Source organism: Amycolatopsis australiensis (assembly GCF_900119165.1).
Taxonomy (GTDB): domain Bacteria; phylum Actinomycetota; class Actinomycetes; order Mycobacteriales; family Pseudonocardiaceae; genus Amycolatopsis; species Amycolatopsis australiensis.
Genome location: NZ_FPJG01000006.1, coordinates 1,407,677 through 1,462,150 on the forward strand (window position 1 = coordinate 1,407,677; position 54,474 = coordinate 1,462,150).

At 71.9% G+C, this 54,474-nt stretch carries 58 protein-coding genes, 2 tRNA genes, 1 other RNA gene and 1 pseudogene (2 of these 62 only partly in view); 36 read left to right on the forward strand and 26 right to left on the reverse strand.

What is annotated here, in order from left to right; genetic code table 11:
* Positions 1 to 165 carry the final stretch of an ABC transporter permease gene (locus BT341_RS07965; protein ID WP_072475666.1) on the forward strand. Its footprint begins 663 nt before the window's first position, so the window shows 165 of its 828 coding nt (coding positions 664–828); the start codon falls outside the window, past its left edge; it ends in the stop codon at positions 163 to 165.
* An 88-nt stretch (positions 166 to 253) separates the two neighbouring features.
* Here the strand turns inward: BT341_RS07965 and thrS are convergent, their stop codons facing one another.
* On the reverse strand, positions 254 to 1,459 hold the full coding sequence (gene thrS / locus BT341_RS07970; protein ID WP_281255975.1) for a threonine--tRNA ligase: 1,206 nt from the start codon (positions 1,457 to 1,459) through the stop codon (positions 254 to 256).
* A gap of 511 nt (positions 1,460 to 1,970) precedes the next feature.
* Positions 1,971 to 2,435: a heme-degrading domain-containing protein gene (locus tag BT341_RS07975; protein ID WP_072475668.1), complete on the reverse strand. Its 465-nt coding sequence runs from the start codon at positions 2,433 to 2,435 to the stop codon at positions 1,971 to 1,973.
* 254 nt (positions 2,436 to 2,689) lie between these two features.
* On the opposite strand from BT341_RS07975, the gene BT341_RS07985 reads away from it, so the two are divergent.
* A complete protein-coding gene (locus BT341_RS07985; RefSeq protein ID WP_072475669.1) occupies positions 2,690 to 4,636 on the forward strand; it encodes a phosphocholine-specific phospholipase C in 1,947 nt (648 codons plus the stop codon).
* Here the strand turns inward: BT341_RS07985 and BT341_RS07990 are convergent.
* Positions 4,633 to 5,862, reverse strand: a complete 1,230-nt coding sequence (locus tag BT341_RS07990) for a M20 metallopeptidase family protein (protein ID WP_072475670.1) — start codon at positions 5,860 to 5,862, stop codon at positions 4,633 to 4,635. The two genes, BT341_RS07985 and BT341_RS07990, sit on opposite strands and share 4 nt — an antisense overlap.
* Before the next feature lie 77 nt (positions 5,863 to 5,939).
* Here BT341_RS07990 and BT341_RS07995 point away from each other — a divergent pair, with 77 nt between their 5' ends.
* From BT341_RS07995 to BT341_RS08015, 5 genes are all read left to right on the forward strand, one after another.
* Complete coding sequence (locus tag BT341_RS07995) at positions 5,940 to 6,422, forward strand: tRNA adenosine deaminase-associated protein (RefSeq protein WP_218177722.1); 483 nt, start codon at positions 5,940 to 5,942, stop codon at positions 6,420 to 6,422.
* 23 nt (positions 6,423 to 6,445) lie between these two features.
* Entirely contained in the window at positions 6,446 to 6,874 is a 429-nt protein-coding gene (locus BT341_RS08000) for a nucleoside deaminase (RefSeq protein ID WP_072475672.1), read from the forward strand.
* 32 nt (positions 6,875 to 6,906) lie between these two features.
* Positions 6,907 to 7,122 carry a CsbD family protein gene (locus BT341_RS08005; protein ID WP_072481839.1) on the forward strand — a complete coding sequence of 72 codons (216 nt, stop codon included), beginning with the start codon at positions 6,907 to 6,909 and terminating at the stop codon, positions 7,120 to 7,122.
* Between the two features lie 33 nt (positions 7,123 to 7,155).
* Positions 7,156 to 7,242 (forward strand) — tRNA-Ser (locus BT341_RS08010).
* Positions 7,243 to 7,392: 150 nt separating this feature from the next.
* Positions 7,393 to 8,175, forward strand: coding sequence for an SDR family oxidoreductase (locus BT341_RS08015; RefSeq protein ID WP_072475673.1), 783 nt, complete (start codon positions 7,393 to 7,395; stop codon positions 8,173 to 8,175).
* Here the strand turns inward: BT341_RS08015 and BT341_RS08020 are convergent.
* Entirely contained in the window at positions 8,168 to 8,746 is a 579-nt protein-coding gene (locus BT341_RS08020) for a hypothetical protein (RefSeq protein WP_072475674.1), read from the reverse strand. The two genes, BT341_RS08015 and BT341_RS08020, sit on opposite strands and share 8 nt — an antisense overlap.
* The gene (locus tag BT341_RS08025) at positions 8,743 to 9,054 is read right to left on the reverse strand and encodes a hypothetical protein (RefSeq protein ID WP_245804908.1); all 312 of its coding nucleotides are present in this window, start codon (positions 9,052 to 9,054) and stop codon (positions 8,743 to 8,745) included. Before BT341_RS08025 ends, BT341_RS08020 begins: the two co-directional genes overlap by 4 nt.
* Positions 9,055 to 9,363: 309 nt before the next feature.
* Here BT341_RS08025 and BT341_RS08030 point away from each other — a divergent pair, with 309 nt between their 5' ends.
* Positions 9,364 to 10,281: a TauD/TfdA dioxygenase family protein gene (locus BT341_RS08030; RefSeq protein WP_072475676.1), complete on the forward strand. Its 918-nt coding sequence runs from the start codon at positions 9,364 to 9,366 to the stop codon at positions 10,279 to 10,281.
* A 16-nt stretch (positions 10,282 to 10,297) separates the two neighbouring features.
* Positions 10,298 to 10,735 (forward strand): limonene-1,2-epoxide hydrolase family protein, encoded by a 438-nt coding sequence (locus BT341_RS08035; protein ID WP_245804909.1) that lies wholly within the window; start codon positions 10,298 to 10,300, stop codon positions 10,733 to 10,735.
* A gap of 286 nt (positions 10,736 to 11,021) precedes the next feature.
* Here BT341_RS08035 and BT341_RS08040 read toward each other — a convergent pair whose 3' ends face one another.
* Entirely contained in the window at positions 11,022 to 11,969 is a 948-nt protein-coding gene (locus tag BT341_RS08040; protein ID WP_072475678.1) for a CapA family protein, read from the reverse strand.
* 120 nt (positions 11,970 to 12,089) lie between these two features.
* Between BT341_RS08040 and BT341_RS08045 the strand changes: the two genes are divergently transcribed.
* From BT341_RS08045 to BT341_RS08075, 7 genes are all read left to right on the forward strand, one after another.
* Complete coding sequence (locus BT341_RS08045) at positions 12,090 to 14,564, forward strand: endonuclease/exonuclease/phosphatase family protein (protein ID WP_072475679.1); 2,475 nt, start codon at positions 12,090 to 12,092, stop codon at positions 14,562 to 14,564.
* 109 nt (positions 14,565 to 14,673) lie between these two features.
* A complete protein-coding gene (locus BT341_RS08050; protein WP_072475680.1) occupies positions 14,674 to 15,258 on the forward strand; it encodes a hypothetical protein in 585 nt (194 codons plus the stop codon).
* Positions 15,255 to 16,457, forward strand: a complete 1,203-nt coding sequence (locus BT341_RS08055) for a putative T7SS-secreted protein (protein ID WP_072475681.1) — start codon at positions 15,255 to 15,257, stop codon at positions 16,455 to 16,457. The genes BT341_RS08050 and BT341_RS08055 overlap by 4 nt, the downstream gene beginning before the upstream one ends.
* A complete protein-coding gene (locus BT341_RS08060) occupies positions 16,457 to 17,032 on the forward strand; it encodes a hypothetical protein (protein WP_245804910.1) in 576 nt (191 codons plus the stop codon). The genes BT341_RS08055 and BT341_RS08060 overlap by 1 nt, the downstream gene beginning before the upstream one ends.
* Positions 17,033 to 17,037: 5 nt before the next feature.
* Entirely contained in the window at positions 17,038 to 17,355 is a 318-nt protein-coding gene (locus tag BT341_RS08065) for a hypothetical protein (protein ID WP_072481840.1), read from the forward strand.
* Positions 17,352 to 17,663, forward strand: coding sequence for a hypothetical protein (locus BT341_RS08070; RefSeq protein ID WP_072475683.1), 312 nt, complete (start codon positions 17,352 to 17,354; stop codon positions 17,661 to 17,663). The genes BT341_RS08065 and BT341_RS08070 overlap by 4 nt, the downstream gene beginning before the upstream one ends.
* A gap of 165 nt (positions 17,664 to 17,828) precedes the next feature.
* Positions 17,829 to 18,236, forward strand: a complete 408-nt coding sequence (locus BT341_RS08075) for a YbaB/EbfC family nucleoid-associated protein (protein WP_072475684.1) — start codon at positions 17,829 to 17,831, stop codon at positions 18,234 to 18,236.
* On the opposite strand, the gene BT341_RS08080 is transcribed toward BT341_RS08075, so the two are convergent.
* The 8 genes and pseudogenes from BT341_RS08080 to BT341_RS08110 all read right to left on the reverse strand — a co-directional run bounded on the left by BT341_RS08080 (position 18,233) and on the right by BT341_RS08110 (position 24,010).
* On the reverse strand, positions 18,233 to 18,631 hold the full coding sequence (locus tag BT341_RS08080) for a hypothetical protein (protein WP_072475685.1): 399 nt from the start codon (positions 18,629 to 18,631) through the stop codon (positions 18,233 to 18,235). The two genes, BT341_RS08075 and BT341_RS08080, sit on opposite strands and share 4 nt — an antisense overlap.
* Complete coding sequence (locus BT341_RS08085) at positions 18,628 to 21,357, reverse strand: FtsK/SpoIIIE domain-containing protein (RefSeq protein WP_072475686.1); 2,730 nt, start codon at positions 21,355 to 21,357, stop codon at positions 18,628 to 18,630. The genes BT341_RS08080 and BT341_RS08085 overlap by 4 nt, the downstream gene beginning before the upstream one ends.
* Positions 21,358 to 21,391: 34 nt before the next feature.
* Positions 21,392 to 21,637, reverse strand: a complete 246-nt coding sequence (locus BT341_RS08090; RefSeq protein ID WP_072475687.1) for a hypothetical protein — start codon at positions 21,635 to 21,637, stop codon at positions 21,392 to 21,394.
* A gap of 4 nt (positions 21,638 to 21,641) precedes the next feature.
* On the reverse strand, positions 21,642 to 21,902 hold the full coding sequence (locus BT341_RS08095) for a hypothetical protein (RefSeq protein WP_003056176.1): 261 nt from the start codon (positions 21,900 to 21,902) through the stop codon (positions 21,642 to 21,644).
* Positions 21,903 to 22,279: 377 nt separating this feature from the next.
* Positions 22,280 to 22,459, reverse strand: a complete 180-nt coding sequence (locus BT341_RS46290) for a hypothetical protein (RefSeq protein WP_245805400.1) — start codon at positions 22,457 to 22,459, stop codon at positions 22,280 to 22,282.
* Positions 22,460 to 22,644: 185 nt separating this feature from the next.
* A pseudogene (locus tag BT341_RS47610) lies at positions 22,645 to 23,169 on the reverse strand (class I SAM-dependent methyltransferase); the annotation flags it as partial.
* Positions 23,126 to 23,210: transfer RNA gene (locus BT341_RS08105), tRNA-Ser, on the reverse strand. The gene BT341_RS08105 and the pseudogene BT341_RS47610, both read right to left, overlap by 44 nt.
* A gap of 56 nt (positions 23,211 to 23,266) precedes the next feature.
* Positions 23,267 to 24,010, reverse strand: a complete 744-nt coding sequence (locus tag BT341_RS08110) for a PP2C family protein-serine/threonine phosphatase (protein WP_177328763.1) — start codon at positions 24,008 to 24,010, stop codon at positions 23,267 to 23,269.
* Positions 24,011 to 24,087: 77 nt separating this feature from the next.
* On the opposite strand from BT341_RS08110, the gene BT341_RS08115 reads away from it, so the two are divergent.
* Positions 24,088 to 25,851: an HsdM family class I SAM-dependent methyltransferase gene (locus tag BT341_RS08115; protein ID WP_245804911.1), complete on the forward strand. Its 1,764-nt coding sequence runs from the start codon at positions 24,088 to 24,090 to the stop codon at positions 25,849 to 25,851.
* Positions 25,852 to 25,859: 8 nt separating this feature from the next.
* Entirely contained in the window at positions 25,860 to 26,750 is an 891-nt protein-coding gene (locus BT341_RS08120; protein WP_072475690.1) for a serine/threonine-protein kinase, read from the forward strand.
* Here BT341_RS08120 and BT341_RS08125 read toward each other — a convergent pair.
* Positions 26,740 to 27,249, reverse strand: a complete 510-nt coding sequence (locus BT341_RS08125) for a hypothetical protein (protein ID WP_072475691.1) — start codon at positions 27,247 to 27,249, stop codon at positions 26,740 to 26,742. The genes BT341_RS08120 and BT341_RS08125 overlap by 11 nt on opposite strands.
* Positions 27,250 to 27,465: 216 nt before the next feature.
* Here BT341_RS08125 and BT341_RS08130 point away from each other — a divergent pair, with 216 nt between their 5' ends.
* Positions 27,466 to 28,116: a L,D-transpeptidase gene (locus tag BT341_RS08130; protein WP_072475692.1), complete on the forward strand. Its 651-nt coding sequence runs from the start codon at positions 27,466 to 27,468 to the stop codon at positions 28,114 to 28,116.
* A 4-nt stretch (positions 28,117 to 28,120) separates the two neighbouring features.
* On the opposite strand, the gene BT341_RS08135 is transcribed toward BT341_RS08130, so the two are convergent.
* Both BT341_RS08135 and BT341_RS08140 read right to left on the reverse strand, forming a co-directional pair.
* The gene (locus tag BT341_RS08135) at positions 28,121 to 29,638 is read right to left on the reverse strand and encodes a 3-hydroxyacyl-CoA dehydrogenase (RefSeq protein WP_072475693.1); all 1,518 of its coding nucleotides are present in this window, start codon (positions 29,636 to 29,638) and stop codon (positions 28,121 to 28,123) included.
* A 38-nt stretch (positions 29,639 to 29,676) separates the two neighbouring features.
* Positions 29,677 to 30,348 carry a TetR/AcrR family transcriptional regulator gene (locus tag BT341_RS08140; RefSeq protein WP_072475694.1) on the reverse strand — a complete coding sequence of 224 codons (672 nt, stop codon included), beginning with the start codon at positions 30,346 to 30,348 and terminating at the stop codon, positions 29,677 to 29,679.
* Positions 30,349 to 30,474: 126 nt separating this feature from the next.
* Between BT341_RS08140 and BT341_RS08145 the strand changes: the two genes are divergently transcribed.
* Positions 30,475 to 30,921, forward strand: coding sequence for a nitroreductase family deazaflavin-dependent oxidoreductase (locus BT341_RS08145; RefSeq protein ID WP_072475695.1), 447 nt, complete (start codon positions 30,475 to 30,477; stop codon positions 30,919 to 30,921).
* Here the strand turns inward: BT341_RS08145 and BT341_RS08150 are convergent.
* The 4 genes from BT341_RS08150 to BT341_RS08165 all read right to left on the reverse strand — a co-directional run bounded on the left by BT341_RS08150 (position 30,911) and on the right by BT341_RS08165 (position 33,949).
* Positions 30,911 to 31,108, reverse strand: a complete 198-nt coding sequence (locus tag BT341_RS08150) for a hypothetical protein (protein WP_072475696.1) — start codon at positions 31,106 to 31,108, stop codon at positions 30,911 to 30,913. The genes BT341_RS08145 and BT341_RS08150 overlap by 11 nt on opposite strands.
* Positions 31,109 to 31,117: 9 nt before the next feature.
* Positions 31,118 to 31,783 (reverse strand): response regulator, encoded by a 666-nt coding sequence (locus tag BT341_RS08155; protein ID WP_072475697.1) that lies wholly within the window; start codon positions 31,781 to 31,783, stop codon positions 31,118 to 31,120.
* On the reverse strand, positions 31,780 to 32,934 hold the full coding sequence (locus BT341_RS08160; RefSeq protein ID WP_072475698.1) for a sensor histidine kinase: 1,155 nt from the start codon (positions 32,932 to 32,934) through the stop codon (positions 31,780 to 31,782). The genes BT341_RS08155 and BT341_RS08160 overlap by 4 nt, the downstream gene beginning before the upstream one ends.
* 370 nt (positions 32,935 to 33,304) lie before the next feature.
* Positions 33,305 to 33,949, reverse strand: a complete 645-nt coding sequence (locus BT341_RS08165) for a hypothetical protein (RefSeq protein WP_072475699.1) — start codon at positions 33,947 to 33,949, stop codon at positions 33,305 to 33,307.
* A 167-nt stretch (positions 33,950 to 34,116) separates the two neighbouring features.
* Between BT341_RS08165 and BT341_RS08170 the strand changes: the two genes are divergently transcribed.
* The 11 genes from BT341_RS08170 to ffs all read left to right on the forward strand — a co-directional run bounded on the left by BT341_RS08170 (position 34,117) and on the right by ffs (position 45,818).
* Positions 34,117 to 34,857 carry a response regulator transcription factor gene (locus BT341_RS08170; protein ID WP_072475700.1) on the forward strand — a complete coding sequence of 247 codons (741 nt, stop codon included), beginning with the start codon at positions 34,117 to 34,119 and terminating at the stop codon, positions 34,855 to 34,857.
* A complete protein-coding gene (locus BT341_RS08175) occupies positions 34,835 to 36,343 on the forward strand; it encodes a sensor histidine kinase (protein ID WP_072475701.1) in 1,509 nt (502 codons plus the stop codon). The genes BT341_RS08170 and BT341_RS08175 overlap by 23 nt, the downstream gene beginning before the upstream one ends.
* A gap of 69 nt (positions 36,344 to 36,412) precedes the next feature.
* Positions 36,413 to 38,326 carry a glycosyltransferase family 39 protein gene (locus BT341_RS08180; RefSeq protein ID WP_084742794.1) on the forward strand — a complete coding sequence of 638 codons (1,914 nt, stop codon included), beginning with the start codon at positions 36,413 to 36,415 and terminating at the stop codon, positions 38,324 to 38,326.
* 600 nt (positions 38,327 to 38,926) lie between these two features.
* A complete protein-coding gene (locus BT341_RS08185) occupies positions 38,927 to 39,934 on the forward strand; it encodes an ABC transporter substrate-binding protein (protein ID WP_072475702.1) in 1,008 nt (335 codons plus the stop codon).
* On the forward strand, positions 39,931 to 40,803 hold the full coding sequence (locus BT341_RS08190) for an ABC transporter permease (RefSeq protein ID WP_084742796.1): 873 nt from the start codon (positions 39,931 to 39,933) through the stop codon (positions 40,801 to 40,803). The genes BT341_RS08185 and BT341_RS08190 overlap by 4 nt, the downstream gene beginning before the upstream one ends.
* Complete coding sequence (locus tag BT341_RS08195; protein WP_072481842.1) at positions 40,800 to 41,588, forward strand: ABC transporter ATP-binding protein; 789 nt, start codon at positions 40,800 to 40,802, stop codon at positions 41,586 to 41,588. The genes BT341_RS08190 and BT341_RS08195 overlap by 4 nt, the downstream gene beginning before the upstream one ends.
* Before the next feature lie 23 nt (positions 41,589 to 41,611).
* On the forward strand, positions 41,612 to 44,347 hold the full coding sequence (locus BT341_RS08200; RefSeq protein WP_072475703.1) for a sensor histidine kinase: 2,736 nt from the start codon (positions 41,612 to 41,614) through the stop codon (positions 44,345 to 44,347).
* Positions 44,344 to 44,778, forward strand: a complete 435-nt coding sequence (locus BT341_RS08205) for a roadblock/LC7 domain-containing protein (RefSeq protein WP_072475704.1) — start codon at positions 44,344 to 44,346, stop codon at positions 44,776 to 44,778. Before BT341_RS08200 ends, BT341_RS08205 begins: the two co-directional genes overlap by 4 nt.
* The gene (locus BT341_RS08210; protein WP_072475705.1) at positions 44,778 to 45,125 is read left to right on the forward strand and encodes a DUF742 domain-containing protein; all 348 of its coding nucleotides are present in this window, start codon (positions 44,778 to 44,780) and stop codon (positions 45,123 to 45,125) included. The genes BT341_RS08205 and BT341_RS08210 overlap by 1 nt, the downstream gene beginning before the upstream one ends.
* Complete coding sequence (locus tag BT341_RS08215; protein ID WP_072475706.1) at positions 45,103 to 45,702, forward strand: GTP-binding protein; 600 nt, start codon at positions 45,103 to 45,105, stop codon at positions 45,700 to 45,702. Before BT341_RS08210 ends, BT341_RS08215 begins: the two co-directional genes overlap by 23 nt.
* A 21-nt stretch (positions 45,703 to 45,723) precedes the next feature.
* An RNA gene (gene ffs / locus BT341_RS08220) (signal recognition particle sRNA small type) lies at positions 45,724 to 45,818 on the forward strand.
* Positions 45,819 to 45,947: 129 nt separating this feature from the next.
* Here the strand turns inward: ffs and BT341_RS08225 are convergent.
* On the reverse strand, positions 45,948 to 46,808 hold the full coding sequence (locus BT341_RS08225) for a fused MFS/spermidine synthase (protein WP_072475707.1): 861 nt from the start codon (positions 46,806 to 46,808) through the stop codon (positions 45,948 to 45,950).
* Positions 46,809 to 46,906: 98 nt separating this feature from the next.
* Between BT341_RS08225 and BT341_RS08230 the strand changes: the two genes are divergently transcribed.
* Positions 46,907 to 49,279, forward strand: coding sequence for a DNA polymerase III subunit gamma and tau (locus BT341_RS08230; protein ID WP_072475708.1), 2,373 nt, complete (start codon positions 46,907 to 46,909; stop codon positions 49,277 to 49,279).
* Between the two features lie 580 nt (positions 49,280 to 49,859).
* On the opposite strand, the gene BT341_RS08235 is transcribed toward BT341_RS08230, so the two are convergent.
* Positions 49,860 to 50,291, reverse strand: coding sequence for a TIGR03618 family F420-dependent PPOX class oxidoreductase (locus tag BT341_RS08235; protein ID WP_072475709.1), 432 nt, complete (start codon positions 50,289 to 50,291; stop codon positions 49,860 to 49,862).
* 49 nt (positions 50,292 to 50,340) lie between these two features.
* Between BT341_RS08235 and BT341_RS08240 the strand changes: the two genes are divergently transcribed.
* Complete coding sequence (locus BT341_RS08240) at positions 50,341 to 50,694, forward strand: winged helix-turn-helix transcriptional regulator (protein ID WP_072475710.1); 354 nt, start codon at positions 50,341 to 50,343, stop codon at positions 50,692 to 50,694.
* Here the strand turns inward: BT341_RS08240 and BT341_RS08245 are convergent.
* Positions 50,679 to 51,524: an N-acetylmuramoyl-L-alanine amidase gene (locus BT341_RS08245; RefSeq protein WP_218177723.1), complete on the reverse strand. Its 846-nt coding sequence runs from the start codon at positions 51,522 to 51,524 to the stop codon at positions 50,679 to 50,681. The genes BT341_RS08240 and BT341_RS08245 overlap by 16 nt on opposite strands.
* Positions 51,525 to 51,603: 79 nt before the next feature.
* Here BT341_RS08245 and BT341_RS08250 point away from each other — a divergent pair, with 79 nt between their 5' ends.
* Both BT341_RS08250 and recR read left to right on the forward strand, forming a co-directional pair.
* Positions 51,604 to 51,963 (forward strand): YbaB/EbfC family nucleoid-associated protein, encoded by a 360-nt coding sequence (locus tag BT341_RS08250; protein WP_072475711.1) that lies wholly within the window; start codon positions 51,604 to 51,606, stop codon positions 51,961 to 51,963.
* Positions 51,964 to 51,968: 5 nt separating this feature from the next.
* Complete coding sequence (gene recR / locus BT341_RS08255; protein ID WP_072475712.1) at positions 51,969 to 52,565, forward strand: recombination mediator RecR; 597 nt, start codon at positions 51,969 to 51,971, stop codon at positions 52,563 to 52,565.
* Here the strand turns inward: recR and BT341_RS08260 are convergent.
* Together BT341_RS08260 and BT341_RS08265 are read right to left on the reverse strand one after the other, a co-directional pair.
* A complete protein-coding gene (locus BT341_RS08260) occupies positions 52,562 to 53,119 on the reverse strand; it encodes a glucosaminidase domain-containing protein (RefSeq protein ID WP_072475713.1) in 558 nt (185 codons plus the stop codon). The two genes, recR and BT341_RS08260, sit on opposite strands and share 4 nt — an antisense overlap.
* Positions 53,120 to 53,178: 59 nt before the next feature.
* Entirely contained in the window at positions 53,179 to 54,276 is a 1,098-nt protein-coding gene (locus tag BT341_RS08265) for a UDP-N-acetylglucosamine 2-epimerase (protein WP_072475714.1), read from the reverse strand.
* An 84-nt stretch (positions 54,277 to 54,360) separates the two neighbouring features.
* Here BT341_RS08265 and BT341_RS08270 point away from each other — a divergent pair, with 84 nt between their 5' ends.
* Positions 54,361 to 54,474, forward strand: partial view of a glycosyltransferase family 2 protein gene (locus BT341_RS08270; protein WP_072475715.1) — the 5' portion only. It continues 909 nt past the right edge of the window; 114 of the gene's 1,023 nt are visible here — the first part of the coding sequence; it begins with the start codon at positions 54,361 to 54,363; the stop codon falls past the right edge of the window.

Below are 54,474 nucleotides of genomic sequence, written 5' to 3' on the forward strand. Positions count from 1 at the left end.
GTCGTGGCGCTCTACAACTCCGTGTTCGCCGCGGGCATCCGCGCCAACCAGTCGGTCGACGCGATGGCGACCATCTACACGGCGTCCATGCTCGTTCTCCTTCTCGTCGCGTTGCGGTTCGTGAACCCGACCCAGCTCGTGACCCGGATCCGCGAGGAAACCTGAGGCGGTGCTCGTTCGCTCATGTGATCGACTTTACCGCGCATCTTCGAACATCTGATCGACACGATCGTGTGGACATATGGCCCGCGCGCTACGGCTCGACCGCCCGGTTGAGCCAAGCCAGCGCGTCTGCCACAGGCTGCAGGTCGAGACGGCGTCCGTCACGCAGGCGCAGCGAAAGCTGACCCGCCGCGACCTCCCGCGAACCGATGACCGCCTGGAACGGTGCCCAGCGGCCGTCCCGGATACGCGCACCGAGGCTGCCCTCGGCGGCGATCTCCGCCCGCAGGTTCCCGCACCGGTCCAGGACCTCCCGCGCATACGGCACTTCCGCGGCGGAAACCGGCAACAGCCGAAGCTGCACCGGCGCCAGCCAGGCCGGGAACGCACCGCCGTGGACCTCGACCAGCTGCGCCACCGCGCGTTCGACGCTGCCGATGATGCTGCGATGCACCATGACCGGCCGGTGCTTCGCCGCGTCGGCGCCGACGTACTCCAGACCGAACTGTTCCGGCTGGTGGAAGTCGACCTGCACGGTCGACAGGGTCGATTCGCGACCGGCACTGTCGGCGATCTGGACGTCGATCTTCGGTCCGTAGAAGGCCGCTTCCCCTTCGACGGCGTCGTAGGGCAGCCCGTCGAGCACCGAACGCAGGATTTCCACCGAACGGTCCCAGTCTCCGGCGACGTACTTCCCGCCGGCGCCGGGCAGGGACAGCCGGTAGCGGGCCGGCCGGATGTCGAGCGCGTCGTAGGCCTGCCGGATCATCGCCAGCGCGGCGGACGCCTCGGCCTCGACCTGGTCGAGGGTGCAGAAGATGTGCGCGTCGTTGAGCTGGATCGCCCGCACCCGGCTCAGGCCGCCGAGCACGCCGGAGAGCTCGCTGCGGTACATCCCGCCCAGCTCGGCGATCCGCAGCGGCAGCTCGCGGTGGCTGCGGCCGCGCGAGCGGTAGATCAGCGCGTGGTGCGGACAGAGGCTCGGCCGCAGCACGAGCTGCTCGCCACCGACGTCCATGGGCGGGTACATGTCGTCGCGGTAGTGCGCCCAGTGCCCGGAAATCTCGTACAGCTCGCGTTTCGCGAGCACCGGCGAATGGACGTGCCGGTAGCCGGAGCGCCGTTCGAGACCGCGGACGTACTCCTCAAGGCTGTGCCGGACGATCGCGCCGTCGGGCAGCCAGTAGGGCAGGCCCGCGCCGATGAGCGGGTCGGTGCCGAACAAGCCGAGTTCACGGCCGAGCTTGCGGTGGTCGTGCATTGTGGACTCCTCGGGAACGGCGAGGCGGAAGACCACAAGACGAAGCCCGGGACGACCGCCCCGGGCTTGGATGAGCGTGGATCAGCGCGCCGGGACACTTTCCGGCGTCGTCGTCAGTGCAGCGCGCTTCACGGGATCGACGGTAGCACCGGTTCGTGACCCGGTCCGCTTCTTTCCCGGGAGGTGCTTGCGCCTTGCAGTCGGTCGCCGCGGCTGCGGTCCTGCTCTTCGCCTGTGGGCCTGCCGGGCCGACGCGAGTTCTCTCCGAGTCGCCGCGCCGGTGCCGACCGGGCCGGTCTTGCCGTTCACGCCCGTCGATCTGGCGAAGGTCGACGCCGATCCGTGCCGTGCGGGCGGCCGACAACGTCGCCCGAGGTGTGGCAGTCCCCGGTCGTCTCCGTGCTGCAGCCGGTTCGTGATCGGGGCAACCTCACCGACCTCAAGGACACGCCCCGGCGGCAATCCGGCGTCATGGACCCGTGGACCGAAACCTCCGTGTCCGGATTGCCTGCCGTGGCCTTCCACGAGCCGCCGGGGCCTGAACCGGCTAGGCCAGGAACCGTTCCAGCTGCTCGACCACGAACGCGTGGTCGTCCGCCTGGGGCAGGCCCGACACGCCCACCGTGCCCACCGGGCCGACTCCGCGGACGATCACCGGGAACACCCCGCCGTGGGCCGCGTACTCGTCCGGGTTCAGGCGCGCGTCCTCCTCGAACGAGCCGCCCTTCGCGCGGAACTGCGTGCCCACGTAGAACGAGCTGTGTCCGTAGCGGTCCACCACCCGGCTCTTGCGGTCGATCCACGCATCGTTGTCCGCCGACGTTCCCGGCAGCGCCGCGTGGAACAGCCGCTGGCCCGCCCGGCGGACCGAGATCGTCACCGGCAGTCCCCGCTCGCGGGCCGCGGCCAGCAGCTGCTGGCCCAACGCGAGCGCCGTCTCGTTGTCGAACTTCGTGAACTGAAGGCGTTCCTCCTGGTCGGCGAGCTGGGCGAGACGGTCCGATTCGGTCATGCCGCCATTAAATCAACAGTGTTGTTTAATTGCCAGTGATGCCGGCCGCCCGGCATGGTCCAGATTTCGAAGGTAGCTGCTCGATGAACTCGAGCCCGGCGACATCCGTGTAGAAGGCGCGTGAGCGCTCCAGGTCGGTCGACGCGGCGAAGGCGACCAGTTCCGCTGAGCCGAGCAAGGCTTCACCTCCGGTCGTGAAGGTGCTGCTTGCCCGGGCCGTTGACGTGGGGAAAGCTCGCCGCGAGGAGGTGGGCATGGGCCGGATCCGGCGGCGGACGGTGCTCGGTGGCGCGGCCGCGGCCACCGTGGTCGGCTCGCTGGCGGCCGCCTGCGCCGCGCCGCCGCGCCGGGGCACGATCGACGACGTCCGGCACGTCGTCGTGCTCATGCAGGAGAACCGGTCCTTCGACCACTACTACGGCACGATGGCCGGCGTACGCGGCTTCGGCGACCGCGCGGCGTTGCGGGACGTCTTCCGCCAGCGCGGCAAGGGCGCGCCGGTGCTGCCGTTCCGGATCGACACGTCCGTTGTGGACGGCCAGGACCTCGGCGAGCTCCCGCACGACTGGAACAGCACGCACCGCGCGTGGAACGGCGGCGCGTACGACGCCTGGGTCACCACGAAGGGCCCCATGACGATGGGGTACTTCACGCGCGAGGACATCCCGTTCCAGCGCGCGCTGGCGGCCGCGTTCACGGTGTGCGACCACTACTTCTGCTCGATGCAGGGCCCGACGCAGCCGAACCGGCTCTACCACTGGACCGGCACGATCGACCCGGACGGCGTCGCCGGCGGCCCGGTCACGCACAACTTCCCGGACTACGAGCCGTCGTTCCGCTGGACGACGTACCCGGAGCGGCTCGAGGCGGCCGGGATCACGTGGCAGATCTACGCGAACGACGAGGAACGCGGCGTCCCCGAGCACTTCGTCGGCGACTACGGCGACAACCCGCTGTGGCTGTTCCGGAACTTCCACGACGCGCTGTACTCGATGGACCCGGCGAAGCGGCGGCTGGCCGAGCGCGCGAACCTGCGCACCAAGCTGCTGCCCGACTCGGGCAAGGGCAAGGACGTCGACCACGTGCTGGCCGACTTCCTCGCCGACTGCGCGAACGGGACACTGCCCGCGGTGTCGTGGGTCGTGGCGCCGTACGGCTACTGCGAGCACCCCGCGGCCCGGCCGGTCGACGGCGCCGCCTACGTCCAGCGGATGCTGAAAGCGTTGTGGGACAACCCGCGGCTGTGGGAATCGACCGTCGTCTTCATCAACTACGACGAAAACGACGGCTTCTTCGACCACGTCGTCCCGCCGACGCCGCCGCCGGGCACGCCGGCCGAGTACCTGCCCGGCAACCGGCCGGAGAAGGGCGCGGCGTCCGGTTCTCCGGTCCCGATCGGGCTGGGCCCGCGCGTGCCGATGACCGTCGTCTCGCCGTGGAGCCGCGGCGGCTGGGTGAACTCGCAGGTCTTCGACCACACGTCGGTGCTGCGCTTCCTCGAGACGTGGACCGGGGTGCGCGAGCCGAACATCTCGGCCTGGCGCCGCGCCATCTGCGGCGACCTGACCAGCTGTTTCGACTTCGGCACGCACGACACGACGATCCCGCCGCTGCCGGACGCGAACGCGTTGCGCGCCGAAGCCGACCGGACGCAGCCGCGGCTGCCCAAGCCCGGCCTCGGCCCGGGCGCGCTGGTGCAGGACCCCGGCACGGCGAAGGCGCGTCCGCTGCCGTACCAGCCGGTCGCCTGGGCCACGGCCGAGCCGGGCACGCTCAGGCTGCACCTGGCCAACCACGGCACGCACGCGCTCCAGCTCGCCGCGTACGCCTACCACGCGGGCGGAGCGCCACAACGCTTCGACGTCGGCCCGAAGAGCGAGATGACCGGCGAAGTGCCGTACGGCGAGTCGTACGACGTCGCGATCCACGGCCCGAACGGCTTCGTCTTCGAAGCCTCCGGCGCAGCGGGCCTCGACGCGGCCATCGCCTACACGGACACGCCCGCGCTCAAGGTCACCGTCACCAACAGCGGCCCGGCGCCGGTCATGCTGAACGACGTCCCGATCCCGCCGGGCGGCTCGCACGACTTCCCGGTACCGGCGAAGAACGGCTGGTACGACGTCACGTTCGAGGTGCCCGGGTGGCGTCGCCGCTTCGCCGGCCACCTCGAGGACGGCCGCCCGTCGTGGACCGGGCCTTAGCGCAAGGCGTCCAGCGCGAACGCGGCGAGCATCGCGACGCCGCTCGGCATCGCGTCCTCGTCGAAGATCACGCGGTTGGAGTGGTTCGCCGCCGCCTCGGCGGGGTCGACGCCGGGCGGGCAGCCGCCGATGAACGCGTACGCGCCGGGAACCCGTTGCAGGACGTAGGAAAAGTCCTCGGCGCCCATCAGCGGGTCGGCGAGCAGCTCGACGTTGTCCGGGCCGAGCACGGCCGCGCCGAGCCGCAGCACCTCGGCGGCGACGCGGTCGTCGTTCACCGTCACCGGATAGCCCGGCTCGACGTCGGCGACGACCCGGCAGCCGTGCGCGGCACCCACCGCCTCGCACACCTTCGGCAGCTCGGCGCGCACCAGCGCCCGCGTCTGCTCCGACAGCGTGCGGATCGTGCCCTCCAGCTCGGCGGTCTCCGGGATGATGTTGGACGTCGTCCCGGCCTGGATCCGGGTCACCGAGAGCACGGCGGGGTCGAACACGCTGACCCGGCGCGTGATCATGGTGTGCAGCGCCCCGACCATCGCCGCGGCCGCGGGCACCGGGTCGATCGTGTGCTGCGGCGCCGAGCCGTGGCCGCCCTTGCCGGTGACGCGCACGGTGAACGAGTCCGCCGACGCCATCAGCGGGCCGGGCCGCAGCTGCAGCAGCCCGCTGCGCGCGTTGGCCAGGATGTGTACGCCGAACGCGCGCTCGACCCGCGTCCCGGCGGCGTCGAGCACGCCTTCGTGGATCATGAACCGGGCGCCGTGGTGCCCCTCCTCGCCCGGCTGGAACATGAACACGACCGACCCGGCAAGCTCGTCCTTGCGCGCGGCGAGCAGCCGGGCGGCCGACGCCAGCATCGCGACGTGCGTGTCGTGCCCGCACGCGTGCATCGACTCGTCGTCCTCGGACGCGAAGTCGAGGCCGGTCTCCTCGGTCAGAGGCAGTGCGTCCATGTCGCCGCGCAGCAGCACCGCCGGGCCGGGACGGGCGCCGCGCAGGACGGCCGTCAGCGACGTCGTGGCCTTGCCTTCGGTGATCTCCAGCGGCAGGTCGGCCAGCGCCGCCCGGATCGCCGCCTGGGTGTGCGGCAGGTGCAGGCCCTGCTCGGGCCGCCGGTGCACGGCCCGCCGGAGGGCGACCGTGCGGTCCTGCAGCGCCCGCGCGGCGTCGAGGAGCCCGGCGAACGGCGTGCCGGGGAGGGTGGGCAGGTCAGTGGGTCCGGTCATGCTCCCGATAGTGGCGCATGCGGCGCTTCGGGCGCACCGTGCGTGCGTTCGGTCCAGCGGCGGAATACGGTGTGCGCATGGCGGTGGATGAACCGGTCACGGGCTTCGCGGTGGCTGTGGTCCGGGAAGACGGTCGGTGGCGGTGCAGTGCGCTCGACCCGGGGGCGCTGACCGAGCTCGACGCGGCGATCACGGAGCTGGGCAAGCTACGGTCCACCGGCGCGGCCTTCGGGCTACTGGCGGTCGACGACGAGTTCTTCGTCATCGTCCGGCCGAGCCCGCGTGGGCCGTCGTTGCTGCTCTCGGACGCGGCGGCGGCGCTGGACTACGACATCGCGGCGGACGTCCTCGACGTCCTGCGCGTCGACCCCCCGGACGAAGAGGACGACTCCGTCTGGCCCGAGGGCGACCTGGAGATCCTCGCGGATCTCGGGCTGCCCGGGCCGGAGCTGGAGGTCATCGTCGGCGAGGTCGACCTCTACCCGGACGAGCAGCTGCAGATGATCGCGCAGCGGTGCGGGTTCGGCAGCGAGTTCGCCAAGCTCCTGGACGAGCTCTGAGACGCCCGTCCGACACCGAGGCCGTGGCGGCCGCGCTGGAAGCGGCGCGCGCGCCCGGCGCGGACGTGCCGATCGGGGCGGTCGTGTTCGGCCCCGACGGCACGCCACTGGCGGCGGCCCGCAACGCCCGCGTCGAGCTGGGCGACCCGACAGCGCACGCGGAGATCCTCGCCCTGCGCGCGGCGGCGCGCGTGGTGGGCGACGGCTGGCGGCTCGAGGGCTGCACGCTGGCGGTGACGCTGGAGCCGTGCACGATGTGCGCGGGCGCGCTGGTCCTGGCGCGGATCGCCCGGCTGGTGTTCGGGGCGTGGGAGCCGAAGACGGGCGCGGTGGGCTCGCTGTGGGACGTCGTGCGTGACCGCCGTCTCAACCACCGCCCGGAAGTCCACGGCGGAGTGCTGGTCGACGAGTGCTCGGCGCTGCTGGCGACGTACTTCGCGACGCGACGCTGATTCAGGCGCGCGGTGCCGGGTACTCGACCGGCATGACGATGAAGCACAAGATCCAGCAGGTGATGGGCAGTGCTCGCGAGAAGGCCGGCGCGGTGACCGGCAACCGCCGTCTGCAGGCATCGGGCCGCGTCCAGCGACGCTCGGCCCAGTTCGGCTCGGCGGCCCACGACGTCCGCCGGCGCGCGACGGGCGTGGTGCGGGAAGCCCAGGTCAGGTGGCGTAACGGGCGGGCCGCCCACCCCTCGTGAGGCTCGCGGCGGCCCTCGGGTATTGTTCTCGGCGGTGGCGTGTCCGAGCGGCCGAAGGAGCACGACTCGAAATCGTGTGACGGTTAATCCCGTCCGTGGGTTCAAATCCCACCGCCACCGCTCTCGACAGCGAAACGCCCGGCGATCCCCACGGGTCGCCGGGCGTTCTGCTGTGCCGTGTCAGGTGCGAACGCGCCTGCTGGGCGCTTGACTTGAAGGGCTCTTGAAGTGTGACGGTGGTCGGCGGAACCGAACACCAGGGAGCACACCATGAAGGTCCTCGTCACCGGGGCCACCGGCCACACCGGACGCCACGTCGTCAGCGGCCTGCTCGGCCAGGGCATCGACGTCAGAGTTCTCGTCCGCGACCGCGCGAAGGCGCCCGAAGGCGTCCACGTCGTCCAGGGCGACATCACCAACCCGGCCGAAGCCGCCGAAGGGGTCGATGCCGTCTACCTGCTCTGGCCGTTCTTCACCGCCGAAGGCATCGAGAACGCCGTGAAGCCGTTCAAGGACAAGCGAATCGTCTACCTTTCCGCGATGTCCGCCGAAGAAGGGGGCGTCTGGGGAGACGTCGAAGCCGCCGTCGAAGACGTCACCGAACGGTGGACCTTCCTTCGCGTGACCGGCCTCGCCACCAACACTCTCGCTTGGGCCGGGCAGGCCAGAGGCGGCGTCGTACGAGCGCCTTACGGCCAGGCCAAGAGGTCGCTCGTGCACGAACGGGACGTCGCCGACATGGCCCTCGCGGCCTTGGCTGAAGACCACGCGAAACAGACCTATCTCGTCACCGGTCCCGAAGCCCTGGCCCAGGCTGAACAGGCCCGGCTCATCGGCGAGGCGCTGGGAAAGCCCGTCCGGTGGGAAGAACAGCCGACGGAAGAGGCGAAAAGGCAGTTGAGCGCGTACCTGGGTGCGGAATTCGCGGTGAGCGCCTTGCGGCACTGGGCGTCACTCGTCGACGAACCGGAACCAGTGTCCCTGGACGTCGCCAGGGTGACCGGGCACCCCGCCAGGCCCTTCGACGAGTGGGCGCGCGAGCACTTCAGCTGAGCTGGACGGCCGGTGTCGTCAGCGGCTCCAGTTCCGCGGCCAGCGAGGACAACGAAGCCACCTTCGCGGACACCGCCCGGACCACCGCCGTGCACGTCGCGCTGACCGTGCTCACCACCTCCGCCGATCGGTCGCCCGCCAGGACCGCCGTCACCGAGGCGTCGGCCGACTCCGCCAGTTCGGCCACCTCCGCGGACAACGCGACCGCGAGCTCGTCCAGCCGCGAGGCGATCCGGACACCCAGTGCGGCCGTTGAAGCGGCGGCCCGGGCCGCCGCCGCGTACTGACCGTCCACTGTGTCCGCCCACGTGCCGAACGTCTCCGCGCTGCCGCCGTTTTCCGCGGCCTCGACGCCGTCGCGGAACTCCGCGCGGGCCGACGTCACCACCAGCGCACCCGCGTCCACCGCCGAGGCCGACGTGCGGATCGCGGACGGCGAACAGTCGAGGTGCCGCAACGCCGCGACCGGATCGGGGGCACCGATCCGGCCCGCCGCCGCGCGCAGCCGCGTCAGCCGGGCGGCCGCCGACGTCAGCGCCGGGTGCTCGAAGACCTCGACGACGGAGGTCACGGCGCCACCGCGATCCGCCCCCGGAAGCCCGTGCTCCGGGTGCTCTCCGCCGCCATGCGCAGCCGGCCCGCCAGGCCCGACGTCGCGTCGCCGAGGACGCACGCGTCCGCCTCGCGTGCCGCCAGCGCCGCCGCCCAGCGCGCCGCCAGCTCGCGTGCCTGTGCCGAGATGCCGAACGGTGTCGAGTCGACGCGGGCTTCGGCGAACCGGCCCGCCGCCTTGTCGCCGGCCGCCGCGGCCTGGTCGAGCAGGTCGGCGGCGGCGCGCAGCCGGTCGGGGTGCAGGCGCGAGCCTCTGCCTTCCGGCATGGGAACCTCCGTCGTCAAGGGCGCTCACCCGATCGTGGAAGATCTTGCCTCATGCTCCCGAGCCGCCCGCATCGCGGTGACCTGCGGCGTTGAACCGCGTTCCACCCAGTGGACGTCTTGACCGCGGCTCGGGAAGACGGCGACCATGAACGCATGCCCGCCTTTTCGGAAAGCACGCCGATCCGGGCCTTCGAGCGGTCGATCGGGGAAGGCGTCGTGGAGCTGCTGCTGCGCCGCGGCCGCCTGGGCTCGCCCCCTGCCTGACGCGAGCCCGCGTCCGCATTTCCCGAAAACCCTTGGAGCACAACCATGTCCGTAGACCTGCCTGCCCGGATTCAGCTGCGCGAGGCCGTCACGCCCGCCGACGGCATCGTCGAAGGCCCCCGGATCCTGCGCGAACCGCGACGGGACTTCGAGCTGTTCACCCTCCGCCCGCTGAGCCGGCTGATCGGCGCCGAGATCGAGGGCGTCGACCTCGCCGAGCCGCTCACCCCCGCGCTGCGCGAGGAGCTCAACCGCGCCCTGCTCGAGTGGAAGGTGCTGTTCTTCCGCGACCAGGACATCACGTCGGCGCAGCAGCGCGCGTTCGCCGCGAACTGGGGCGAGCTGGAGACCAACCCGTTCATCCCCACGGGCGACGACGACGTCGTCACGCGCTTCGAGCGCACGGCCGCGATGCCCGGCTACGAGAACATCTGGCACACCGACGTCACCTGGCGGCCGGACCCGGCGCTGGGCTCGGTGCTGCGGCTGATCGAGGTCCCGCCCGTCGGCGGCGACACGATGTGGGCCGACATGGCCGCGGCCTACGACAACCTGCCCGAAGACGTCCGCGCCCGCATCGACGGGCTCACCGCGGTGCACGACTACCTCCCCGGCTTCGACCGGTTCTCCGACCCCGCGCTGCTCGCGCGGTGGCAGGACCGCTTCCCGCCGGTGGAGCACCCGGTGGTCCGGACGCACCCGGAAACCGGGCGGCGCACGCTGTTCGTCAACCAGGCGTTCACCACGCACATCGTCGGACTGGACCGGGCCGAGAGCGACCGGCTGCTGCGGTACCTGTTCCTGCAGGCTCACACGCCGGAATTCCAGGTGCGGTTCAGCTGGCGGCCGAATTCGGTGGCGTTCTGGGACAACCGTGCGACGCAGCACTACGCGGTCAACGACTACCACCCGCACGTCCGGATCGCGGAGCGCGTCGCCATCGCGGGCGACCGGCCGTTCTGAGCCCTAGCCTGGGGTCATGACCGTTGAACCCCAGGCAGTGGTGACCGGTTTCCTGAAGGCTCTCGAAGACCTCGACATCGACCGCGCGCTGACGTTCGCGGCGAGCGACATCGTGTACCAGAACGTGCCGTTGCCGCCCGCCCGCGGCGTCGCGGCAGTCGAACAGCAGCTCAGGCTGCTCGCCCGCTTCGGCTCCGGGTTCGAGGCGCGCACGCACCACATCGCCGCGGATGGCACCGTCGTGCTGACCGAACGCACGGACGTGCTGCGCCGCGGCGCGTGGGAAGCGGAGTTCTGGGTGTGCGGCACGTTCGAGGTCGAGGGCGGCCGGATCGTGCTCTGGCGCGACTACTTCGACTGGACGACGGTCCTGGCCGCGAGCGCGAAGGGGGCCGGCCGGGCCGCGTTGGCCGGCGCGCGCACATTGCTGGGCCGCTGCAAAGCGCGACGCTAGACGCGGTGTTCGCCGCGGTCGTGGTCCCGGAGGTCCACGACCGCGGCTATCCCCAGCACCAGCACGAACACGCAACTGAGAACAATCAGCCCCCACATGATCGTTCTCCCTCCCCCACGTGCCGTGCCGGTCGAGAGCTGTCGATGGAGTGGTCTACGCCACTTTTCCGGCGGCTCACGCAGACCGTACCGCCGCTTCACGCGGGTTGTTCCGGTCCTTAGGGAGCATTTAAGGCAGATGCGCCGGATGGGTGACACCTGCACCGCGTGCCGTAACAGCTCACGCGCTATCCGTGATCGCCGAGCCCGGACACCGACGCGATGCCGTCCCGCACGGTCACGGTCGTCGAGCGCAGGGCCGAGACCTCCGCGACGTACCGCAGCACCTTCGCCGCGTCCTCCCCGGCGAGCGGTTCGCACTCGTTGCCGGCGTTGCGCCGCACCGGGATCAGTTCGAGCCGCGGCTCGTCGCCGAGCATGCAGCCGGCCAGCAGCCCGTCGACGTGCCGTCCGCGCATCGCCGGCCAGTCGAAGACGAGGTTGCCGATGCTGTAGAGGATCGGCCGCCCGCGGTGGACCTCGACGGCCTGGATGGTGTGCGGCCCGTGCCCGGCGACCAGGTCGGCGCCCGCCTCGATGGCGGCACGCCCGTAGCTGACCTGGTACTCCGCGAGATCGGGCCCCGGCAGTCCCCAGTGCATCGAGACGACGACGTGGTCGTATGCGGCCTTCGCGCGCCGCACGTCGGCGATCAGCCGGTCCAGATGTTCGGGCACCGGCGTCGTCCGCACGACCGGCGGCCGGCCCGGGATCTCCCAGATGCGCGGATCGGGCTGGTAAGCCGTGGTCGCAAACGCTTGCGCGACGCCGGGAGTGTCCGGCTGCGCGGCATGGCGGGGGTGGCGAAGTGAGGTGTACGCGAGGAATGCCACCGTTTCGCCGGATCGCGCGAGGACCGCGGGCGCGTGCGCGGCGTCGAGGTTCGCTCCGGCGCCGCAGTGCGCGATCCCGGCGTGGTCGAGGACCTCGAGCGTGGGCGGGTGGGCCGCGTCGTTGGCGCACGAGACGACGTCGATGCCCGCCGACGTCAGCGCTTCGGCCGATTCGAGCGGGCCTTCGAGGTTCACGAACCGGAAGTCGGCGCCCTTGAGCAGCGGCTCCAGCGGCGCGAAGGCGTCCGCCGGGTTGCTCCGGCCCTGGATGTTGACGTCTCCGCCGAGAACGAGCGTGATCACTGCTCTGCCGAACGAGTGACGACGAAAGTAGTTGTTACGAATCGTTGCATCTTTGTCTTCCTCCTCCTCACTTGTTCGGGGGACTATGCCACGACTGTTCAAGTACAAAGGGGACTCAGGGTGATCAAGACCCACAGATCCAAGAGCGCGCTGACGGTGGCCGTCGCGTCGGGCCTGGTGCTCGGCGGTGTGGCCGCGCCGGCCGCGCTCGCCGCACCCAGCGCCGACGCGGTCATCGCCGAGGTCTACGGCGGTGGCGGCAACTCCGGCGCCACGTTGACCAACGACTTCGTCGAGCTGGCCAACCACGGCGCCGCGGCCACGAGCCTCGCCGGGTTCAGCGTCCAGTACCTGCCCGGCTCGCCGAGCGCGTCCAGCACCTGGCAGGTGACGCAGCTGTCCGGCAGCGTCGCGCCGGGCGGGCGCTACCTCGTGGCCGAAGGCAAGGGCAGCGGGGGCACGGTCGCGCTGCCGGCACCGGACGCGACCGGCGCGATCGCGATGTCGGCGACCGCGGGCACGGTCGCGCTCGTCTCCGGCACCACCGCGCTGACCTGCAAGACCGCCGCGAACTGCGCGGCCGACCCGCGGATCAAGGACCTCGTCGGGTTCGGCACGGCGACCGTGCGCGAAGGCAACTCGGCGGCGGCGCCGTCCAACACGACGTCCGTGGCGCGCGGCACGGCCCTGGCCGACACCGACGACAACGCCGCCGACTTCACCGTCGGCGAGCCGACCCCGACCAACAGCAAGGGCGAGTCGACCGGCGGCGACACCGGCCCGGCGCCGGCCCCGGCGAAGATCCACGACATCCAGGGCACCACGCGGATCTCGCCGTTCAAGGACCAGAAGGTCGGCGGCGTCACCGGCGTCGTCACCGCGATCCGGACGTTCGGCTCGTCGCGCGGCTTCTGGCTCACCGACCCGAACCCGGACAACGACCCGCGCACGAGCGAGGGCCTGTTCGTGTTCACCGGTTCGACCAGCCCGGCCGTCGCGGTCGGCGACGCGGTGACCGCGACCGGCACCGTCCGTGAGTTCTACCCGGACGCGCCCGCGACGTCGAACTACCAGTCGCTGACCGAGCTGAGCAGTGCACAGTGGACGGTCGACTCGCACGGGAACGCGCTCCCGGCGCCGACCGTGCTGAACCCCGACACGGTGCCGGAGACGTACGCGCCGTCGCCCGGCGGCAACATCGAGCCGCTCACGCTGGAGCCGTCGAAGTACGCGCTGGACTTCTGGGAGGCGCACGAGAGCGAGATCGTCCAGATCACCGACGCCCGCGTCGTCGGCCCGTCGAACTCGCACAACGAGCTGTACGTGACCTCGAAGCCCGACCAGCACAAGTCGGTCCGCGGCGGCAGCGTCTACCTGGGCTACGACCAGCTGAACTCGGGCGTCATGAAGGTGTCGTCGCTGATCCCGTTCGACCAGCGGCCGTTCCCGCAGCTCAACGTCGGTGACGTGCTGACCGGCACGACGTCGGGTCCCGTCGAGTACAGCAACTTCGGTGGCTACACGCTGTTCGCCAGCGTCCTCGGCACCGAGAAGGACAACGGGCTGCAGGCCGAAACCACGCGCAAGCAGCGTTCGGGCGAGCTCGCGGTCGCGACGTACAACGTCGAGAACCTGGCACCCGGCGACCCGCAGGCGAAGTACGAACGGCTCGCCGACGCGATCGTGACGCACCTCGCGACGCCGGACATCGTGAACCTGGAGGAGATCCAGGACAACACGGGCGCGACCGACGACGGCACCGTCGCGGCGGACGCGACGCTGCAGAAGTTCACCGACGCCATCGTGGCCAAGGGCGGCCCGCGCTACCAGTGGCGCGAGATCGACCCGGTCAACGACTCCGACGGCGGCCAGCCGGGCGGCAACATCCGCGTGGTGTTCCTGTTCAACCCGGCCCGAGTGTCCTTTGTGGATCGCCCGGGCGGGACGTCGACGACCGCGGTCGGCGTGGTGCAGGACCACGGGAAGGCGCACCTGACGGTGTCGCCGGGGCGGGTCGACCCGACGAACGAAGCCTGGACGTCGAGCCGCAAGCCGCTCGCCGGCGAGTTCGTCTTCAAGGGCCGCACGGTGTTCGTCATCGCCAACCACTTCAACTCCAAGGGCGGCGACCAGCCGACGCACGGCCGGTTCCAGCCGCCGGTGCGCAGTTCCGAGGTGCAGCGGCAGAAGCAGGCGACGGTGCTGCGCGGGTTCGTCGACCAGCTGCTGGCGGCGGACCGCAACGCGAACATCGTCGTGGCCGGTGACCTGAACGACTACCCGTTCTCGCCGGCGGTCCAGAAGCTCACCGCCGGCGGCGCGCTGACGGACCTGATCGCGACGGTGCCCGAGGCGGAGCGCTACAGCTACGTGTTCGAGGGCCAGTCGCAGGTGCTGGACCACATCCTGGCGTCGAAGGCGCCGCGCGGGGTGGACTACGACGTCGTCCACATCAACGCGGAGTTCGCCGACCAGGCCAGCGACCACGACCCGCAGGTGATCCGGTTCCGGCCGGGCGCGGGCAACGCGGTACAGGACGGGCTGAACGACCTGTTCGACTACCTGGAGCAGCTGCTGGGCAAGTACTTCCCGTAAGCCGTTCGTCCCCGGCGCCCCGCGGTTTCGCTCACACCTTCGGGTGACCAGGAAACCGCGGGGCGTTGACGGCCGTCCTAATGTTGACGAGACCACAGGGGAGGGTGGCGTGGACGGGTATGCGGTGAAGGTCGACGAGCTGGGCAAGCTCATCGGCGACCTCGACACGGCGGCGGGCCGGATGGCCGACGCCAACAAGAAGCTCGGCGGCGGCGGCGCGTTCGGCTCATTGGGCGACCCCGAGCTGGGCAAGGCGGGCGTCGAGTTCGAGGAGGCCTGGCGCTACGGCATCGGCCGCATCGGCGACGCGGCTTCGGAGATCACCGAGCGGCTGAAGCAGGCGAAACAGAAGTACGAGCAGATCGAGGCCCAGTTCAGCGGCGAGCTCGGGAAGTTCGGCTCGGCGGTGTTCGGCGACGGTCCGGCGGGGCCCGGCGAGCCGGGCGGGGCGAAGGGGAACCATCCCGGGCTTGGGCGGCCGGACGAGGGGCCGGTCGGTGGTGGCTACACGGGCGGGGTCCCGGGGATAGGCGGTCTGACCGAGCGGACTGATCCGGGGGCGGACCTGGGTGACGGTGGCATGGTCGGTGGGGGTGTCACGGGCGGGGTGCCGGGCATCAACGACCAGGCTGGGCGCGACGGCCGGCCGGTGGGCGGCGGCATCGCCGACATCCTGAACGGCCTCGACCGATGAGCGCCCGCGACTTCCCGGCCCTGGGCTTCGACCCGGCGCCCGGCGACCTCGACGGCATCACCGACCTGGCCGGCAAGTACCGCGCGGTGAGCAAGGACCTGACCGAAGCCGACGACTCGCTGCGGCAGATCGTCCGGAAGCAGGGCATCTGGCAGGGCGAGGCGAGCGAGGCGTTCGCCCGGCGCATCGGCCCCCTGCCGCAGTACCTGGAGGGCGCGGCGCGCTCGATGGGCGAGGCGGCAGACGCCCTGGAGAAGTGGTCCCAAGACCTCGGCGACCTGCAGAAACGCGCAGCGGACCTGGAGGCCCGCGCGGAGGCGGCGGCCCAGGCGGCCGAGCAGGCGCGCGCGAACCCGGACCTCGCGCTGGCCAACCGGACGTTCCCGGACCAGCAGTCCCTGCAGATCGCGCAACGCCTGCTGGACAACGCGGGCCAGCAGCTCCAGACCGCGATCGACGGCTGCCAGAACATCCAGGACGCGGCCAAGCAGCTCCAGCAGGAACACACTGACGCGGCAAGCCGGGTCGCCGAAGCGCTGCGCAAGGCGAAGGAGCTGGCCCCGGACGAGCCGGATGTCCTCGACAAACTCTCCGACGCGCTGGGCGGCGCCTTGGGTGACCTGGCCAACACCTTTGCCGACGGAGTCGACGCAGCGTGGAACTTCGTCCAAGACCATGCCGAACTGGTCTCGAAACTCTCCGACGTCGTGGGCGACATCGGCAACGGCCTCGGAGTGTTGAGTGATGTCGTGCCCCCGCCGGCCGACAAGCTCGCGAGCGTGGTCGCCACCGGCTTGGGCCTCGGCGCACTCAGCGGTCACCTGGTCGCCAAGGCGGCCGGAGCCGACGTGTCGACCGAAACGCTGATCTTCGACGTGGCCGGCGCGGCCACCTCACTGGCGGGCGTCGCCGACGTGCTACCGGACACCGCGATCAAGGTGGGTACCTACGGACTGTTCGCCGATCAGGCCGTAGGGGAGATCGTCGGCCGCAAGGATTTCGAGAGCCCTTGGGACGACTTCCAGAATTACTGGGTGCCCAAGGACGACGGCCAGCTGGCCGTGGTCGCCGGCTCGCTCGTCGCCGGGCCCGCCCCCTGGGCGGCGGTGGCCGTGACCAACGCCGCCGACGCCGGAGTTCAGGCCGACAACGCGCCGGACCGGCGCCGTGAGCGGGCGGAAGACGAGGTGTGGAACTGATGCCTCTCCAAATCGACTTGCCGCCTGGCTTCGCGGGCTTGCCGGTGGGCACCGACGACAAGATGAACCGCGGCCGTGCCTGGACCGTCGCCGAGAGTGTGGCGGCCGGGGCCGGGACATCCGTCGAGGAGTTCGGGAGCTACCTGCTGGCGCTGGTGCCGGCGATGCAGGCGAACGGGATCCGGGTGTTCGGCAAGTTCGCCGTCGGACCGCGGAAGGGTGACGTCGCGACCCTGACGCTCGGCGTCGCGCAGTGGCCGGAGGCCGCACCCGGAAGCAGCGATGCCCTGGTGGCGGCGATGGCCGACCAGTACCGGAGCCGCCACAAACGCGCGGTGGTGCATCCGGTGCGCCTCCCGATCGGCCCGGCGATCGTCGCGATCAGCGGGGGCGAATACCACTTGCCCGAGCAGGACGTGCGCACCCAGATCAAGGCGGAGTACCAGATCCCGCTGCCGGACCGGCGGTCCGTGGTGATCCTGTCGGTCGTCGCGGAATCCGAAGACGCCTGGCCGGCCGTCGCGGAGGCGACGGCGAAGGTCGCATGGAGCCTCCGCAGCGACGAGGTGTCGTGACCGGCATGGTGCTGGCCGCCGGGGATCGACCGGTCGCGGAGGTGATGGGCCTGGTCTTCGGCGTGGTGGTGATCGTCGCCGGCGTGACGCTGAACATCGTCCGCGTGGTTCGGTCGACGAAACCACGCGAAAAGCAGATGGCGCTCTTGGCCGCGCAGCTGGACGGCCGGAACCAGGTGTACCTCCGCATGATCGAAAACGGTCTCGCCGAGCGAGACCTCGCCTGGGTCGCGGGCACTCGGGGCTACAGCGTGATCGTCCACCGGTCCTTCAAGTACTACGAGTTCATCTACACACCGCACCAGCCGGGAAGGATCGCATGAGCGACTCGGTCGCACCCTGGCTCGTCCTCGTCGTGTTCCTGGCCGGCGGAAGCGCCTTCGCCTTTGTCATCAGCTTGGTCCTGATCCGATTGAAGCGGCACGGAGAGCCGCGCGAGATGCAACTCAGGCGCCTGGCCGCCCGGCTCGACGGGCGACCACGCGTCACCATCCGGACTGTGGAGTTCAGCGTGGCGCAGGCCGATCTTTTCCGGGTTGCGCAGAGCCGGGGCTACTCCATGACCGAGAACCGGTTCGGCAGGTACTACACGTTCTTCCGCACACCGCACCAGCCGTGGACCTCCGTATGAGTAAGCGAGCACGGAGAGCGTTGCCTTGACGCGCCCGGGCAATCAATCGCCGGGCAGCGCCACCGAGTACTTTCCTGATCGCCGGCGGGTTCGTCGCGCACAGCCGGGCTACATCGTCCAGAAGAGTGACCGGAGCTACCAATTCATGCGACACCGGGGGAGGCCATGAACAACGAGCAGCTGATCGAGGAAATGCGCTGGCAGCTCAAGCAGATCGAGGACCGCAAGGCGGCGAACCAGCGCATCCTCGCGGGCATCGCCGGCAGCGGGCATACCACCGTCGTCTCGCCGGATCGGACCGTCACCGTTCTCGCCGGGCCAGGGGGCGTTGTCAGCGAAGTGCGACTCGCGCCCGAAGCCATGCGGTTCGACGCCGTCACGCTCAGCCGAACCATCACCGCCGCCATCCGGGAGGCCGTCGCGGCCGGCGGACGGCTTGCGCCACAGCCGCAGCAACCACAGCAACAGCAACCACAGCAGCGGCCCGTGCCGCAGCGAGCACCCGTGGCCCCGCAACGCCGGCCCGCACCCACCGATGACGACGAGCCCTACGACACCGTCTTCGACGTTTAAGCCGGCGGCTCCGCCCGCTTCGCCGCCGCCCGCTTGGCTCGCCACCCCAGTCCCAACACCGCCTGCACCAGCTCCTGATAGCTGGGCTTGACCTCCTCGAGGTACCGCTCCAGATACGCCGGACGCGCCGTCGGGATCGGGCGGGGGTCGTCGCCCGGGGGGAGCCAGCTCAGGCCCTGGATGTTGTGCAGCGCCATCTTCCACCAGCGCGTTGCGCGCTCTGCCGCGCGCTCCTCGCGTTCGGCCGCTGCCTCGATCGCGTTCTGGGCTTCCTCGATCTCCGCTTCCAATGCCTCGGCCCGCGCCAGTTCCCACTCGCGCAGCTTCTCCGCCGAACCGCGGGACAGCGCGATGATCTCCTTGTACCGCATGGCCGCGGTGGCGTCGTCGCTCATCGGTCGTTCTCCGGGCGCTGGAACGGGATGATCACTTCGGGGGCGCCGTGGGTCGTGCGGTCGAAGAACAACGCGCGGCCCGGCCGCGGTGACCAGTGCACCACCTGGCCCGCCGCGAACGGGGACAGCTCGTTGCCCTGGACGTCGAGCGCCGCCCACGTGCCGATGTCGTCGGTGCCCGCGAAACCCAGGGTGTCCTTCAGCCGCGCGATGCTGCGCCACCAGCCGATCGTGTGGACGCCGTGGACCGGGCCTTGTTTCAGCACCACTCGCAACTGGTCGAGGCCGCTCTTCAGCTGCCCGACGGCCTTCGCCTCCAACGCGGGCAGCGCCGCGTCGACCCCGTACAGCAGCAGGATCTTCGCGCCGGCGGTCAGCTCGCCCGCCATCGATTCCAACGTGGCCGTCAGGTCGTCGGCCAGTGTCGCCGTGTGGCCGTCGGCGCGTAGCCGCTCCGCCAGCTCCAGCACCGCCGGTGCGCACGCCTCGATCGTGCAGCCCAGCACGAAATCGACCTCGCCGGGCTCGTACTGCCGGGCCAGGGACCGGGCCGACGAGTCCATGATGGACAGCGCTTCGGCGGTCGCCGACCCGAGCACCGCGACGTTGCGGCCCGGCGCCCACGACAGGTCGACCCCGCAGGCCGCTTCGGTGACGTCGATCGACTGGCCGAGCAGGGCGCGCGGCTTCGAGTTCGGCTTCAGGTCCAGATAGGCCGGGAACTGCTCCAGCACCGGCGAATGCGCGCCGTCGAACAGGCGGGGCCGCGGGAACCGGCCCGCGTACTCCTCCCACAACCGGTGCTGCAGCCGGACGAACACGTCCTTGCTGCTCGCGTCCGGGATGTGGGCCAGCTGGTTGCCGTGCGCGACACCCGAATCGTGGTTGATCACCGCGTGCCACTTCGGGGCCGACACGGCCGCGTTGTTCGTCTCGGCCAGCACGCGCCGCGCCTTCGGCATCGCGATCCGCAGCGTGCACTGCTCGAACACCGCCGGCTTGCCCCAGAACGCTTCGATGCCCGCGACGTCCTGACTGGCGAGCACCAGGTGGATGCCCTGCGACCGCCCGCGCCGCGCGATGTCTTCCAGCAGCTGGGTGGCCGTGGCCGTCACCTGGTCGCGGCCCGCGAACAGGTACTGGAACTCGTCGATCACCGCGACGATCCGCGGCCAGTGCCCGCCCGGGTCGGCGTCGCGCAGGTCGGCGAGGTTGGTGACCTCGTGCTCCTTCGCGGCCGCGGACCGGCGACGCAGCTCGTCGGCCAGGAACCGCAGCAGGGCCAGGCCGAACTCGCGGTCGGTGTTGACGTTGACGCCGACGAGCCGCGCGTGCGGCAGCCAGCTCGCGTCCTTGCGGCCCGGCGCCAGGCCGGCGAAGGAGACGCCTTCCTTGAAGTCCAGCAGGTACAGCGCCAGCTCGTCCGGCGTGTAGCGCGCCGCGAGACTGCCGAGCAGCGCGTACAGGAAGTTCGTCTTGCCCGAACCGGACGGTCCGCCGATCAGGGCGTGCGGGCTCGCGTCGCCGATGACGACCTCGACCGGCTCGCCCTCGTAGAACCCGACCGGCGCGCGCAGCTCACGCGCGGAGCTTTCCCGGCCCAGTTCGGTCGGCAGCAGGTCGTCGAACGAACGCGGCCCGCCCTGCTTGGCGATCAGCGCCGCGGCGATCCGGTCGGCGGCGCGGATGACCTGCCCGGACGGCATCGGCGGGTCGAGGTCGACGACCAGGTCGGTGCCGGTCATGCTGCTGATCGCGTGCCGGTCGTCGATCAGGCTCAGCGTCTCGACCGACGCGCTGACGGCGGTCGGCACGTCGATCATGATCAGGCAGATCCCCGCGGCCAGCGCGCCGCTGGCCACGCGCTTGAGGTCGCGCGCCCGTTCCGGCTCGAGCGTTTCGCCGTTGCCGTAGAGGACGGCGATGCGGAACGGCTCGATCCGCTGCCCCGACTCGCGGCGCAGCTCCCGCAGCGACGTGTGCCCCGCCTGCATCCCGGTCGCGTGGATGCGCCGGATGTGCCCGGCCAGCTCGTCGAGGAGGTCCTCGAGCCGTCCCGGGTCGTACAGCGAAAGCGCGCTCGTGCGGCTCAGCGGGTAGAGGTCGGGCAGGATGGCGGTCAGCTGCCCGATGTCCCACAGGTGCACGCGTACCGCGCCCGGCTCGAACGTCGAGAGCACGCGGATCAGCAGGTTCTGCACGATGCCGTCGACGGCCGCCCGCGTCTTCGGCGCCGACGTGATCGCCAGGTGCGATTCGTCGAGCAGCGGGACCGCGACGTCGAACGTGCGGGTGGCGTCGCCGCCGGCCGCCGTCGCGGACCCGACGCGCCACAGGCCGGGCGAGGTGATGCCGGGGTTGTGGCCGACCCGGCCGAGCCACTCACCCGGTGGCAGCCCGGCCGGGCCGGGCGCGTTCTGCGCGACCAGTTCGCGCAGGGCCGCTGGACCCTGGCTCCAGTCGGTGTAGAAAGCGCTTCGCACACTGCCGAGCGCGCCGAAGACCTCGTGCGCCGCCGGGTGGCGGGACCATTCGTTCTGCTGCTCGGTGCTGGCGTGGTTCATGCCCACCCGGACGATGTCCCGCTCCAGCTCGAGCTTGGCGAGGTCGGCCTCCGCGGCTTGGCGCGCGCCGGCCGCCGCACCCAGCACCAGGCCGATCTGGTGGCGGACCCGGTCGAGTGCGGTTTCGACGCGGTTGCGTTGCTCGGCTGCCTTGTTGGCCATCGGCGTCCCCAAAAAACGGTGTCACCTGAAAGGATTACAAACGCGCCCGGTATCCGCTCACCAGGTCCTCGGCGGTGGACAGGCGGACGAGGAGCTGGTCCAGCCCCTCGACGGCCTGCGCGTACTGCGAAGGAAGCCAGGGATCCGCCTTGGCCTGGGCGTCCACGAGGGCCTGCCGTGCTTCTCCGAGCAGGCCGGTGGCCCGCTCGGAATGGGCTCGCGCGTCGGCGAGCCCGGACACGGCCGCGGTGAGCAGCTGCTGCAGTTCGGCCAGGCTCATCCGGCTAGAGACGCGCCGAGTAGGAGTCGGCGGAGGAAATGCTCGCTTGGACGGTGCTCTGCAGACCGTTGATGCCCTGCAGGGCTTCGGCGAGCAAGCCGTGTGCCTGGCTCACTTCGTGCTGGCTGCTGCCTTGGGTCGCCTGCGCGAGCGACTGCTGCGCTTCTTCGAGAGACTGCGCTGCCTGTTGCAGGGCGGCGATGCTCGCGGACGCCTTTTCGTTGGCGAGTGCGATGCCAGCGCGGATCTCTTCGACTCCGGCCATCGGGCCTCATACTCCTCGGAATCGGTTGTCGTGAAGGGGGACTTCTATTGAAACAGATCCAACGACTGAGCGTGATCATCTGATTGTGCGGAGTGATCGCGGGCGCGAAATCAGCAAGGCCCCGGACGTGGGAACGTCCGGGGCCAGACCGATCACGGTGTGTGCAGGGGGTGGCCCGGCAGCAGTACCGCGCGCGAAACGTCGCTGGCCAGCGCTACCCCAGGTCAGAGCGGTTTCAGTGCCACTGCTGGCCTTTCTCGACGGGGGCGGGCGAGGCAGGGGTGAGACTAGCGCGACCGGAGCAGCGGCCTGCGATCAGCCCCGCCCGTGACTCCTCGTGCAGGCGCGGAAAACTTCCGGCACGCGACGAGAAGATTTCACGTTCCCGCGAGCTGGAAGTGCCGGACGAGCATCACCGGCACGTCGAGGTTGGCCGCGCGCGCCGCCTCGGGCACGAGCGCGGCGAGGCTCCACGGCCAGAGTTCCCACGGCCCGGGCTCGGTGGTGGCGGGCGCCGGATCCTTCGGCGCCAGACGGGGTTCTTCGCAGCCGAGCACGGTGAGCCCGGCGGCGAGCGCGGCCCGCAGGTAGCCGCCGACGAGGTGCCGGTACGAGACGACGCGCCCCGGCTGCCCGTCCGGCCCGCGCAGCGCCGGGATCGAGCCGCGCGAGACGGACTCGGGTGGACGTCGCAGAGGACGACGTGGCCGCCTGGGCGCAGCACGCGCGCGAACTCCGCCGGCACCGGCCCGAGATCGCGCACGTGCGTCAGGGCGAGCCCGCCGGTGACGAGGTCGACGGCGGCGTCGCCGACGGGCGGCCGGGTCAGGTCGCCGAGCCGGAACTCGCCGCCGGGCACGCGTTCGCGGGCGCGGGCGAGCATGCCGGGCGAGCTGTCGACCCCGAGGACGCCGTGGCCGCGCTCGGCGAGGATGGCCGAGTACCGCACGGTCCCGCAGGCGGCGTCGAGCGCGTCGCCGGGCGGCAAGGTGTCGAGCAGGGCGTTGAGACGGGGTTCGTCGAGAGCGAACGCGGCGTTGCCGGGGTTGTCGTAGCTGCCGGCCCAGATTTCGTAGCCCGGCCACGGAGTCCAGCCGTTCGGTGACGACGGCCCGGGCGAGCGACTCGATAGGGGCCCGGATTCGGGGCAGGCCACCGAATCCCGGGGCGGAAACGACGAAACGCCGGGCGGTGAGGCCCGGCGCTTCGCCTGGTTACTGCGGCGGAGGATACAGGATTCGAACCTGCGAGGGCGTGAACCCAACACGCTTTCCAAGCGTGCGCCTTAGGCCGCTCGGCCAATCCTCCGCAGGAGACGATACCGGATGGCCTCGCCTCGGCGCGAAGGTGGGTCCGGGCCCGGGTCAGCGCGTGACGTCGGCCACCACGCACGTGATGTTGTCCGGGCCGCCGCCTTCGTTGGCCAGGCGGATCAGCTCCGGGACCGCGTCCGCCGGGTCCGGGATCGCCGTCAGGGTGTCGCGCAGGGCCGGCTCGCTGACCGGGCCGCTCAGGCCGTCCGAGCACAGCAGGAGGCGGTCGCCCTCGTGCGGGGTGAACGTCCAGATGTCCGGGTCGCCCGATCCCGTCGTCTGCAACGCTTTCATCAGCAGGGACCGCCGCGGGTGCGACTCCGCGTCTTCGGCCGCGACCCGGCCGTCCTCGACCAGGGCCTGCACCAGCGTGTGGTCGCGGGTCAGGCGGCGCAGGCCGCCGTCGCGCAGGAGGTAGCCGCGGGAGTCGCCGATGTGGGCCGCCGCGAACTCGACGCCGTCGAACAGCAGTGCCGTCAGCGTCGTGCCCATGCCTTCGGTCGTCGGCTCGTTGGACGCGACCTCGGCCAGCCGTTCCACGATCGTCTTGACCACGCCGGCCAGCGTCGCCGCCAGGTCGACGCCCGTCAGGTCGACCCGCCGCAGGTCGACGTCCAGTTCGCGCAGCACGTCGACCGCGGTCGCGCTGGCGACCTCGCCGTGCGGCTGGCCGCCGATGCCGTCGGCGACCGCGAGCAGGCGGGAACTCGCGTACAGCGAGTCCTCGTTGACCTGACGGCGCCTGCCGACGTCCGACCCCGCGGCGTACCGCAGGACGTACCGATCGTGTGTCATGTCCCCCATGAAAGCATTGGTTGACTGAGTTCACAAGCGTCTCGGCTGAATGGTCTACTCTCCGATAGAGTTCCCGCATGGACGACGACGCCACGGTCAGCGCGGCCGACATCGCGCGGCTCGCCGGGGTCGGCCGGGCCGCGGTGAGCAACTGGCGCCGTCGTTACCCGGACTTCCCGCCGCCGGTCGGAGGCACGGCGTCGAGCCCGTTGTTCGGCCTGTCCGCGGTCGCCGGCTGGTTCCGCGCCCGCGGCAAGAAGTTCGAGCTGTCCGCCGGCGAACGCGCGTGGCAGCGCCTGCGCGCCCTGGGCGACGACCTCGACCTGGCCGAGCGCGTGAGCCGCGCGGGCGCCTTCTTCGCTTTCCAGGCCGGCATCTTCGACACGTTCGACAGCAGGCTGGACGATCCGGAGCTGCTCACCCTGCTCAGCGAGATGACGCACCGCGACGGCCCGGTCGAATCCTTCGAACTGCTGTGCCGCCGCTACTTCGAGGCGCATTCGCGGCGGTTGTCGACGACGCCCGAGCCGGTCGCCGAGCTGATGGCGCGGCTCGCCGGACCGGCGTCGACGATCCTCGACCCGGCGTGCGGCTTCGGCGCGCTCGCGCTGGCGAGCGGCGCGAAAACCGTACTGGGCCAGGACAGTGACCCGACGACGGCGGCCATCGCGACACTCCGGCTGCGGCTGCGCGGCATCGAGGCCGAGGTCTACGCGGTCGACGCCTTGCGTGACGACGCTTTCGCGGGCCGGACCGCCGAAGCCGTGCTCTGCGACCCGCCGTTCAACGAACGGGCCTGGGGGCACGACGAACTCGTCGGCGACCCGCGCTGGGAGTACGGCCTGCCGCCGCGCGGCGAACCCGAGCTCGCCTGGGTGCAGCACTGCCTCGCGCACGTCGAACCCGGTGGCACGGTGGCGATCCTGATGCCGGGCGCCGCGGCCGGGCGGCGCAGCGGGAAGCGCATCCGCGGCAACCTGCTGCGGGCGGGCGCGGTCCGCGCGGTCGTCACGCTGACGCCCGCCGGTCCCGATCTCTGGCTGCTGCGGCGGCCGGTGCCCGGCGAGCGCCCGCCGTCCACCGTGCTGCTCGGCGAGGCGGGCGACGATCTGTCCACAGTGGAGGACTGCTGGCGCGAGTTCGTCGCCCGTCCCGAAACCGGCGTCCGGATCATCGACCTGCTCGACGACGACGTCGACCTCACCCCGGCCCGGCGCCGGGCCCGCGACGAGGATCTCGGGCAGGCTTTCCAGGCGCTGCACGGGAGGTTCGCCGAGCTGAGCCCGCGGTTGCCGCCGCTCGAAGCGGCCGACACCGAACCGGCCTTCACGACGATCGGCGAGCTGGTCAAGGCCGGGATCGTCGAGGTCAAGCACGCGGCCCGCGCCGACGCCGAGCCGCCCGTGGCCGAAGCCGGTGACGTCGTGGCGTCCGTGACCGGGGTGTCGTATGTCCACAGTGGATCGACGCGGCCGGTCGACGCCGGGCTGACGGTGTACCGCGTCGACCCGGATCGGCTGGACCCGGACTTCCTGGCCGGTTGCCTGCGCGCCGCCGACCTGCCCGCGGCGTCGGCGTCGACGCGGATCGACAGCAGGCGCGTGCGCGTCCCGCGGGTCCCGCTGGACGTCCAGCGCCGGTACGGCGAGGTCTTCCGGCGGCTCGCGGAGTTCGACGCCGTCCTGCGCGAGACGGCGGAAACGGGCCGTGAGCTGGTGCGGCTAGGCTTCGCGGGACTGGTTGAAGGACGGCTCCGCCCCGACCGCACCGGGGGGTCCGCGGGGGTGGAGCCCCCGGTGCGGGGTGCGGGGGTGGCACCCCCGCGGTCGTCCGGCCGATAGGGGAACGGATGCTGATCGCCGACCGCTACGAGCTCGACGAGCTGCCGCTCGGCCGCGGCGGGATGGGCGCGGTGCACGGCGGGCACGACCGCAGGCTGGGCCGGCGCGTGGCGATCAAGCTGCTCAGGCTGCCGGGCCGCGACGAAGAGCTCGAAGCCCGCTTCGCCCGCGAAGCACGCATTCTCGCGACGCTCGACCACCCCGGCGTGCCCACGCTGTACGACTACGGCACCCACGACGACCGGCTGTTCCAGGTCATGCAGTTCGTCGACGGCGTGACGGTCGCCGACCTGCTCGCCGAGCACGGGCCGCTGCCGGTGCCGTGGGCCGCGGCGATCGCGGCGCAGACGTGCGCGGTGCTGGCCGCCGCCCACGCGCTCGCCGTCTGCCACCGCGACCTCAAGCCGTCCAACCTCATGCTCGGTCCCGACGGCGGCGTCAAGGTGATGGACTTCGGGCTCGCCGTGCTCCGCGAAGCCGACGCCGCGCAGTTCACGCGGGCCGGCCAGCTGCTGGGAACGCCGTCGTACATGGCTCCGGAGCAGATCCAGCGCGGCGGCGCCGAACCGCGAAGCGATCTCTACGCGCTGGGCTGCGTGCTGCACGAGATGCTCACCGGGCGTCGGCTCTTCGACGGCCCCACCGCGTACGCGGTCTTCGAACGGCAGGTCAAGGAGCTGCCACCGCCGGTGCCGGGCGTCCCGAAGCAGCTGAACGCGTTGCTCGCCGAGACGCTGGCGAAGGACCCGGAAGCCCGGCCGCCGGGCGCGGCCGCGCTGTACGAACGGCTCGGCGCGTTCGTCGGCGCGCTGCCGCCGCTGCCCGGATTCCTGGTGCCGCCGTCGGTGCCCAGCCCCGGCCGGATGTACGCGCGGATGCTGGGCCGCGTCAGCGGCTGAGCGCCACCGGCCGTCCGTCGGCGAGCGGCAGGCCACGCCGCTGGACGCGGTAGTACGTCGTCGCGTTCTGCACGGCGATGCTGACGCCGATTGTGAGCGTGATCGACGCAGAGGTCAGCGGGCCGGTGATGCCGAGCGCCGTGCCGAGCGCGACGAGCCCGAGCCGGGCGGCGATGGTCAGCACCCACAGCCCGACGGTGACCGCCGACCCCTTCTGGAACGTGGTGCCGTCACGCTCGGTGAGGCTGGTCGTGCTGCTGCGCAGGTAGCCCAGCCCGGCGAGCACGACCAGGTCCACGGCCAGCAGGCCGAACTCGGCCGGCGACGCGCCGGGCACGGCCTTCGCGGTCAGGTAACCGCCGGCGGCCACCAGGATCAGCGGCAGCACGAGGAGCGTCCGGCGGTCGAGCAGCGTCCCGCGGACCTGCTTGTAGACGACCTTGTAGACGACGTAGGCGGCGATGACCACGTAGAGCAGGACGTTCGCTGCGCTGGGCATTTCGGGGCTCCTTGGTTTTCGAAGGTGCTTCCAGCTTCGGCGAACGGCGCCCCGGTTTCGTCGGCGCGCGGATCGGGCCCGGGTTGATTCCGGCGTCCACCCTGGGATGGAGGGCGGCGGCCCAAATCGTGACCTTCGCAGACGAACCTCGAACGGGTGATGGCCGTCTTTACGGGTGTCCACAAGCGAGGATCCAGTAACTGGGGGTAACAGACCGTGAAGAGGCTTCTGGCGGGAGCGGCCGCGCTGGCCACCGCGTTCGTGCTGGCCGCCTGCTCCGGGGGCGGTGCCACGGCCGGCGGGCCGAACGCGGGCGGTGGGGCCGTCGCCGCGGCCGGCACGGGTGGCGGGACGCCGTCGACGACGGTGACCGTTCCGACGTCGGCCAGCGCGTCCCCGACCCCCGCTTCGACGCCCACGACGTCGGTCTCGAAGCCGGCGCCGGCGAGCACCTCGGCCAAACCGAAGCCCAAGCCGAAGCCGGAACCCGCGGCCGACCCCGGCGTGCCGTGCGCCGCCGCGGCCGCCTCGCCCGGCACCGCCGCCTGCGTCGACCTCTCGGCGCACAAGGCGTGGATCCTGCAGGACGGCAAGGTCGTCTACGGGCCCGTGCCGATGCTGCCGGGCCGCAAGAGCAACCCGACTCCGACCGGCACGTTCCACGTGCTGTCCAAGGAAAAGATGCACCTGTCGAAGGAGTTCGACAACGCGGAGATGCCGAACTCGGTGTTCTTCTACCCGGGTGACGCCTTCCACACCGGCAGCCTGTCGGTGTACTCGCACGGCTGCATCCACCTGTCGGCGGGCGCGTCGCTGAAGTTCTTCAACACCCTGCACGTCGGTGACGTCGTGCAGGTCGTCCCGTAACGGCTCAGGACCGCAGGTCGGCCGGTGTGGTGCCGGCCGACGTCAGCGGCAGCTCGAGCGCGACGCGCTCGGTGAGCCACGGGCTTGGCCGGTACCGCGGATCGCCGGTGGCCGCGGCCAGGCCGCGCAGGATCCGCAGCACGACGTCGCCGCCGACGAGGTCGCCCCAGGCCAGCGGGCCGCGGGGGTAGCCGAGGCCCAGCCGGACCGCGGTGTCGATGTCGGACGGCGTCGCCAGGTGCTGGCCCGCGATGAAGCACGCCGTGTTCACGATGGAGGCCAGCAGCCGCTGCGCGATCGGGGCGGGACCGTCGCGGACGACCGTCACCGGGCGGCCGGTCGCCGCCAGCGCGCCCCACGCCGCGCGGCCCGCCGCCGGGTCGAGTCCCGGGTGGACGGACATCGTGAGCCGCCGTTCGTAGCCACCGAGCGGGTCGACGCCGGCGACGCGGGCCAGCGGCAGGCCGGCCCGCGTTCCGGCGTCTACTGTGGACTCGCCGTAGAGCGGGACGAGCAGGACCGCGTCCGGGTAGGCGTCGGACACCACCTGCACGCCGGCCGTGGAAAGCAGGCGGGCGAGGTGCTCGTCCGCGGTGAACACCGGGCTCGACGGCTTCGGCGGCGGTGCCGGCTCGTCGTCGACCTGCTGCTTGCCCTCGGCGTACGGGTAGAAGCCTTCGCCGTTCTTCCGTCCGAACAGGCCGGCCGCGACCCGCGGCCGGGTCAGCCACGACGGCCGCAGCCGCGGCTCGCCGTGGAAGCCGCTCCAGATGCTCTCCAGCACCGCGTGGGACACGTCGAGGCCGGTGAGGTCCAGCAGCTCGAACGGGCCGAGCTTCAGGCCGAGCACGTCCCGCGCGACACGGTCCACGTCCGCCGGTTCGGCCAGCGCTTCGGCGAGGATCTGCAGTGCCTCGGTGTTCAGGCCGCGGCCGGCGTGGTTGACGAGGAAGCCCGGCGCGTCCTTGGCCAGCACCGGCTCGTGGCCCCACCTCTTGACCAGCTCGCTCGCCTCACCCGGCAGCCAGGCGTGCGTGCGCGCGCCGGGGACCACCTCGACCAGGCGCATCAGCGGCACGGGGTTGAAGAAGTGCAGGCCGAGCAGCCTGCCCGGGTCGGCCAGCTCGGCGGCGATCTCGGTGACCGACAGCGAGCTGGTGTTCGTCGCGAAGATCGTCTCTTGTGGACAGACGCGCTCGAGGCTCGCGAACAGGGCCCGTTTCGTCGCGAGGTCCTCCCGCACCGCCTCGACGATCAGGTTGACGCCGTCCGCCGGCGCGTCGGGCGCGTCCACCGCGACCAGGCGGTCCTTCACCGCCTGCGGGTCTTCGAGCCTGCCTTTCGCGGCCAGCTTGTCGGCCATCCCGCCGACGTACTCGATGGCTTCGGTGACGGCCTCGCGCCGGACGTCGGCCAGCTCGACGGTCACCCCCGCGGTCGCGGCCAGCTGGCCGATCCCGCGGCCCATCACCCCGGTGCCGATCACCCGGATCCTGCCGACCTGCCCGGCCCACCCCGTCACGTCGTGCCGCCTTCCGCCGTTGGACTTCCCGCCCCAGCCTAGAGGCCGACGAACTCCGCCATCCGCTTCGCCGAGTGGGCGAAGAACGCGTCGGCCGGGTCGACGCTGCCGACGTACTGGCCGAACAGGTCGAAGCTGATCGCGCCGAAGAGCTGGGTCCAGGCCATCAGCAGCCGGGCCACGGTCTCGGGTCCGGCGACGATCCCGAGGACCTTCGTCAGCGACTCGGCCTGGGCGCGCAGCTCGGGCGGGACGTCGCCGTCGACTCCCCGCAGTTCGGTGTGCGTGAGCACCTTGACCAGGGCGAGCGCGACGCGGGCGGCCGGGACGACGGTGTCCTGCGGTGCCGCGTACCCGGGGATCGGCGAGCCGTAGATCAGTGCGTACTCGTGCGGGTGCGCCTTCGCCCAGGCACGTGTTCCCTGCCAGATCGCCAGCCAGCGCTCACGGGGCGCGCCCTCGCCCGGGTCGGCCTGCTCGGCCGCCTCGCCGATCGCGTTGTAGGCGTCGACGATCAGCTCGGTCAGCAGCCGGTCGCGGCTCGGGAAGTACCGGTACAGCGCGGACGACACCATGCCCAGCTCCCGCGCGACCGCGCGCAGCGAAAGCCCGTGCGCGCCGACCTCGGCGAGCTGGCGGCGGGCCTCGTCCTTGATCTCCCGGGTCAGTTCGGCGCGGGCGCGTTCGCGGGCGGTACGGGTGGCGGTCATGCGATCAGTGTGCCACGACGAGAGCGACGCACAAAATAGAGAGCGGTGCTCTTGACAGTGAGCGGCGGTCCGGTGTTCACTGTTCTCAACCGAGAGCACTGCTCTCCCAAACTTCCGGAGGACGCCATGGCAGCCGCTCGCTACATCGAGCCGAAGAAGGCCACCAGCCTGTTCAACGAGATCGTCGCGAACCTGACCAAGCTCGGGGTGAGCGTCTTGGGCAGCCGGGTGCTGACCGTGGTCGGGCGCAAGAGCGGGGAGCCGCGGTCGGTGCCGGTCAACCTGCTGACCGTCGGCGGCGTCCGCTACCTCGTCGCCCCGCGCGGCGAGACGCAGTGGGTGCGCAACCTGCGCGTTGCCGGCGAAGGCACGCTTCGCGTCGGGCGCCGCGTCGAGGCGTTCACCTTCCGCGAGCTGGGCGACGACGAGAAGCCGGGCATCCTCCGCGCGTACCTCAAGCGGTGGAAGTTCGAGGTGGGCGTGTTCTTCGACGGCGTCGACGCCAAGGCGTCGGACGAGAAGCTGCGGGAGATCGCGCCGGGCTACCCGATCTTCGAGATCTTCACGAAGTAGGTTTGCGGCGCGTGACGTTCGCCGCGACCAGCACGACGCCGACGAGGAACGCGGCGAGCCCGATGAGGAACCACAGCTTCTGGCCGGTCATGAAGCTGCCGGTGATGATCCCGATGCCCTGCAGCACCCAGACGGCGCCGACGAGCACGAGCACGATCCCGGCCGCGAGGGTGATCCACCGCCTCATCGGCCCAGTTTAGGCGGGTGGGTCGCCCGGCACGAGCTTGTGCCGGTAGGCGTAGACGACGGCGTGCACCCGGTCGGGCAGCCCGAGCTTCGCCAGGACCCGGGACACGTGCGTCTTGACGGTCTCCTCGCCGACGTGCAGCCGCCGCGCGATCTCGGCGTTGCTGCAGGCGTTGGCGAGCAGGAGCAGCACCTCCCGTTCCCGGGAGGTCAGCCGGGCCAGCTCGGGTGGTTCGGCGGCCGCGGGTTCGAGCACCGCCGCGAACTTCGCGACCAGCCGCCGCGTCACCGACGGGTCGATCAGCGCGTCGCCGCGCGCCGCCACCCGCATCGCGGCCACCAGCTCCTCCGGCGCCAGGCTCTTCAGCAGGAACCCGCTCGCCCCGGCGCGCAGCGCGCGGTAGACGTACTCGTCGGCGTCGTAGGTCGTGAGGACGAGGACGCGGGTGTCGTTCCCGGGCGCGGCGAGGATCGCTTCGGTCGCGGCCAGACCGTCGAGGCGGGGCATCCGGACGTCGAGGACCGCGACGTCCGGGCGCAGCCGGGCGGTCTCGGCGACGGCTTCCCGGCCGTCGGCCGCCTCGCCGACGCAGGTGAAGTCGGGCTGGGTGTCGAGCAGCGCGCGCATCCCGGAGCGGAACATCGCGTGGTCGTCGGCCAGCAGGACGCGGATCATGTGCTCTCCACCGGGAAGGTCGTGCGCAGCTGCCAGTGGTCGCCGGATTCGCCGTAGGAGACCTGGCCGCCGAACAGCGTGACCCGCTGGCGGATGCCGGCCAGGCCGCGGTGCGCGTGCTCGTTCCGGGACGCGCGGTCCGGGCGCAGGCCGTTGGTCACGGTGAGCACGACCTCGGTGCGGCCGTGGTTCAGCTCCACCTCGACCGGGCCACGGCCGTGGCGCAGCGCGTTGGTCAGGGCTTCCTGCGCGATCCGGTAGAGGGCGACGTCGAGCGAGCCGGGCAGCTCGCGCGGTTCGCCGCGCAGGGTCAGCCGGGTCGGCAGGCCGGCCGCGCGGACCGTCTCGACCAGCTCGCCGAGGTTGTCCAGGCCGGGCTGCTCGGCGTTCGGCTCGGCGTGCAGCAGGTCGAGCAGCCGCCGCAGGTCGGCCATCGCCGCGCGGCTCGCGGACTCGACCGCGCCGAGGGACCTGCGCACCGGGGAATCGCCGCCCGGCAGCCCGAGCCGGGCGGCGCCGGCGTGCACGCCGATGGCGCTGACGTGGTGGGAGATGACGTCGTGCAGGTCGCGCGCGATCGTCGTGCGCTCCTCGGTGACGGCCCGGCGGATGGCGTCGGCTTCGTGCTGACGGCGTTCGTCGGCTTCCCGTTCGAGATCGGCGATGTAGGCGCGGCGCGCGGTGGTGTACCGGCCGACCAGCCAGGGGAGCAGCGCGGTGACGCCGACGTTGATGGCGAGCAGCCGCCAGTCGGCCGCCACCCGACCGCCGCCTTCGAGGTCGCCCGCGCTCACGCCCGCGACCATGGCGACGAGGGCGAGAACGGCGGGCTTCGGACGCAGCCAGGCTCCGGCGCGGTAGCCGGCGATGAGGACGCCGGCGTTGGCGCCGTTGACGTACCCGTGGCAGGTGCAGAGCAGCAGCGGCGACGCGGCGTAGAGCAGAGCGTGGGCGAGACTCACCCAGCCGGAGTACCGGGCGGGCCCGGCGAGAGCGGCGTTGACGGCAATCCCGGCGAGCAGCACGGCCCAGGCCCGCCAGCCGACTTCGCCGAGCGGGCCGCGAAGGGCGAACAGGGAGGCGTCACAGACAACGCAGACGAGCGCGACGAGCAGCGACTGACGTCGCAGGGAGCCGCTGATGCCGTGCACAGGAGCAACTGTGCCCTAAGGAGCGGCGAAGGTGTGCGGGAACGCCCCGATGCAGCGGGAGGGGCACGGCACCCGGGGCATTCCCTGAAGGTGGGCTCGGGCCCGAACGCCCCAATGCGGCCTTGGTTGCGTCCGACGCACCCAAGGCGGCCTTCGGTGCGTGGGACGCAACGAATGTGGCCTTGGGGCGCTGGGCTCACCCAAGGTCGGCCTTGGGGGCACCCGGGCCTGGGCGGCGGGCGAGGCCGGGATGGATGGGTGCGAAGCCCGGTTGGTCCGAAGCCCGGGCTCCGGGCGGGCGCAGCCTGGTGGGGAAGCCGGGCCGAAGCCCGGCCCGGGTCGGGCCGAACCTGGGATCGGGAAGCCGGGGTCAGTTCGTGGGGCGGGCCGGGTAGCCGCCGTTGCGGCGCTGGCCCGGCTGGCGCTGGCCCGGCTCGAAGGCCTTGCCCAGCGACGTCGCCGTCGCTGTCTGGCCTTCCAGCTTTGCCACCACCGTCACGTTCGTGTCGCCCTGCTTCACTTCGCCCGTCTTCTGGGTCGACGCGTCCAGCGTGTACGTCTGCTTGTAGCCGTCCTTGCTCGTCAGCGTCACCGATGTCGCGCTCAGCTCCGTCACGTCGCCCGTCTGGAGTCGCTCTGTCGTGTAGCCGCCGCTGCTGTCCGACACCACGAAGTCGCCGTGCAGGGCCTCTCGCAACGCTGCCATCCCGCCGAAGCCGCCGCCCGGGACGCCCTGGCCGCGGAACTGCCCGCCGCCTGGACCGCCGAAGCCGCCCGGGCCCTGCTGTGCCGAGTTGTCCGCGCTGCTCGTGCCCGCCCAGATCGCCGCGCCGCCGCCCGCTGCGATCACCACCGCTATGCCCGCCGCTATTGCCGTCTTCTTGCCCGACCAGCCCTTCTTCGGCGCGGCCGGTGCCGGGTCCCCCCAGTTCGCCGGGGCGGGTTCGCCCCAGGCCGGGGCGGCGGGTGCCGGACCGCCCTCGGGCGGCGTGGTCGGCGTCGGCTCGGTCGTCATCGTGTCCTCCGGTGATGGCCACACTGGTCCCACCCAGGTTCGCCGCCGTGGCTGTGTTTGAGCTGTGCACGGCGTCAGCGAGTGCTGTGCCTCGAACGGCGGACCTTCACAGGAAACGCACAGCGAGCGCACAGTGAGGTCTGAAAACCCGCCGGAAGGATGGCACCATGACCGCTATGAACCCCGGCCAAGGCAAGGCCGACCTGCGCCGCGCCGACGGCAGCCCGGTGCGGGTCCTCGTCGTCGACGACGAGGCGACGCTGGCCGAGCTCGTGTCGATGGCCCTGCGCATGGAGGGCTGGGAGGTGCGCAGCGCGGGTGACGGCACCGAAGCCGTCCGGATCGCGCGGGACTTCCGGCCCGACGCCGTCGTCCTCGACGTCATGCTCCCCGACTTCAGCGGTCTCGAGGTCCTGCGCCGGATGCGCGCGGAGGCGCCGAACCTGCCCGTGCTCTTCCTGACGGCGAAGGACGCGGTCGAGGACCGCATCGCCGGGCTCACCGCGGGCGGCGACGACTACGTGACCAAGCCGTTCAGCCTCGAAGAGGTCGCGCTGCGCCTGCGTGCGCTGCTGCGCCGGGCCGGCGGGGTCAGCGGCGCGAGCGGGTCGACGCTGGTGGTCGGCGACCTGACCCTCGACGAGGACAGCCGCGAGGTGCACCGCGGTGGCGACCTGGTGCCGCTGACCGCGACCGAGTTCGAGCTGCTGCGCTACCTCATGCGCAACCCGAAGCGGGTGCTGTCGAAGGCCCAGATCCTGGACCGCGTGTGGAGCTACGACTTCGGCGGCCAGGCCAACATCGTCGAGCTCTACATCTCCTACCTGCGCAAGAAGATCGACGCCGACCGCGAGCCGATGATCCACACCATGCGGGGCGCCGGGTATGTCCTCAAACCCGCCGGCTGAACCGAAGCGCGCCCGACGGCCGTGGTCGCTGCGGCGGCGGCTGATCGTCCAGCTCGCCGCGCTGCTCGCGCTCGTGTGCCTGGTCGTCGGCGTGGTCACGGAGTTCGCGCTCAGCGAGTTCCTCGTCGGCCAGCAGGACAAGCGGCTGGCCGCGGCGAGCGAACGCGCGTCGCACGGCAGCGAACGTCCGCAACCGTGGCCCTACGGCGAAGCGCCGCCGCCGGACCCGCTGCGCGTGCTCGGCCAGGGCGACGGCACGCTCGCCGTCGTCCAGTCCGGCTCGGTCGCCCAGGCCGGCGTGCTCGACTCCACCGTCGGCGTGCCGTCCAAGCGCAAGGCGCCGTTCAAGGGCATCCCGAAGGAGCAGGTGCTGGCGCTGCTCGCGCTGCCGTCCGACGGCAAGCAGCGCAGCATCGACCTCGGCGGCAGCCTCGGCGAGTACCGGGTCGTCTCGACGACGTCGCCCAACGGCGAAAAGACGGTCATCGGCCTGCCGCTCAGGGACGTCAACGAGACGCTCTGGCGGCTCGGGTTCATCCTCGGCGGCGTCGCGCTGGCCGGGATCCTCGTGGCGGGCGCGGTCGGCGCGGCCACGATCCGCCGCACCATGCAGCCGCTCGACCGGCTGGCCGCGACCGCGACGCGCGTCTCCGAGCTGCCGCTGGACCGCGGCGAAGTCGCGCTGTCCGAACGCGTCCCGGAAGCCGACACCGACCCGAACACCGAGGTCGGCAAGGTCGGCTCGGCGCTGAACCGGATGCTGCAGCACGTCGCGAACGCGCTGAGCGCGCGGCACGCCAGCGAAAACCGGGTCCGCCAGTTCGTCGCGGACGCCAGCCACGAGCTGCGCACGCCGCTGGCGGCGATCCGCGGGTACGCCGAGCTGACCCGGCGCAGCGGCGAGCAGGTGCCGCCGGACGTCGCGTTCGCGATGAGCCGCGTCGAGTCGGAGTCGCGCCGGATGACGACGCTGGTGGAGGACCTGCTGCTGCTCGCCCGGCTCGACTCCGGCCGCCCGGTGGTGCCCGAGTGGGTCGACCTGTGCCGCCTGGTGGCCGACGCGGTCGCGGACGCGCACGTCGCCGGCCCGGACCACAAGTGGCTGATGGACGTGCCCGGCGAGCCGATCGGCGTCCTCGGCGACGCGGGCCAGCTGCACCAGGTGGTGATCAACGTGCTGGCCAACGCCCGCACGCACACGCCGCCGGGTACGACGGTGACCACGAGCTTGTCCACTTCGGACGGAATTGTCCGGCTGCGCGTCGCCGACGACGGCCCCGGCATCCCGCCGGACATCCTCCCGGACGTCTTCGAGCGCTTCGCCCGCGGCGACAATTCGCGTTCGCGGGCCGCGGGCAGCACCGGGCTCGGGCTGGCGATCGTGGCCGCGGTGGTCGGCGCGCACGGTGGGCGGGTCGGCGTGGTCAGCCGCCCGGGGCGCACGGAGTTCGAGATCACCTTCCGGGAGGCCCCGGCGCCGGCGTGACGGCGATCCACAGCCGGCACACAGCTTCGCCACAAGTTCACCACATGCGGCGCCGACACGGTGGGGCGCATGACGACTACGCTGGCCGCGCCCGAACACGCCCAGCCCGCTCCCGAACCCGTCCGGAAACCGCGCTGGGTCAAGCCTTCCGTCGCCGCGCTGCTGCTCGGCACGGGCCTGCTCTACCTGTGGGACCTCGCGAAGACCGGCTGGGCCAACGACTTCTACGCGATGGCCGTCCAGGCCGGCACGTGGAGCTGGAAGGCGCTGTTCTTCGGTTCACTCGATCCGGGCAATGTCGTCACCGTGGACAAACCGCCGTTTTCCCTGTGGATGATGGGGTTGTCGGGGCGGATCTTCGGGTTCTCCAGCTGGAGCCTGCTCGTGCCGGACGCGCTCGCCGGCGTCGCGTCGGTCGGGCTGCTCTACCTCGCCGTGCGGCGGCTGTCCGGGCCGGGCGCCGGGTTGCTCGCCGGGGCCCTGCTCGCGCTGACGCCGGTCGCCGCGCTCATGTTCCGCTACGACAACCCCGACGCCTTCCTCGTGCTCCTGCTCGTTGCCGGCGCGTACTGCGTCGTGCGCGCGCTGGAGCACGCCAGCACGAAGTGGCTGTTGCTCGCCGGGGTCGCGATCGGGTTCGGCTTCCTCGACAAGATGCTGCAGGCGTTCCTCGTCCTGCCCGCCTTCGTGCTGGCGTACGCGGTCGCGGCGCCGACGTCGCTCGGGCGGCGGTTCGGCCAGCTGCTCGCCGCGGCCGGCGCGGTCGTCGTCTCCGCGGGCTGGTGGATCCTCGTCGTCGCGCTGTGGCCGGCCGCCGCCCGGCCGTACATCAGCGGTTCCACCGACAACACCGTGCTGGAGCTGGCGTTCGGCTACAACGGCCTCGGCCGGATCTTCGGCGAGGGCCGCGGCGGGAGCGGCGGCCGGACGTTCACGCCGCCCGCCGGGCTGGAGCTGCCCGCCGGCGTGGAGCTGCCTCCCGGCGGCCGCGGCTTCGGCGGCGGCTTCGGCGGGCAGACTGGCCTGACTCGGTTGTTCAGCGGCGAGTTCGGCGGCGAGGCGTCGTGGCTGCTGCCTGCCGCGGTGCTCGGCCTGGCGGCGGGCCTGTGGTTCACGCGGCGCGCGCCGCGCACCGACCGGACGCGCGCGGCGCTGCTGCTGTGGGGTGGCTGGCTGGTCGTCACCGCGCTCGTGTTCAGCTACATGAGCGGCATCATCCACCCGTACTACACGGTCGCGCTGGCGCCGGGGATCGCCGCCACGCTGGGCATTTCCGTGCGCGAGCTCTGGCGCGGCCGGGCGAACCTCGCGGCGAGGGCGGTGCTGGCCGTGCTGCTCGCGGTGACCGCGGTCTGGAGCTTCCTGCTGCTCGCCAGGACGCCGGGCTGGCAGCCGTGGATCCGGTACGCGCTGCTCGTGCTCGCCGCGGCCGCCGTCCTCGGGCTGCTCTTCGGCACGGACCGGCTCCGGCGGCTGGGTCCGGTCGTGGCCGTGCTGGGCCTGTGCGGCGCGCTGCTCGGGACGACGTCCTTCACGCTCGCCACGGCATCGTCCGCGCATTCCGGCGGGACGCCGTCGGCTGGGCCGCCCGTCGCCAGCGGACGCGGGTTCGGCCGCGGCCCTGTCGGCGGCTTCGGCACGGCGCAGGCCGACGCCGCACTGGTCGGCCTGCTGAAGGCCACGACGACGAAGTGGGCGGCCGCGCAGAGCGGGGCCATGCAGTCGGCCGGGCTGGCGCTGGCGAGCGGACGGCCGGTGCTCGCGATCGGCGGCTTCAGCGGCAGCGACCCCGCGCCGACGCTCGAGCGGTTCCGGCAGTACGTCGCCGATGGCGACATCCACTACTACGTCGCCGGCGGCCGCGGCGGATTCGGCGGTGGCCGCGGGACCGCGGGGCAGATTCAGGCCTGGGTCGAGGCGAATTTCGCGCCGCGGTCGGTCGGCGGCACGACGGTTTACGACCTGACGAAATCTATCAATTGACAGAAAATCAGGCCATTGTTTCGGTCGTGTTAACTGTCGGGGAATCATTCGCGGATCCGAGACCGATGCGGTATCGGCGATGGCGTACACGTGTTCGATTTCCGTCTCGCTGACCGGCGTATTCCGAACGATTGTTCGCCGCCGCCGCGTGGCGCTCGGTGATGATCTCGACGTGCGGCGGCGACGAGGGACTACTGCCCGTGCACTTGCACGCTGAGCGCGGGTGATCTTGGCCGGACGGCCGACAGAAAACAGCCTTCGCGAACGTCGATCATGCCGGTTGACACGGTCGTGGGTCACTCTTTCGGACGCACTCCCGGGGCGTTGTGGGGATCTTGTGCTACTCGCTAGGCTCTCCGCCGGGAGAGGGACAAGGGGTGGCCGGCCGGTGCGGTGAGTGCCGGATTTCGCGGTGCTCCCGGTCCGCGTTCTCCCGCCATGACCCGATCAGGTGCGGCTGGAAGAGAGCAGCGATGACCGTGCGCGGTGGCGCAGCTCGGCCGGACGCACCTCGTCGTCGTCACCAGTCGTAACCCCGAGCACCGCAATTCCCCTTTCGGTACGGCACCACTCCACGTCCCCCGCACCCTGGAGTTCGTTGTGATTTCCCGTTCCCGCTTCCGCCCGCTGACGGTGCTGCTGACCTTGCTGCTCCTCGCCGGGGTCACCGCCGGGTGCAGCGACAGTTCCGCGTCCGGCACCGGCGGCAAGATCACGCTCGGGTTCAGCGCGTGGCCGGGCTGGTTCCCCTGGCAGGTGGCGCAGGAACAGGGCCTGTTCGCCAAGAACGGCGTGAACGTCGACCTCAAGTACTTCGACAACTACACCGACAGCATCAACGCGCTCTCCAGCGGCGCGATCGACGCCAACAGCCAGACCCTCAACGACACGCTCTCCTCGCTTTCGGGTGGCGCGAAGCTGTCGATCGTGCTGGTGAACGACAACTCCACCGGCAACGACAAGATCATCGCGCGGGACGGGATCACCAGCGTCGCCGATCTCAAGGGCAAGAAGGTCGCCGTCGAGCAGGGTGCGGTCGACCACTACCTGCTGCTGCTCGCGCTGCAGGAGGCGAAGCTGACCGAAAAGGACATCCAGCTGGTCAACCTGCCGACCGACGCCGCGGCGGCCGCGTTCGCCGGCGGCCAGGTCGACGCGGTGGCCGCGTTCGCGCCGTTCACCTCCAAGGCCCTCGAGCGCCAGGGCAGCCGCGCGATCTCCTCGTCGGCGGAGTTCCCCGGCGCGATCCCGGACCACCTCGTCACGTCGCAGAAGCTGGTCAAGGAGCACCCGAAGGACGTGCAGGCGCTGGTCAACACCTGGTTCGAGACGCTCAGCTGGATCAAGGGCAACAAGGACGCGGCCGTGAAGATCATGGCCAAGCGCGGTGGTGTCTCGGACGCCGACTACAAGACCTACGACGCCGGCACGACGATCTTCACGCGTCAGCAGAACCTCGACGCGTTCACCCCCGGCGTCACGGCGCAGCACCTGGACTTCCAGGCGAACAAGATCATCGACTTCATCGTGAACACCGGCCTCGCGCAGCAGCGGCCGTCGCTGGACGGGCTGTTCGACGACCAGTTCGTGAAGGCCGTACCGCGGTGACCGGCCCCGCACAGCAGCTCGCCGAACGGCAGGAGTCCGGCCGTCCGGACTGGGCACCGCTGCCGCGCCGGTCGGCGCCGAAGACCGCGTCGCCGCTGTTTTCCTTGCGCACGCCCATTTCCGCGAGGGCGCGCTGGCGGCTGGCGGTGCTGTCGTTCGCGGTCCCGTTCCTCGTGTGGGTCGCGCTGAGCGTCAGCGGGGCCGTCGACCCGACGTTCCTGCCGTCCCCGGCCGCGGTCGTCAAGGCCGGGGCCGGCATGGCGGGCACCGGCGAGCTGTTCGACGACCTCTGGGCGACGACCCAGCGGGTGCTCGAAGGCTTCGGCCTGGCCGTGCTCGTCTCGGTGCCGCTGGGCATCCTGATGGGCGGCTTCGCCGGCGGGCAGGCGTTCTTCGAGCCGCTCCTCGGGCTGCTGCGCTACCTGCCGGCGAGCGCGTTCATCCCGCTGCTGATCATCTGGCTCGGCATCGGCGAGCCGTCGAAGATCGCCATCCTCTTCATTGGGACGGTCTTCTTCAACACGCTGATGACCGCCGACGTCGTGCGCGGCGTGCCGACCGCGCTCATCGACGTCTCCTACACCCTCGGCGCGCGCCGGGGCGAGGTGCTGCGCAAGATCGTCGTGCCGCACTCGCTGCCGGGCATGATCGACGCGATCCGCGTCAACTCCGCCGCCGCGTGGAACTTCGTGGTCGTCGCCGAGCTGATCAACTCCTCGGCCGGCCTCGGCCACCGGATCGTGCTCGCGCAGCGGTTCCTGCGGACGGACCAGATCTTCGCCGTGCTCGTGGTCATCGGGATCGCCGGCCTGGTCATCGACGTCCTGCTGCGCCTGCTGCGCACGCGGGTCGGGAAGTGGGCGGCATGACGCTGGAACTGCGGAACGTCGCGAAGGACTACACCGTCCGCGGCGAGGTGACGCGCGCGCTCGACGGCGTCGACCTGGAGGTGCTGCGCGGCGAGTTCGTCTGCGTCGTCGGCGCGAGCGGCTCGGGCAAGTCGACGCTGCTTTCGCTGGTGGCCGGGCTGGGCAAGCCGACCGAGGGTGAGATCGTGCTCGACGGCGTCCCGGTGACCGGCCCGGGCCCGGACCGCGGGCTCGTGTTCCAGGCCGGCGCGCTGTACCCGTGGCGCAACGTCGAGAAGAACGTCGCGTTCGGACTCGAGCTGCTCGCGCTCGACGCCGCCGAGCGCGCCAAGCGCGTGGACTGGTACCTCGCCGAGACCGGGCTCGACACCGTGCGCACGTCGCTGCCGAAGCAGCTTTCCGGCGGCCAGAAGCAGCGCGTGGCGATCGCGCGGGCGCTGGCGTGCGAACCGGACGTGCTGCTGCTGGACGAACCCTTCGGCGCCTTGGACGTCCAGACCAAAGAGGACATGCAGGTGCTCATCCGCCAGGTCTGGGCCGACACCGGCACCACGGTGCTGATGGTGACCCACGACGTCGAGGAAGCGGTGTTCCTGGGCGGCCGGGTCGTGGTGCTCGCCTCCGACCCCGGCCGGATCGCCGCCGACGTCGAGGTGACGCTGCCGGCCGAGCGGGACCTGGCGGTGAAGCGCGAACCGGCGTTCCTCGCGCTGCGCGCCCGGATCGAGGACCTCGTCCGGGAGCAGCACCGCGGGCACGTGAGCCGGGTGGCCGCGGACGGGTGAGAACGGAAGAGGAAGGTGGCGGGATGAGGCACGGCAGGTCGGCCGCGGACCGGGCGGGCGGCGGGGGCTTCCTCGCGCGGCTCGGGATTCGCGGCAAGCTGAACCTGCTGCTCCTGCCTCCGCTGGTCGCGGTGGTGCTGGTGTCGGTGCCGTTCGTGCTGACCGAGGCGAGCAGCGCCGCGGCCGCGACCCAGTCGGCGACGGTGGCGCGGCACACCCAGCAGCTCGGCGGCCTGGTCTGGCAGCTGCAGCGGGAGCGGCTGCTCACCGGCGCCTACGTCGCCACGCCGTCGATGTCCGCCGGCCAGATGCTCCAGCAGCAGCAGGCGGTCGACGCGGCGGTCGCGGACGTGCGCTCGTCGCTGGGCGCCGACGCACCGGACGAGCTGTCCGCGGCGCTGACCCGGATCGGCTCGCTCAACGAGCTGCGGCAGAACGCGCAACGCCGCGGCGTCGCGCTCGACAGCGTCGCCCGCACCTACCACGCGGTGATCGGCGCGGTGATCGACTCGCTGCGGCTGGTCCCGCAGCTGACCAGTGACGCCGAGGGCACGCGGGAGCTGACCGCGCTGGAGGCGCTGCTGCGCGCGAACGAGGAGAACTCGCTGCGCGGCATGGCACTGATCGTGACCGCCGTGTCACCGGAGGCCGGCCGGTCCATTTTGGATGACGCGACCCAGCAGGCGCCGATCTTCACCGACCGGTTCGTCCAGCAGGCCGACGACGAGTTCGACAGCGAGCAGGCCGCCCTCGTCGTCAACGTCGAGCAGAGCGAAGCGGGCCGCCGCATCGACGACCTCGCCGCTCAGGTCGGCAACCCGCGCGACGCGGCCGCGACCAGCAGGTACGTCGCCGATGTGCTCGCCGCGTCGGAAAGCCAGGCGGGCCAACGGAAACTGGTGCAGGAGCGGGTCACCGGCGAGATCGCCGACTCGGCGACCGGCCGCGCCGACGCCGCGACCCGGCTGGCGTGGACGGTCGGCATCGGCGCCGGGGCGCTGTTCCTGCTCGTCGCGTTCCTCGCCATCGCGGTCTCCCGCTCGATCGCCGAGCCGCTGCGGCGGCTGACCTCGGCGGCGACGTCGGTCGCCGACCTCGCCGGCACCGAGCTCGTCCGCGTGACCGACACCGAAGAGGCCGAGGAGCAGATCCCGCGGCTGGCCACCATCGACGTCGTCTCGAGCGATGAGCTCGGCAAGCTCGCCGCGGCGTTCAACCGGGTCCAGACCACCGCGGCCGAGCTGGTCGAACGGCAGGCGCTCACCCGGCGCAACACGAGCCTGATGTTCGCGAACGTCGCGAAGCGCACGCAGAACCTCGTCGGCCGCCAGCTCGCGCTGATCGACGAGGTCGAGCGCAACGAGCAGGACACCCGGCTGCTGGCCAGCCTCTACCGCCTCGACCACCTCTCCACCCGCCTGCGCCGCAACGCCGACAACCTGCTCGTGGTGTCCGGCACCCGCGACGAAACCCGCATCGCCGGCCCGATCGAGCTGTCCACGGCGCTGCGCTCGGCGCTCGCCGAGATCGAGGACTACCAGCGGGTGAAGCTCGGTGTCGTCGCGGAGATCCTGCTGTCCTCGGCCCTCGGCGCCGACCTGGTGCTCGTGTTCGCCGAGCTGCTGGAGAACGCGACGTCGTTCTCGCCGCCGGGGTCGATGGTCGAGGTCGACACGATGCTCCTGGCCGACGGCTCCTGCCTGGTGAACATCGTCGACCACGGCATCGGCATGACCGCGGAGAAGCTGGCCGAGGAGAACCGGCGGCTCGTCGAGCGCGAACGCCTCGAACTGGCGCCGACCAGCGTGCTCGGCCTGTTCGTGGTCGGCCGCCTGGCCCGGCGCCACGACCTGGGCGTCGAGCTGCTCGCGACGCCGACGACCGGCGGCGTCACCGCGCGGCTGACCATCCCGCCGTCGCTGTTCAGCCACCGCGCCGGGGCGCGCCCGCGGCCCGAACCGGCGCCGGTGATCCCGGCGCAGGCCGCGGCGCCGGTCCAGGCGCGGCCCGCGGAGGCCGCCGCCGTGTCCGCGGCGGAGGAGTTCCGGCCGGTCGAGCCGCTGCCCGCGCCGGCGATCCCGGCCCTGCTCACCACCACGCACGCGAACGGCTTCCGCTGGTTCAACCAGCTGGAACCGGTGTGGCCGGCCGCCGAGCCCGCCGAGGCGCCGGAAGCCGAGCCGGACGCCGAGACCCGCGGTGGCCTCCGGCGTCGCGTCCGCGGTGCCCAGCTGCCCACCACCGGCACGTCGGCGCCGGTCGTGGACGGCGCGCCGCGGCACGACCCGGACGCGACGAAGGCCGCCATGGACGGATTCCAGAGCGCCTTCGCCAAGGCCGCCGAGGTCAGCGCCATGACGACCGACCCGCCGTCCGCGCCGCCCACCGTCGTCACGCACCCGGTGGCCGGCGACGGCTCGGCGCTGCCGGTCCGCGTGCCGGGGGAGTCGGCCCTGCCCGCCGCCCGGACGTCGCTGCCGGTGCGCGCCCCGGTCGCCGCGGCCCCGCAGTCGCGCGACGGCCTGGTCCGCCGTGTCCCCGGTGCCCAGCTCGCCCCCGGCCTGCGCCAGCAGCCGGCGGGCAGGCCGATCGCCCGCGCCGTCGTGAACCGCACCCGGCGGGACCCGGCGGCCGAGCGAGCGGCGTTCGACGCGTTCGCCGCCGGCCTCGCCAAGGCGGACGTGGTGACGGCAGACAGCCCGCCGCAAGGCGTGGTCGCCGGTCGTGTGACGGAACGAGGAGAAGAGAGCAGGAAATGAGCATCCCCGCAGCAGGCGTCAGCGTCGAAGCCCAGAACTTCAACTGGCTGGTGAGCCGCTTCGCGCAGCACACCGCGGGCGCGATCGCCGCCATCGCGGTCTCGGCCGACGGACTCCTGATCGCGATGTCGTCGGAGCTCGAGCGCTCGAACGCCGACCGGCTGGCGGCGATCTCCTCCGCCATGCTCGGGCTCGCCCACGGCGTCTCCGAAAGCCACCCGCTCGGCGCGCCCGACAAGGTGATCATCGAGCTGGAGCACGGCTACCTGCTCGTCTGCACCATCAGCATCGGCTGCTCGCTCGGCGTCCTGGCGAACAAGCAGGCCAGCCTCGGCACGATCGCCTACGAGATGGCGATGTTCGCCAACCGCGCCACCGAAGTCCTCACGCCGGGCCTGATCGAGGAGCTCAAGAACACCGTGGGGTCGTGATGACCGAAGAACCTTCGCTGCTGCGGCCGTACCTGATGACCTCGGGACGCGCCCAGCCGGTCGACCAGACCCTGGAGATCGAGGCGCAGGTGATGACGTCCCGGCTGGGTGCGGCGGCGCACCCGAAGCTCACGTTCGAACGGCAGGAAATCGTTTCCCTCTGCCGGAACACCATGTCGGTCGCCGAGGTGGCCGCCATGCTCGGCCTGCACATCGGCGTCGCCCGGGTGCTGGTGGCCGACCTCGCCGAGCAGGGCTACGTCGTCGTCCGGCGGCCGGCGAACCACAACTCGCACGACCTCGGCATGATCGAAAGGGTCATTCGTGGACTCGAAGCCATTCACTGAACCGGGTGCCCGCCCGCCGGCCCCGGTCAAGATCGTCATCGCCGGCGGCTTCGGCGTCGGCAAGACGACGGCCGTGGCGTCCATCTCGGAGATCAAGCCGCTGACGACCGAGGCGGCCATCACATCGGTGGCGGCGTCGGTGGACCGCACGGGCCACGTCCCGGCCAAGACCACGACGACGGTCGCGCTGGACTTCGGCTGCATCACGATCGACGAAGAGGTCAAGCTGTACCTGTTCGGCACGCCGGGCCAGGACCGCTTCGGGTTCATGTGGCAGGACCTGGTCCACGGCGCGCTGGGCGCTCTGGTGATCGTGGACACCCGCCGCATGGACGACTGCTACCCGGCGGTCGACTACTTCGAGAACGCCGGCCTGCCGTTCGTCGTGGCGGTGAACATGTTCGACGGGACACTCGGCCACAACCTGGAGGACGTCCGCTGGGCACTGGCGGTGGGCGACGAGGTCCCGTTGATCACGTTCGACGCCCGGCAGAAGCTCTCGGTGCGGGACGCGCTGCTGGCGGTGCTGCACAACACGTTCAAGAAGGCCCGGGCCCAGGCGGGCGCGGGGGCTTGATCGGGGCCCGCTACACTTGGCGGCGGACCCCGCGCGGCGTCCACCCTGTGAACCTCCCCAGGGCCGGAAGGCAGCAAGGATAAGCAGGCTCTGGCGGGTGCGCGGGGTCCCCTTCGTTTCGGCTCCGGCTCTCGGGGCTTCGCCCCTTCGCCGGGCCTCCACTCCGTCGTATCTCCCGGGGGCCGAGCCCCCGGACCCCCACGGTGCCTCCCTCGCGGCTTCGCGGGTCTGCCGTGGCGTCTCACTCACGAGTGCGGGAACAGGCCCAGTACGTCTTCCGGTGGCTGGGGTGCCGGTGGCCGGTTCTCGTCCGTGATCGGGACCGCGCGTCCCGCCAGTTTTCGCAGCTCGTCGCCGTGGACGCACCTCGCCGGGAACGCTGCCGAGGCCGTCCGGCGCGCGATCTCCTCTGCCGGCAGCGGTGCCGCCGATGCCGCGAACACCAGGTTGCCGAAGCGGCGGCCCTTCAGCACCGCCGGGTCCGCCAGCAGCAGGACCTCCGGGAACACCGCCCGCAGCGTCGCCAGGAAACGCCGGGCGAACGGCAGCCCCCTGCCGTCCGTGATGTTCGCCAGGTACGTGCCCGTCGTGCGGAGGATCCCGGCGATCGCGCGCGTGGCCTCGAGCGTTGCCAGGCCGCCGGCCAGGCTCGCGCGCTCGAACGCGTCGACCACCACCAGGTCCGCCGAGTCCTCGCGGCGCGTCGCCAGCCCCGCGCGGCCGTCCGTCACCCGGACGCGCAGTCCCGGCACCCGCAGCCCCAGCTGGGCGCGGACCAGCTCGACCAGCTCGCCGTCGGCGTCGAACACCAGCTGCCGCGACCCCGGCCGCGTCGCCGCGACGTACCGCGGCAGCGTGCAGGCCGCTCCGCCGATGTGCAGCGCGTCCAGCGGACCCGGCGGCAGCCGGTCCACGACGTCGCCGAACCGCCGGACGTAGTCGAACTCCAGGTTGGCCGGATCGTCGAGGTCGACGTACGACTGCGCGACGCCGTCCACCGACACCAGCCAGGCGTTGCCGCGGTCGGCGTCCCGCAGCAGCTCGGCCGTCCCGAACCTGACCGGGTACCGCCCGGGCACCGGACCGGCCTTTCGCGCACGCGCCACGACCGCCGAGCCTAGCCGCCGGACCCCGCCGGTACTCCGCCGATGCCCCCACCGCCGCCCTCAACCGAGGCGCTTCGCGCCACTGTTAGGTTGGTGACGTGGCTCTCGCGCTGTACCGCAAGTACCGTCCGGCGACCTTCGCCGAGGTAGTCGGTCAGGAGCATGTGACCGAACCTCTCCGCACGGCGTTGTCCGCCGGGCGGATCAACCATGCCTACCTGTTCTCCGGCCCACGCGGCTGCGGCAAGACCTCCAGCGCGCGCATCATGGCGCGTTCGCTGAACTGCGCGAAGGGCCCCACACCGGACCCGTGCGGCGAGTGCAACTCGTGCAAGGCGCTCGCGCCCGAAGGGCCGGGCAGCGTCGACGTGACCGAGCTCGACGCGGCCAGCCACGGCGGCGTCGACGACGCCCGCGAGCTGCGGGACAAGGCGTTCTACGCGCCGGCCGAGTCGCGCTACCGCGTGTTCATCATCGACGAGGCGCACATGGTCACCACGCAGGGCTTCAACGCTCTGCTGAAGATCGTCGAAGAGCCGCCCGAGCACGTCATCTTCATCTTCGCGACGACCGAGCCGGACAAGGTCCTGACCACGATCCGCTCGCGCACGCACCACTACCCGTTCCGGCTGATCCCACCGAGCTCGATGCGCGAGCTGCTGGAGCGCAACGTCGCGGCGGAGGGCGTGCAGGTCGAGCCGGCGGTGTACCCGCTGGTCATCCGCGCGGGCGGCGGGTCGGCGCGTGACACGCAGTCGGTGCTCGACCAGCTGCTCGCCGGCGCGGGGCCGGAAGGCGTCACGTACTCGCGGGCGGTGTCGCTGCTGGGCGTCACGGACGTCGCCCTGATCGACGACATGGTGGACGCGCTCTCGACCGAGGACGCGGCGACGGTGTTCGGCACGGTGGAGAAGCTCGCGGAGGCGGGCCACGACCCGCGCCGCTTCGCGACGGACCTGCTCGACCGGCTGCGCGACCTGGTCCTGCTGCGCGCGGTGCCGGACTCCGCGGGCGGGCTGGTGTCCGCGCCGGAGGAGGAGCTGTCCCGGATGGTGGCGCAGGCGGAGCGCATCGGGCTGGCCACGCTCTCGCGCTACGCGGACATCGTCCACAATGGACTCCTGGAGATGCGCGGCGCGACATCCCCCCGGCTGGTGCTTGAGCTGCTGTGCGCGCGGATGCTGCTGCCATCGGTGACGGAGGCGGAGAAGGCGCTGCTGGCCCGGATAGAGCGCTTGGAGCGCCGGGCAACGCTGGCGGCCGGCGGAGGAGCCCCGGCGGAGGGCGGCGTGGAGCCGCCGGTGCGGGCGGCTCCGGAGCGGGAGTTCTCACGGCCTTCGCAACGCGCGGCCTCGGCGGGTCCGGCGCCGGTGGTGCCGGCGCCACCCGCTGAGCCGACCCCGGCCCGGCCTGCTGCGGCGGCTGCGAGCCCGGCCGCTCCGGCGGCCCCATCCGGCGCGGGCGGTCGCGGCACGCCGGGTGGCGGCACCTCCGCCGCGACCGGCGCTCAGTCCGGCGACGGCGGCTGGAGCACGCCGCGTACGCCGGGTGGCGGCAATCCGGCAGCGGCGGGCGCTTCGGCGGCCGAGTCCGGTGACGGCGGTTGGGGCACTCCGCGCACGCCGGGTGGCGGCGCACCCGCCGCGAGTACCGGCGCTCCGGCGGCCGAGTCCGGCGATGGCGGTTGGGGCACCCCGCGTACGCCGGGTGGCGGCAATCCGGCAGCGGCGGGCGCTTCGGCGGCCGTGGCCGGTGACGGCGGTTGGGGCACCCCGCGCACGCCCGGCGGCGGCGCACCCGCCGGGAGTACCGGCGCTCCGGCGGCCGAGTCCGGCGATGGTGGCGCGGGCATGCCACGCACACCCGCGGCCGCGCCCGAAACCCCCGCGGCGTCGGGTGGGATGGATGCCGCCGCGATCCGGAACGTCTGGCCGCAGCTGATGACCGCCCTGCGGAAGTTCACCGGCGGGCGCAGCCTCGAGGCGATGCTTACCCAGGCGACCGTCGCGAGCGTCGACGGCAACGCCGTCACCCTCACCCACAAGTCGGAACCGCTGGCCCGCCGCCTGTCCGACCAGGACAACGCCCGCAAGATCGCCGGCGCGCTGTCCGACGTCCTGGGTGGTGACTGGCAGGTCCGCTGCGTCCACGGCAACGCCCCCGTCGCGCCCGCCGCGCGTCCGCAGCAGGCCGCGGCGCCGGCGCCGGAACGGTCGTTCACCCGCCAGTCGGCCGCCCCCGCCGCCGAGCCGCCCCGGCCGGCGCCCACCCCGCCGGCGCGACCCAAGGTGACCACGACCGAGCCGGACATCCCGCTGCCCCCGGAACCGGCCGACGAGGACGACGACGACCTCTACAACGAGGACGCCAGCCCGGCCCCACCGCCGCCCCCACCCCCGCCGGACCAGGACCCGGACGAGGTGGCCCGCAAGCTCCTCTCGGAGCACCTGGGCGCCCGCCCCCTCGACTGAACCCGGACGACCGGCCCCGCGCACCCGAACGGTTGGCTCGCGAACCCAGAGGGGCGGCTCACGGCCGAAACCAGGCGCGCGAGCAGACGCACGGGGCACACGGGCCGACCCGCCAGCGACCCGAGCCAACCGGCCGGGCGCGAGGGCCGACTCGCCGGGCGCGCGGGCCGATCCGCCGGGGTGCGGGCTGACCCGCCGGGCGCGGGCCGATCCGCCGGGCGCGGGCCGATCCGCCGGGCGCGGGCTGACCCGCCGCGGCGCGCGGGCTGACCCGTTGGGCGCGCGGGCTGACCCGCCGGGGTGCGCGGGCCGATCCGCCGGGGTGCGGGCTCACCCGTCAGCGATCCGAGCCGCCCGGCCGGTGCGCGGGCCGATCCGCCAGCGCCCCGGGCTGATCCGCCGGGCGCGCGGGCCGACCCGCCCGCCAGCGACCCGAGCCAACCGGCCGGGCACGCGAGCCGACCGCCAGCCACGCGAGCCAACCGGCCGGGCGCGCGGGCCGACCCGCCCGCCAGCGACCCGAGCCAACCGGCCGGGCACGCGAGCCGACCGCCAGCCACGCGAGCCAACCCGCCGGCCGTCAGGAAGCCCAGGGCCCGATGCCCGTCACCCGGTCAGCCGTGACCCGCACGATCACCGCCGTCGGAGAGCCCTGGTTGCCCAGCAGGTACTTCTCCACCCCCAGATACCGCTGGGCCTGCCGGTCCATCAGCGCCGTCCACTCGTCGGCGATGTCCGGCCCGATCACCCGCGCCGTGCCCCTGACCAGCAAATACTGCGGCAACCCGCGCTCGTCGACCTCGTCGTGGTCCTCGATCAGCACAGTGACCCGCGGGTCCCTCCGGATGTTGCGTACCTTGGGGCGCCGGCCCTCCATGCCCATCACGATCTCGTCGCCTTCGCGGCTGGCCCAGACCATCGACGTCTGGGGCGAGCCGTCCGGGTTGATCGTCGTCAGCACCGCGTTGAACGGCCGCTCGAACAGGCGGTGGCAGCTTTCGGGAAGTTCCATGCGCCCGAGACTACGAATCCGATGGGTACCGCTCGGTACCTTTGTTCCCATGGGTGACTTCTCCGGTGACGTCTTCCTCGCGGACTGCCCGGCCCGGCTGGCGATCGAGATCATCGCCGACAAGTGGGCCGTCGTCGTGGTGTTCGCGCTCAGCCGCGGCCCGCGGCGGCACGGCGAGCTCGTCGGCCTCATCGGCGGCATCTCCCGCAAGGTCCTCACGCAGACCCTGCGCAAGCTCCAGGGCTACGGCCTCGTCGACCGTCGCGCCTACGCCGAAGCGCCGCCCCGCGTCGAGTACTCGCTGACCGACCTCGGCCGGACGCTCGTCGAGCCCATCGGTGTCCTCACCCGCTGGGCGACCGTCAACGGCGAAGCCGTCGTGGCCGCTCAGGAAGCCAGGTAGGCCTCGATCGCCGCGGCGATGGCCGACGCGTACTGCTGACGCCCGTCCGCGCTGGTCATCCGGGCCGCTTCGGCCGCGTTGCGCATGTTGCCGCACTCGACGAGCACCGCCGGGCGCGTCGAGAGGTTCAGCCCGGCGAGGTCCGAGCGTGCCGACAGGCCGTTGCCGCCGATGTAGTTCGACGTGCTGAACCCGCTCGTGCGCATGGTGTCCCGCACGACCTGCGCCAGTTTCGTCGACGGTTCGCCCTGCGCCGCGTTCAACGGCGGTGACGAGTAGGCGACGTGGAAGCCGTTCGCCCCGGCCGTGGTCGAGCCGTCGGCGTGGATGGAGACGACCGCGTCGGCGTCCGCCTCGTTGCCGATCGCCGCCCGGCGGTCGACGCACGGGCCGACGCCGCTGTCGTTCTGTCGCGTGTAGACAACCCGGATTCCCTTGTCTGACAAGGATTTTCCGACCCGCTGGGCGACGTCGAAGGTGAACGCGTGCTCCGGGTAGCCCGCATCGGTCGACGTGCCGGTGGTGTTGCACGGCTTGGTCTGCCCGCGCCCGGCGGGCACCGGCCGGTTGATCTCCGCCGGGTGCGCGGCGTTCCCGCCGTTGTGCCCGGGATCGAGCACGACGACCTTCCCCGCGGCGGGAGTCGCCGAAGTCGTGGGAGTCGCCGGGGGTGCCACCGAGGTGGACGAAGGCGACGGCGAAGACGTCACAGGCGCCGAGGGGGTCGAGGGGCCCGGCGCCGGAGCCGCCGGGGCGTCGTCGGAGCAGCCGGTCAGCAGCAGGGCACCGGCCAGCAGGAGAGGGGCAATCGCGCGTCGCACGGCGACCACGGTGCCACAGCCCGGCACCTCGCGTGGCGCGACTACCCTGGTGGCTGACACAGGCGTGCAGAGAGGACCGAGTGCGATCATGGTGCAACCCGGCGGCGGCTTCGACCTTTCCCAGCTGATGCAGCAGGCGCAGCAGATGCAGCAGAAGCTCGTCGAGGCCCAGGAGGAGCTCGCCAACACCGAGGTCACCGGCACCGCCGGCGGCGGGCTGGTCACCGCGACCGTCTCCGGTGACAGCCAGCTGAAGAGCCTGAAGATCGACCCGAAGGTCGTCGACCCGGACGACGTCGAGACGCTGTCCGACCTGGTGGTCGCGGCGGTGCGCGACGCGTCGGCGAACGCGCAGAAGCTGACCGAGCAGAAGCTCGGCCCGCTGGCCAACGGGCTCGGCGGCGGTGGCGGCATGCCGGACCTCGGCAGCCTCGGCTTCGGCGGCTGACGAACTTGTACGAAGGTGTCGTCCAGGACCTGATCGACGAGCTCGGGCGCCTGCCCGGGGTCGGGCCGAAGAGCGCCCAGCGGATCGCGTTCCACCTGCTGGCCACCGACCCGGCCGACATCGCGCGGCTGCAGGACGTGCTCGGCAAGGTCAAGGAGGGCGTGCAGTTCTGCGAGGTCTGCGGCAACGTCTCCGAGCAGCAGAAGTGCCGCATCTGCCGCGACGAGCGCCGCGACCTCACGGTCATCTGCGTGGTCGAGGAGCCGAAGGACGTCCTGGCGGTCGAGCGGACGCGCGAGTTCAAGGGCCGCTACCACGTCCTGGGCGGCGCGCTCGACCCGCTGTCGGGCATCGGCCCGGAGCAGTTGCGGATGCGCGAGCTGCTCAAGCGGATCGGCGAGGCCGACATCCGCGAGATCATCATCGCGACCGACCCGAACACCGAGGGCGAGGCGACGGCGACGTACCTGGTCCGGATGCTGCGCGACTTCCCCGGCCTCACGGTCACGCGGCTGGCGTCCGGCCTGCCGATGGGCGGCGACCTGGAGTTCGCGGACGAGCTGACGCTGGGCCGCGCGCTCTCGGGCCGCCGTGCGCTCTAAGCCGCGTCGAAGCGGCGCAGGTCGTACAGGTCCATCAGCTTGATCACCTTGTTCGCGTACTCCGGGTCGGTGGCGTACTTGCGGCCCACCGCGCGGATGAACGCGTCCGGATCGGCACGCAGCGGCAGCGCCGCCGAGTAGTTCGCGCTCGTCGTCAGCAGGCGGCCGTAGTCGCGGAACGAGTCGTCGATGGACGCGTACGACCGGAAGTACGCGTCCACCTGATGGCACGGCGCCGGCACGCACTCGGTCGTCGGGTACTGCGCGCACCGCAGCGCGATGGGCCCCGGGCTCGCCGGGGCCACGCACTTGAAGCCGAAGTAGTTCCGCTCCGCCGTGGACAGCTTGCTGCGGCCCCAGTTCGACTCCAGGATCGACTGCGCCACCGTGACCGACGCCGGGATGTCGTACGCCGCGTGGATCGCCCGCGCGATCGGGCCCGCCATGTCGACGTACGCCGCCTGGTAGCCCGCGTCCAGCGCCGCCTCACGCACCGAGGCCTGGTCGATCGGCGGGACCACCACCAGCAGCGCCGCCAGTCCGATGTGGATCATGGCGACACCGTTCCCGGTCCGTGCCGGACCGGAAACCGGAAGTCACCCGAACGTGGGCCTCAGCAGTAGCCGAGCTGCGCCAGGGTGTTCACGACGATCTCGGACGGGTGGTACTTGTCCATCCAGGACTCGCCGCGGCGGTTCTGGTACGTGTCGAGGAAGTTCTGCAGCTTGTCGCCGCGCATCTCCGTCAGCACGACCGTCTCGCCGAGGTGCTGCGGGGTCTCCGTGCGCTCGCGGTGCACCGCGCAGGGCAGCCCGAGGTAGTAGCACTCCGCCGAAAGACCACCCGAGTCGGTGACGACGTACTCGGCGCGCGCCACCAGCGGCAGGAACTTCAGGTACCGCATCTTCGGCTGGATGACGAACTTGTCGTCGAACAGGTTCTCGATGCCCAGCGCGCGGATCTTCTCCCGCTCAGGTGCGCCGGCCATGTACAGCACCGGCATCTTGCGGCTCTCTTCGCGCAGGATCTCCAGCGCCTCGCGGTACTTGTCCGGGCGCGAGACCAGCTCGAAGCGGTGCAGCGTGGCGAGGCCGAACTTCTCCGGCAGGTTCGGCACGTCCAGCGGCTGGCCGATGGCCAGGCGCATGGCGTCGATCGCCGTGTTCGCCTCGGTGTCGACGACCACGCCGCGGGCGTTGCGCAGGTTGTTCACCTCACGCGCGCTCGGCGCGAAATGGATGTCGACGATCTTCGCCGCGATCTTGCGGTTGAGCTCCTCGGGCAGCGGCGACAGGATGCTGCCCGACCGCGCGCCCGCCTCGACGTGCCCGACGCGGGACTTGAGGATCCGCTTCCCGATCAGCGAGCCGTACGGCGTGGTGAACGTGTCGCCGTGCACCAGCACCAGCGGCGGGCGGCCGTCCTCGGTCAGCGCGGCGCGCAGCTCATGGCGGCGGCTCCACGCGGTGCGCAGCACCTGCGCGGCCCAGCCCGGCACCTGCGCCGGCGACTCGAGGTTGTGGGCCTTGTCCTCCGGCACCAGCCAGACGTCCGGCTCCGGCAGCTTGAGGTCGGCGAGGACGTCGGCCACCTCGTCGACGTGCTGCGCGGTGAACCAGATCTTCGGCCGCACCCCGCGCTCGGCGATCCCGTGGTAGACCGGCGCGATCTTGATCAGTTCCGCGGTGGTGCCGAGAATGAAGGAAATCACCGTGAAAGCCCATTTCTGGTCGGGTGCGGTGGCGTAAGGATACTGGCCGACCCGGCACGGGGGCCGCCGGGTAGCCTCGGCACGGTGAGTGCGAACCCGCTCCTCCCCTCGCTCAGCGTCGTCATCCCGGTCTACAACGAGCAGGACTGGATCGAACGCAGTGTCGGCGCGCTGCTCGCCTCGGCCGAGGCCGCGAAC

What these genes read in the sequence shown, in the direction of transcription:
- BT341_RS08125 (WP_072475691.1), bottom strand. Translation starts at nt 27,249, where the DNA reads ATGCCCAGCGCAGCGAACGTCCTGCTCTACGTGGTCATCGCCGCCTAC.
- BT341_RS07975 (WP_072475668.1), bottom strand. Translation starts at nt 2,435, where the DNA reads ATGACCGAATCGGACCGTCTCGCCCAGCTCGCCGACCAGGAGGAACGC.
- BT341_RS08195 (WP_072481842.1), top strand. Translation starts at nt 40,800, where the DNA reads ATGACGCTGGAACTGCGGAACGTCGCGAAGGACTACACCGTCCGCGGC.
- BT341_RS08075 (WP_072475684.1), top strand. Translation starts at nt 17,829, where the DNA reads ATGAACAACGAGCAGCTGATCGAGGAAATGCGCTGGCAGCTCAAGCAG.
- BT341_RS08155 (WP_072475697.1), bottom strand. Translation starts at nt 31,783, where the DNA reads ATGATCCGCGTCCTGCTGGCCGACGACCACGCGATGTTCCGCTCCGGG.
- BT341_RS08175 (WP_072475701.1), top strand. Translation starts at nt 34,835, where the DNA reads ATGTCCTCAAACCCGCCGGCTGAACCGAAGCGCGCCCGACGGCCGTGG.
- BT341_RS08120 (WP_072475690.1), top strand. Translation starts at nt 25,860, where the DNA reads ATGCTGATCGCCGACCGCTACGAGCTCGACGAGCTGCCGCTCGGCCGC.
- BT341_RS08260 (WP_072475713.1), bottom strand. Translation starts at nt 53,119, where the DNA reads ATGATCCACATCGGACTGGCGGCGCTGCTGGTGGTGGTCCCGCCGATC.
- BT341_RS08140 (WP_072475694.1), bottom strand. Translation starts at nt 30,348, where the DNA reads ATGACCGCCACCCGTACCGCCCGCGAACGCGCCCGCGCCGAACTGACC.
- BT341_RS08035 (WP_245804909.1), top strand. Translation starts at nt 10,298, where the DNA reads ATGACCGTTGAACCCCAGGCAGTGGTGACCGGTTTCCTGAAGGCTCTC.
- BT341_RS08180 (WP_084742794.1), top strand. Translation starts at nt 36,413, where the DNA reads ATGACGACTACGCTGGCCGCGCCCGAACACGCCCAGCCCGCTCCCGAA.
- BT341_RS08030 (WP_072475676.1), top strand. Translation starts at nt 9,364, where the DNA reads ATGTCCGTAGACCTGCCTGCCCGGATTCAGCTGCGCGAGGCCGTCACG.
- BT341_RS07985 (WP_072475669.1), top strand. Translation starts at nt 2,690, where the DNA reads ATGGGCCGGATCCGGCGGCGGACGGTGCTCGGTGGCGCGGCCGCGGCC.
- BT341_RS08070 (WP_072475683.1), top strand. Translation starts at nt 17,352, where the DNA reads ATGAGCGACTCGGTCGCACCCTGGCTCGTCCTCGTCGTGTTCCTGGCC.
- BT341_RS08150 (WP_072475696.1), bottom strand. Translation starts at nt 31,108, where the DNA reads ATGAGGCGGTGGATCACCCTCGCGGCCGGGATCGTGCTCGTGCTCGTC.
- BT341_RS08090 (WP_072475687.1), bottom strand. Translation starts at nt 21,637, where the DNA reads ATGAGCCTGGCCGAACTGCAGCAGCTGCTCACCGCGGCCGTGTCCGGG.
- BT341_RS08165 (WP_072475699.1), bottom strand. Translation starts at nt 33,949, where the DNA reads ATGACGACCGAGCCGACGCCGACCACGCCGCCCGAGGGCGGTCCGGCA.
- BT341_RS08080 (WP_072475685.1), bottom strand. Translation starts at nt 18,631, where the DNA reads ATGAGCGACGACGCCACCGCGGCCATGCGGTACAAGGAGATCATCGCG.
- BT341_RS08210 (WP_072475705.1), top strand. Translation starts at nt 44,778, where the DNA reads ATGACCGAAGAACCTTCGCTGCTGCGGCCGTACCTGATGACCTCGGGA.
- BT341_RS08055 (WP_072475681.1), top strand. Translation starts at nt 15,255, where the DNA reads ATGAGCGCCCGCGACTTCCCGGCCCTGGGCTTCGACCCGGCGCCCGGC.
- BT341_RS08115 (WP_245804911.1), top strand. Translation starts at nt 24,088, where the DNA reads ATGGACGACGACGCCACGGTCAGCGCGGCCGACATCGCGCGGCTCGCC.
- BT341_RS08200 (WP_072475703.1), top strand. Translation starts at nt 41,612, where the DNA reads ATGAGGCACGGCAGGTCGGCCGCGGACCGGGCGGGCGGCGGGGGCTTC.
- BT341_RS08060 (WP_245804910.1), top strand. Translation starts at nt 16,457, where the DNA reads ATGCCTCTCCAAATCGACTTGCCGCCTGGCTTCGCGGGCTTGCCGGTG.
- BT341_RS08240 (WP_072475710.1), top strand. Translation starts at nt 50,341, where the DNA reads ATGGGTGACTTCTCCGGTGACGTCTTCCTCGCGGACTGCCCGGCCCGG.
- BT341_RS08170 (WP_072475700.1), top strand. Translation starts at nt 34,117, where the DNA reads ATGACCGCTATGAACCCCGGCCAAGGCAAGGCCGACCTGCGCCGCGCC.
- BT341_RS08110 (WP_177328763.1), bottom strand. Translation starts at nt 24,010, where the DNA reads ATGACACACGATCGGTACGTCCTGCGGTACGCCGCGGGGTCGGACGTC.
- BT341_RS08250 (WP_072475711.1), top strand. Translation starts at nt 51,604, where the DNA reads ATGGTGCAACCCGGCGGCGGCTTCGACCTTTCCCAGCTGATGCAGCAG.
- BT341_RS08025 (WP_245804908.1), bottom strand. Translation starts at nt 9,054, where the DNA reads ATGCCGGAAGGCAGAGGCTCGCGCCTGCACCCCGACCGGCTGCGCGCC.
- BT341_RS08205 (WP_072475704.1), top strand. Translation starts at nt 44,344, where the DNA reads ATGAGCATCCCCGCAGCAGGCGTCAGCGTCGAAGCCCAGAACTTCAAC.
- BT341_RS08015 (WP_072475673.1), top strand. Translation starts at nt 7,393, where the DNA reads ATGAAGGTCCTCGTCACCGGGGCCACCGGCCACACCGGACGCCACGTC.
- BT341_RS08065 (WP_072481840.1), top strand. Translation starts at nt 17,038, where the DNA reads ATGGTGCTGGCCGCCGGGGATCGACCGGTCGCGGAGGTGATGGGCCTG.
- BT341_RS07990 (WP_072475670.1), bottom strand. Translation starts at nt 5,862, where the DNA reads ATGACCGGACCCACTGACCTGCCCACCCTCCCCGGCACGCCGTTCGCC.
- BT341_RS08005 (WP_072481839.1), top strand. Translation starts at nt 6,907, where the DNA reads ATGACGATGAAGCACAAGATCCAGCAGGTGATGGGCAGTGCTCGCGAG.
- BT341_RS08085 (WP_072475686.1), bottom strand. Translation starts at nt 21,357, where the DNA reads ATGGCCAACAAGGCAGCCGAGCAACGCAACCGCGTCGAAACCGCACTC.
- BT341_RS08145 (WP_072475695.1), top strand. Translation starts at nt 30,475, where the DNA reads ATGGCAGCCGCTCGCTACATCGAGCCGAAGAAGGCCACCAGCCTGTTC.
- BT341_RS07995 (WP_218177722.1), top strand. Translation starts at nt 5,940, where the DNA reads ATGGCGGTGGATGAACCGGTCACGGGCTTCGCGGTGGCTGTGGTCCGG.
- BT341_RS08235 (WP_072475709.1), bottom strand. Translation starts at nt 50,291, where the DNA reads ATGGAACTTCCCGAAAGCTGCCACCGCCTGTTCGAGCGGCCGTTCAAC.
- BT341_RS08095 (WP_003056176.1), bottom strand. Translation starts at nt 21,902, where the DNA reads ATGGCCGGAGTCGAAGAGATCCGCGCTGGCATCGCACTCGCCAACGAA.